Annotated in this window: 48 protein-coding genes (2 of these 48 running past the window's edge); 22 read left to right on the top strand and 26 right to left on the bottom strand. The window is 44.6% G+C overall.

From position 1 onward, the window contains the following. Nucleotides 1-347, bottom strand: partial view of a serine hydrolase gene (locus tag GVO63_RS00955; RefSeq protein WP_159577774.1) — the beginning only. The gene continues 1,165 nt to the left of window position 1, outside the view; the window shows 347 of its 1,512 coding nt (coding positions 1-347); it begins with the start codon at nucleotides 345-347; its stop codon lies beyond the left edge, outside the window. Between the two features lie 234 nt (nucleotides 348-581). Here GVO63_RS00955 and GVO63_RS00950 point away from each other — a divergent pair, with 234 nt between their 5' ends. After that, nucleotides 582-953, top strand: a complete 372-nt coding sequence (locus GVO63_RS00950) for a VOC family protein (RefSeq protein WP_071815601.1) — start codon at nucleotides 582-584, stop codon at nucleotides 951-953. Between the two features lie 74 nt (nucleotides 954-1,027). Here GVO63_RS00950 and GVO63_RS00945 read toward each other — a convergent pair whose 3' ends face one another. Beyond that, nucleotides 1,028-1,165, bottom strand: a complete 138-nt coding sequence (locus tag GVO63_RS00945; protein WP_159495068.1) for a hypothetical protein — start codon at nucleotides 1,163-1,165, stop codon at nucleotides 1,028-1,030. A gap of 723 nt (nucleotides 1,166-1,888) precedes the next feature. Between GVO63_RS00945 and GVO63_RS00940 the strand changes: the two genes are divergently transcribed. The 3 genes from GVO63_RS00940 to GVO63_RS00930 all read left to right on the top strand — a co-directional run bounded on the left by GVO63_RS00940 (nucleotide 1,889) and on the right by GVO63_RS00930 (nucleotide 6,819). Then, on the top strand, nucleotides 1,889-4,489 hold the full coding sequence (locus GVO63_RS00940) for an EAL domain-containing protein (RefSeq protein ID WP_159577773.1): 2,601 nt from the start codon (nucleotides 1,889-1,891) through the stop codon (nucleotides 4,487-4,489). Between the two features lie 563 nt (nucleotides 4,490-5,052). Beyond that, the gene (locus GVO63_RS00935; protein ID WP_159577772.1) at nucleotides 5,053-6,243 is read left to right on the top strand and encodes a PQQ-dependent sugar dehydrogenase; all 1,191 of its coding nucleotides are present in this window, start codon (nucleotides 5,053-5,055) and stop codon (nucleotides 6,241-6,243) included. A gap of 123 nt (nucleotides 6,244-6,366) precedes the next feature. Further along, on the top strand, nucleotides 6,367-6,819 hold the full coding sequence (locus GVO63_RS00930; RefSeq protein WP_159577771.1) for a DUF3010 family protein: 453 nt from the start codon (nucleotides 6,367-6,369) through the stop codon (nucleotides 6,817-6,819). Nucleotides 6,820-6,899: 80 nt separating this feature from the next. Here the strand turns inward: GVO63_RS00930 and GVO63_RS00925 are convergent, their stop codons facing one another. The 3 genes from GVO63_RS00925 to GVO63_RS00915 are packed head-to-tail and all read right to left on the bottom strand — an operon-like array spanning nucleotide 6,900 to nucleotide 11,194. Beyond that, nucleotides 6,900-10,115, bottom strand: coding sequence for a response regulator (locus GVO63_RS00925; protein WP_236552022.1), 3,216 nt, complete (start codon nucleotides 10,113-10,115; stop codon nucleotides 6,900-6,902). A gap of 16 nt (nucleotides 10,116-10,131) precedes the next feature. After that, on the bottom strand, nucleotides 10,132-10,335 hold the full coding sequence (locus GVO63_RS00920; RefSeq protein WP_159577770.1) for a hypothetical protein: 204 nt from the start codon (nucleotides 10,333-10,335) through the stop codon (nucleotides 10,132-10,134). Nucleotides 10,336-10,348: 13 nt separating this feature from the next. Then, entirely contained in the window at nucleotides 10,349-11,194 is an 846-nt protein-coding gene (locus tag GVO63_RS00915) for an SAM-dependent methyltransferase (RefSeq protein WP_159577769.1), read from the bottom strand. Nucleotides 11,195-11,422: 228 nt separating this feature from the next. Between GVO63_RS00915 and GVO63_RS00910 the strand changes: the two genes are divergently transcribed. Next, nucleotides 11,423-11,863, top strand: coding sequence for an SRPBCC family protein (locus tag GVO63_RS00910; RefSeq protein ID WP_159493850.1), 441 nt, complete (start codon nucleotides 11,423-11,425; stop codon nucleotides 11,861-11,863). 165 nt (nucleotides 11,864-12,028) lie between these two features. Here GVO63_RS00910 and GVO63_RS00905 read toward each other — a convergent pair whose 3' ends face one another. The 3 genes from GVO63_RS00905 to GVO63_RS00895 form a co-directional block, all read right to left on the bottom strand. Continuing rightward, on the bottom strand, nucleotides 12,029-14,020 hold the full coding sequence (locus tag GVO63_RS00905) for an ATP-dependent DNA helicase RecQ (RefSeq protein ID WP_159577768.1): 1,992 nt from the start codon (nucleotides 14,018-14,020) through the stop codon (nucleotides 12,029-12,031). Between the two features lie 46 nt (nucleotides 14,021-14,066). Then, the gene (locus tag GVO63_RS00900; protein WP_159577767.1) at nucleotides 14,067-14,792 is read right to left on the bottom strand and encodes a transposase; all 726 of its coding nucleotides are present in this window, start codon (nucleotides 14,790-14,792) and stop codon (nucleotides 14,067-14,069) included. A gap of 161 nt (nucleotides 14,793-14,953) precedes the next feature. Beyond that, nucleotides 14,954-15,559 carry a hypothetical protein gene (locus tag GVO63_RS00895; RefSeq protein ID WP_159577766.1) on the bottom strand — a complete coding sequence of 202 codons (606 nt, stop codon included), beginning with the start codon at nucleotides 15,557-15,559 and terminating at the stop codon, nucleotides 14,954-14,956. 173 nt (nucleotides 15,560-15,732) lie between these two features. On the opposite strand from GVO63_RS00895, the gene GVO63_RS00890 reads away from it, so the two are divergent. Then, the gene (locus GVO63_RS00890) at nucleotides 15,733-16,857 is read left to right on the top strand and encodes a zinc-binding dehydrogenase (RefSeq protein WP_159577765.1); all 1,125 of its coding nucleotides are present in this window, start codon (nucleotides 15,733-15,735) and stop codon (nucleotides 16,855-16,857) included. A gap of 240 nt (nucleotides 16,858-17,097) precedes the next feature. Next, complete coding sequence (gene nei / locus GVO63_RS00885; RefSeq protein ID WP_159577764.1) at nucleotides 17,098-17,925, top strand: endonuclease VIII; 828 nt, start codon at nucleotides 17,098-17,100, stop codon at nucleotides 17,923-17,925. Between the two features lie 100 nt (nucleotides 17,926-18,025). On the opposite strand, the gene GVO63_RS00880 is transcribed toward nei, so the two are convergent. Together GVO63_RS00880 and GVO63_RS00875 are read right to left on the bottom strand one after the other, a co-directional pair. Then, a complete protein-coding gene (locus GVO63_RS00880; RefSeq protein WP_159577763.1) occupies nucleotides 18,026-18,700 on the bottom strand; it encodes a nitroreductase family protein in 675 nt (224 codons plus the stop codon). A gap of 139 nt (nucleotides 18,701-18,839) precedes the next feature. Continuing rightward, nucleotides 18,840-19,208, bottom strand: coding sequence for a hypothetical protein (locus GVO63_RS00875; RefSeq protein WP_159493843.1), 369 nt, complete (start codon nucleotides 19,206-19,208; stop codon nucleotides 18,840-18,842). Between the two features lie 328 nt (nucleotides 19,209-19,536). Here GVO63_RS00875 and GVO63_RS00870 point away from each other — a divergent pair, with 328 nt between their 5' ends. Next, nucleotides 19,537-20,007 carry a TIGR02281 family clan AA aspartic protease gene (locus GVO63_RS00870; protein ID WP_236552021.1) on the top strand — a complete coding sequence of 157 codons (471 nt, stop codon included), beginning with the start codon at nucleotides 19,537-19,539 and terminating at the stop codon, nucleotides 20,005-20,007. A gap of 80 nt (nucleotides 20,008-20,087) precedes the next feature. On the opposite strand, the gene GVO63_RS00865 is transcribed toward GVO63_RS00870, so the two are convergent. The 3 genes from GVO63_RS00865 to GVO63_RS00855 form a co-directional block, all read right to left on the bottom strand. Continuing rightward, the gene (locus tag GVO63_RS00865) at nucleotides 20,088-20,498 is read right to left on the bottom strand and encodes a hypothetical protein (protein ID WP_159577762.1); all 411 of its coding nucleotides are present in this window, start codon (nucleotides 20,496-20,498) and stop codon (nucleotides 20,088-20,090) included. Nucleotides 20,499-20,683: 185 nt separating this feature from the next. Then, a complete protein-coding gene (locus GVO63_RS00860) occupies nucleotides 20,684-20,992 on the bottom strand; it encodes a hypothetical protein (protein ID WP_159577761.1) in 309 nt (102 codons plus the stop codon). Continuing rightward, nucleotides 20,992-21,540: a YaeQ family protein gene (locus tag GVO63_RS00855; protein ID WP_159577760.1), complete on the bottom strand. Its 549-nt coding sequence runs from the start codon at nucleotides 21,538-21,540 to the stop codon at nucleotides 20,992-20,994. The genes GVO63_RS00860 and GVO63_RS00855 overlap by 1 nt, the downstream gene beginning before the upstream one ends. 200 nt (nucleotides 21,541-21,740) lie before the next feature. On the opposite strand from GVO63_RS00855, the gene add reads away from it, so the two are divergent. Then, entirely contained in the window at nucleotides 21,741-22,769 is a 1,029-nt protein-coding gene (gene add, locus GVO63_RS00850) for an adenosine deaminase (RefSeq protein WP_159577759.1), read from the top strand. A gap of 163 nt (nucleotides 22,770-22,932) precedes the next feature. Here add and GVO63_RS00845 read toward each other — a convergent pair whose 3' ends face one another. The 4 genes from GVO63_RS00845 to GVO63_RS00830 all read right to left on the bottom strand — a co-directional run bounded on the left by GVO63_RS00845 (nucleotide 22,933) and on the right by GVO63_RS00830 (nucleotide 28,272). Continuing rightward, nucleotides 22,933-23,496, bottom strand: a complete 564-nt coding sequence (locus GVO63_RS00845; protein ID WP_159577758.1) for a class GN sortase — start codon at nucleotides 23,494-23,496, stop codon at nucleotides 22,933-22,935. A gap of 6 nt (nucleotides 23,497-23,502) precedes the next feature. Next, entirely contained in the window at nucleotides 23,503-25,866 is a 2,364-nt protein-coding gene (locus tag GVO63_RS00840) for a marine proteobacterial sortase target protein (protein ID WP_159577757.1), read from the bottom strand. A gap of 132 nt (nucleotides 25,867-25,998) precedes the next feature. Further along, on the bottom strand, nucleotides 25,999-27,159 hold the full coding sequence (locus GVO63_RS00835) for an MFS transporter (RefSeq protein ID WP_159577756.1): 1,161 nt from the start codon (nucleotides 27,157-27,159) through the stop codon (nucleotides 25,999-26,001). A 159-nt stretch (nucleotides 27,160-27,318) separates the two neighbouring features. After that, on the bottom strand, nucleotides 27,319-28,272 hold the full coding sequence (locus GVO63_RS00830; RefSeq protein WP_159577755.1) for a YihY/virulence factor BrkB family protein: 954 nt from the start codon (nucleotides 28,270-28,272) through the stop codon (nucleotides 27,319-27,321). A 418-nt stretch (nucleotides 28,273-28,690) separates the two neighbouring features. On the opposite strand from GVO63_RS00830, the gene GVO63_RS00825 reads away from it, so the two are divergent. The 5 genes from GVO63_RS00825 (at nucleotide 28,691) to GVO63_RS00805 (ending at nucleotide 36,860) form a co-directional block, all read left to right on the top strand. Then, nucleotides 28,691-29,242 carry a type 1 glutamine amidotransferase domain-containing protein gene (locus GVO63_RS00825; protein WP_159577754.1) on the top strand — a complete coding sequence of 184 codons (552 nt, stop codon included), beginning with the start codon at nucleotides 28,691-28,693 and terminating at the stop codon, nucleotides 29,240-29,242. Nucleotides 29,243-29,367: 125 nt separating this feature from the next. Beyond that, nucleotides 29,368-30,060: an SDR family oxidoreductase gene (locus tag GVO63_RS00820; RefSeq protein ID WP_159577753.1), complete on the top strand. Its 693-nt coding sequence runs from the start codon at nucleotides 29,368-29,370 to the stop codon at nucleotides 30,058-30,060. A 263-nt stretch (nucleotides 30,061-30,323) separates the two neighbouring features. Next, nucleotides 30,324-31,211, top strand: coding sequence for an SDR family NAD(P)-dependent oxidoreductase (locus GVO63_RS00815; protein WP_159577752.1), 888 nt, complete (start codon nucleotides 30,324-30,326; stop codon nucleotides 31,209-31,211). Between the two features lie 205 nt (nucleotides 31,212-31,416). Beyond that, nucleotides 31,417-34,671, top strand: coding sequence for a glycosyl hydrolase (locus tag GVO63_RS00810; protein ID WP_159577751.1), 3,255 nt, complete (start codon nucleotides 31,417-31,419; stop codon nucleotides 34,669-34,671). A gap of 293 nt (nucleotides 34,672-34,964) precedes the next feature. Next, a complete protein-coding gene (locus GVO63_RS00805; protein ID WP_236552020.1) occupies nucleotides 34,965-36,860 on the top strand; it encodes a TonB-dependent receptor in 1,896 nt (631 codons plus the stop codon). On the opposite strand, the gene GVO63_RS00800 is transcribed toward GVO63_RS00805, so the two are convergent. Beyond that, nucleotides 36,855-37,412, bottom strand: coding sequence for a PepSY-associated TM helix domain-containing protein (locus GVO63_RS00800; protein ID WP_159577749.1), 558 nt, complete (start codon nucleotides 37,410-37,412; stop codon nucleotides 36,855-36,857). The two genes, GVO63_RS00805 and GVO63_RS00800, sit on opposite strands and share 6 nt — an antisense overlap. Before the next feature lie 262 nt (nucleotides 37,413-37,674). On the opposite strand from GVO63_RS00800, the gene GVO63_RS00795 reads away from it, so the two are divergent. Then, complete coding sequence (locus tag GVO63_RS00795; RefSeq protein WP_159577748.1) at nucleotides 37,675-38,604, top strand: dienelactone hydrolase family protein; 930 nt, start codon at nucleotides 37,675-37,677, stop codon at nucleotides 38,602-38,604. An 84-nt stretch (nucleotides 38,605-38,688) separates the two neighbouring features. Here the strand turns inward: GVO63_RS00795 and GVO63_RS00790 are convergent, their stop codons facing one another. Next, complete coding sequence (locus GVO63_RS00790) at nucleotides 38,689-38,835, bottom strand: hypothetical protein (RefSeq protein WP_236552019.1); 147 nt, start codon at nucleotides 38,833-38,835, stop codon at nucleotides 38,689-38,691. A 259-nt stretch (nucleotides 38,836-39,094) separates the two neighbouring features. On the opposite strand from GVO63_RS00790, the gene GVO63_RS00785 reads away from it, so the two are divergent. Both GVO63_RS00785 and gloA read left to right on the top strand, forming a co-directional pair. After that, nucleotides 39,095-39,814, top strand: coding sequence for a DUF1456 family protein (locus GVO63_RS00785; RefSeq protein ID WP_159493821.1), 720 nt, complete (start codon nucleotides 39,095-39,097; stop codon nucleotides 39,812-39,814). Nucleotides 39,815-39,915: 101 nt separating this feature from the next. Further along, nucleotides 39,916-40,464 carry a lactoylglutathione lyase gene (gene gloA / locus GVO63_RS00780; protein WP_159577747.1) on the top strand — a complete coding sequence of 183 codons (549 nt, stop codon included), beginning with the start codon at nucleotides 39,916-39,918 and terminating at the stop codon, nucleotides 40,462-40,464. A gap of 129 nt (nucleotides 40,465-40,593) precedes the next feature. On the opposite strand, the gene GVO63_RS00775 is transcribed toward gloA, so the two are convergent. The 4 genes from GVO63_RS00775 to GVO63_RS00760 all read right to left on the bottom strand — a co-directional run bounded on the left by GVO63_RS00775 (nucleotide 40,594) and on the right by GVO63_RS00760 (nucleotide 47,317). Beyond that, the gene (locus GVO63_RS00775; RefSeq protein ID WP_308469284.1) at nucleotides 40,594-44,058 is read right to left on the bottom strand and encodes a DUF748 domain-containing protein; all 3,465 of its coding nucleotides are present in this window, start codon (nucleotides 44,056-44,058) and stop codon (nucleotides 40,594-40,596) included. 157 nt (nucleotides 44,059-44,215) lie between these two features. After that, nucleotides 44,216-44,398 (bottom strand): hypothetical protein, encoded by a 183-nt coding sequence (locus tag GVO63_RS00770; RefSeq protein ID WP_201281855.1) that lies wholly within the window; start codon nucleotides 44,396-44,398, stop codon nucleotides 44,216-44,218. 299 nt (nucleotides 44,399-44,697) lie between these two features. Then, nucleotides 44,698-45,162 (bottom strand): energy transducer TonB, encoded by a 465-nt coding sequence (locus GVO63_RS00765; RefSeq protein ID WP_236552018.1) that lies wholly within the window; start codon nucleotides 45,160-45,162, stop codon nucleotides 44,698-44,700. Nucleotides 45,163-45,331: 169 nt separating this feature from the next. Then, nucleotides 45,332-47,317, bottom strand: coding sequence for a class I adenylate cyclase (locus tag GVO63_RS00760; protein WP_159577745.1), 1,986 nt, complete (start codon nucleotides 47,315-47,317; stop codon nucleotides 45,332-45,334). A 338-nt stretch (nucleotides 47,318-47,655) separates the two neighbouring features. Between GVO63_RS00760 and GVO63_RS00755 the strand changes: the two genes are divergently transcribed. After that, complete coding sequence (locus GVO63_RS00755) at nucleotides 47,656-48,717, top strand: L-dopachrome tautomerase-related protein (protein ID WP_159577744.1); 1,062 nt, start codon at nucleotides 47,656-47,658, stop codon at nucleotides 48,715-48,717. A 61-nt stretch (nucleotides 48,718-48,778) separates the two neighbouring features. On the opposite strand, the gene GVO63_RS00750 is transcribed toward GVO63_RS00755, so the two are convergent. Further along, complete coding sequence (locus GVO63_RS00750) at nucleotides 48,779-50,755, bottom strand: S9 family peptidase (RefSeq protein WP_159577743.1); 1,977 nt, start codon at nucleotides 50,753-50,755, stop codon at nucleotides 48,779-48,781. 215 nt (nucleotides 50,756-50,970) lie between these two features. Here GVO63_RS00750 and GVO63_RS00745 point away from each other — a divergent pair, with 215 nt between their 5' ends. Beyond that, nucleotides 50,971-51,624 (top strand): hypothetical protein, encoded by a 654-nt coding sequence (locus GVO63_RS00745; RefSeq protein ID WP_159577742.1) that lies wholly within the window; start codon nucleotides 50,971-50,973, stop codon nucleotides 51,622-51,624. 49 nt (nucleotides 51,625-51,673) lie between these two features. Here the strand turns inward: GVO63_RS00745 and GVO63_RS00740 are convergent, their stop codons facing one another. After that, complete coding sequence (locus GVO63_RS00740) at nucleotides 51,674-53,356, bottom strand: acyl-CoA dehydrogenase family protein (RefSeq protein ID WP_159577741.1); 1,683 nt, start codon at nucleotides 53,354-53,356, stop codon at nucleotides 51,674-51,676. Nucleotides 53,357-53,617: 261 nt separating this feature from the next. On the opposite strand from GVO63_RS00740, the gene GVO63_RS00735 reads away from it, so the two are divergent. The 3 genes from GVO63_RS00735 (at nucleotide 53,618) to GVO63_RS00725 (ending at nucleotide 56,380) form a co-directional block, all read left to right on the top strand. Beyond that, the gene (locus GVO63_RS00735; protein WP_159577740.1) at nucleotides 53,618-54,418 is read left to right on the top strand and encodes a PaaX family transcriptional regulator; all 801 of its coding nucleotides are present in this window, start codon (nucleotides 53,618-53,620) and stop codon (nucleotides 54,416-54,418) included. A gap of 48 nt (nucleotides 54,419-54,466) precedes the next feature. Beyond that, entirely contained in the window at nucleotides 54,467-55,579 is a 1,113-nt protein-coding gene (locus GVO63_RS00730; RefSeq protein ID WP_159577739.1) for a hypothetical protein, read from the top strand. A 333-nt stretch (nucleotides 55,580-55,912) separates the two neighbouring features. Next, nucleotides 55,913-56,380 (top strand): DUF3718 domain-containing protein, encoded by a 468-nt coding sequence (locus GVO63_RS00725; RefSeq protein WP_159493811.1) that lies wholly within the window; start codon nucleotides 55,913-55,915, stop codon nucleotides 56,378-56,380. 208 nt (nucleotides 56,381-56,588) lie between these two features. Here GVO63_RS00725 and GVO63_RS00720 read toward each other — a convergent pair whose 3' ends face one another. After that, nucleotides 56,589-57,671: the 3' portion of a M24 family metallopeptidase gene (locus tag GVO63_RS00720; protein WP_159577738.1), read on the bottom strand. 261 nt of this gene lie beyond the right edge of the window; 1,083 of the gene's 1,344 nt are visible here — the last part of the coding sequence; the start codon falls outside the window, past its right edge; the stop codon is at nucleotides 56,589-56,591.

Here is a 57,671-nt window from a genome sequence, read left to right as displayed (position 1 = left end):
TTAGAAATACTGCCCGCTTGAAATACTGTGTCTTCATCAACCGCCAATTTGGTTGTTAAGTCTTTAACGCCGCTTTGCATGGTCCAGGCTAACTGTCCATTTCGCATAAATGCGACAGACACCCCAGGCACCTTGTAATGCGCCAGTCGTTGTTCTAAAGACTGGAAATCAACCGCTTGCCCTTCAATGCGAATACGCCCTGCTAGCCCCGTCTTTAAAAGATTGGCTTCTTGTGTTTCTTCGACAGGCGAGGAGGAGGCCGTTAAGGTTTCAGGTTCCGCGCAGCCTAAAAGTGATGCTAGGCAAATGGAAAGTGTTAAAGCGGTAAGTGTTTTGGCAGATTTCATTATGGGTATTCCGTTACGCGATTTCTTTCTGCAATTTCTTCAGACTACGTTGCTATAGCTACCCCGTCAATTAGTCTACTGCGATGCAAAAGTAACAAAGAAAGTACTCTTTTGATGGCAATGACGGGGTTGTTACACATAAGCTCCTATTGATTGAAGCTAACAGTGCGAACTTTTCCCCTTGTTTTCCGTAACTATTTGGCAAATGACAAAAGCAATCAAAAAGGGTTCGCAATGATTAATTACATCACATTAGGCACAAAAGACATTGAAGCTGCTGCACAGTTTTACGAGAAACTACTAGAAGATTTTGGCGTTAAGCGCTTGGTTAATATGGACAGAATTAAGTACATTGGGAAGAACATGAAAGAGCCGATGGTGGCCGTTTGTATTCCTTATGACGAACAAGATCCGCATCCGGGTAACGGCAATATGTTTGCAATAGCGCCGGGTAGCAAAGAGAAAGTAGACGCCATGTACCAAAAAGCACTCTCACTTGGCGCTACGTGCGACGGTGAACCGGGGCAGCGTGTTCCAAAACTGTTTTACGGTGCGTATGTGCGCGACTTAGATGGCAATAAGATTTGCTTTAACTTCTTTGGGTAGTGTGTATTTACTGCAACTCACTCTGCTTACAACCCCAACGCATACTGTCGTATGCGCTGGGCTTTGTTGTAGTCTTAAATTCCAGTAAACACGTTATTCATCAAATAAACGCCTATTGATAAACATAATAGGCCTAGCCCGACCATTGGAATCATCATTGTGGCTACAACTTTGGCGGTTTCTTTACTCACTTTTTCTCTGTTTTTGCTCATGTCTTATACCTCTTAAACTGCTAGCGAAATTATACTTTTATATAGACAGCAGTTTTTAGTGATATGCGGCTGATTTTAAGACAATAATTTTTAACTTTTGTTTATGAGTTGTTAAGGCTTGGCGCGCTGACAACTAAATACCTAAGCAAAAAAATGCAAGTGCATAAATTGCGCTTTATATGTAAATTACTGAGGTAGCAGGACTAAAATTTCACTCCTCAATACCTTCTTCAATTTTATTCTTTAAGTTGATTAACCGCGTTTTATACGCATTGTTTTCAACGTTTTCGTCATTGCTAAGCGCTAACGCTTGTGTGTATTTCCGTAGAGGCGTAATTGAAAGCTATTACCAGGGCCGAGCAAATCAACATTAGTTACTAAGCTTGCGTCTGTAATGCCCTTTTTCCTTTATAAGGTAGCTGCTAATTGAATTTAGTGAGTAAACGTTTAACATCTCGTTTGCAAATGTCGAATGCAGCGCTATCTTTAATTAAGAAGTAATATTGAGAAAATAAGGCATAAACGTTTTGCTCAACAGTAATCAAAGGACGTTTTATTATTGTTCAGTAATGATGAAACGCTTGTTCAAAATGTTGAAGGTTCTGTGTACGTGCTACTTTAAATGGGGGGTATATAAGATTGGAATTAGCGCAATAACTCGAGTAGTCTCAAGGGGCTAAAAGTAAAATATTGATTCGAAGTCGCTTTTAGAGAAGGTTCCAAATGCCTCAACAACCCACCGATGCTTCCAGTCATCGCCTGCATGAAGAGTTATTGATTAAACTCAAGCATGATCCTCGTATTTTTGATTTTATCGAAAAGTCATCACTTGATGGGTTGTGGTACTGGGATTTAGAACACCCAGAACACGAGTGGATGAGCGAATCATTTTGGGCTACCTTGGGCTACGATCCCGCAACGAAAAAGCACCTCGCGTCTGAATGGCAAGACATTATTAACCAGGACGATTTAAAAGTAGCGATAGAGAACTTCCAACGACACTGTGAAAACCCCTCACATGCTTACGACCAATTGGTGCGTTATCGACATAAAGATGGGCACACTGTGTGGATTCGTTGCCGCGGGATGGCTATTCGGGATGAGCATGGCAACCCGATCCGCATGCTAGGAGCACATACGGATGTCACTGCGTTAAAGCAGCATGAACGGCAGCAGGTGGAGTATGAACAGCAACAGAAACGCGGGTTTGAAAAACAAGCTGATTTGCTGAACGAGTTAGAGAAAACCGCCGACATAGGCACATGGGAATTTGATGTGCGAACACAGGATATTAAGTGGAGTGATCAGACTAAGCGAATCCACGAAGTATCGCTGGATTATGAACCTAGCTTGGATTCAGGCATCGAGTTTTATAAGGAAGGGGCAAGCCGAAAAGCAATCACTGAAGCGGTCACACGCGGCATTGAGCAAGGTGAACCTTGGGATTTAGAACTTGAGGTGATTACAGCGAAGGGGCGCGCAATTTGGGTGCGGGCCTTAGGCAGACCTGATTTTGTAGACGGCGAGTGTGTTCGACTTTTTGGCGTGTTTCAAGACATTACCAATACCAAGTTACTTAAATCTCAACTGACCAAGCAGCATGAACTTTTACGCGTTACACTCAAATCAATTGGCGATGCGGTCATCACCACCGACGCCTATGGCGTGGTCACATGGATGAACCCTATAGCCCAGCAGATGACAGGATGGATGGTTGATGAAGCTATGGGTAGGCAGCTTAGTGACGTTTTCAACATCGTTAACGAAAAAACACGAATAACCGTTGAAAACCCAGTCGATAGCTGTTTGCGAGAGAAGCGCATAATGGGATTGGCAAACCACACTTTGCTGATTTCTCGCGAAGGCACTGAATACGGCATTGCAGACTCCGCAGCGCCCATTATTTCTGAAGATGGTCAGATGATGGGGGCAGTCATGGTATTTCACGATGTCACAGAGCAACGGCGGATTGGCGATGAAATGAGCTATCGAGCCACGCATGATCCGCTTACAGGCCTCTTCAACCGAACAGAGTTTGAAGCAAGAATAAATCGGTTGGTGTCTGACAGTTCTTCAGAATCAGGCCTTCACGGTGTACTCTTCGTCGATTTAGACCAGTTCAAAATTGTTAACGATACCTGCGGTCACTCGGCTGGTGACGAATTATTGCAGCAGATAAGTCATCTACTCACTCAACATATCCGCGCCAGTGACTTTATCGCGCGGTTAGGGGGGGATGAGTTCGCAATAATACTCGTTGGCTGTGATGAAAAGAAAGCCAATCATATTGCCAAGTCGCTCTGTCACGCGGTGGATGAATACCGATACATACACGATGGCAAAAGCTTTCGCATTGGTGCCAGTATAGGTTTGGTGCCCGTAAAGGGACAATGGCAGAGCAGCACTGAGTTGATGCAAGCGGCTGACAGGGCATGTTATGCCGCAAAAGATGCTGGTAGAAACCGCGTACATGTGTGGAGAGAGAGCGACCAAGATATTCAACAACGCCATACTGAAATGGGTTGGGCAACGCGTATCGAGTACGCCATAGATAATAACCAATTTGTTTTGTTTGCTCAGCGAATTGTGCCTGTTCGCTCATCGGATAAAAATTTGTGCATGGAGGTATTATTGCGGTTGCCCGATGGCAAATCCGGTTGGGTGTCGCCTGGCACTTTTTTGCCTGTTGCAGAACGTTACTATCTCGCCAGTCGGATTGATATTCATGTGGTCGAACGGGTAATTGCAACATTAGAAAATCACGCCAACTTGAGTTCTATTTCCCAGGTGCATGTTAACTTGTCAGGTCAATCAGTAGGAGACCGAAAATTCCATAAGAAATTGCTTGAACTTCTCCGCCAAACGAATGCTGATATTCTGAAAAGGTTGTGCTTTGAGATAACCGAAACAGTCGCAATTCGCTCTATTGCTGATGCCGCGAGTTTTGTTGATAGCCTCCGCAGCATTGGTATAAAAATATCCCTAGATGATTTTGGGGCGGGTTCGTCTTCATTTGGTTATCTTAAGAATCTAGACGTCGAGCAGTTAAAAATAGACGGTCAATTTGTGCGAGATATTTTGACTGACCCTATGGACGAGGTTGCGGTAAAAGCATTTGTGGAAATAGCAAAGCTACGACAATTAGATACCGTTGCAGAGTTTGTTGACAGTGCAGAAGTGCTCAATCGTGTCACAGAGTTGGGTGTTGATTACGCACAAGGGTACTATTTGCATAAACCCGAACCGATAGAAAATGTATTGGCAATAACAACAATAGAATTAAAAAAAGCGCGTACACTATTATTCAGTGGTGATAGCGCTTGAGACTTTCGTAAGCAAGCGTGCATATTCTTAAATTAATTAATAAAAGACTAGACGAATAACAAAGAGCTAGCACTAAGTCATAAAAAGAAAAAAGCCGCATTCAGCAACGTGAAGCGGCTTTCCGAGCTGGGCTGAATTAGACAGCCTTCTAGAGCAATTGCGTTAAAGGGGTTAGCTAGAACGACCCTCACTCATAGCTGCCTGTTCAAATACCTTAACTCTCGACATATGATCACCTCCTTACTTTCGTTGCTAAAACTAAAGCGAAAGTAACACAGGCGGTGTTTAAGTAAAGCATAGCTTCATTAAAGAAAGTTAAGGGTGTTGAAGAGCATATAGGAAGTCACTTAAGCAGGGGAGAATCAAAGCAGCCAGTACTGTTTTCTTATCGCAACGATAAAAGAAAAATACGACTAAAGAAATGAAGTCGATAATATAAACCCTACTTGTTAAATCTGCGTAATAATTTTTATTACAAACCCTTTGCGCCGCACGTTGACGACTAGCAAACACGTCAATGTGGAACCAGTGGTACGCAAACCCTCAAAAAGGTTAGAACTTCGATGCAAACAACAAGTACGCATAAAAACAGGTTAAGTCATAAAACCGCACTATTGGTCACGCTTTTCGCTTCTTCATTTTTTAGCTTTGCCCAGTCAGATTCATCTAAACAAATTACGATGAAAGGCAGCAACGGTACTACCGTTATTGGCAATGTGAAGTCATCTTTTGACAACCCATGGGCGATGACTTTTTTGCCAGATGGACATAGCTTGGTGACCGAGAAAACGGGCACGCTGTGGCTTCTTGATGAAAATCAGCGAAAGCGTTTTTCTGTAAGCAATGTACCAAGCGTTGATGCTCGCGGGCAGGGCGGGTTGGGTGATGTCATTGTCCATCCTGACTTTGCATCTAACAGTACAATTTATATTTCTTATGTTGAGCGCGATGAAGAAGACGATGCACTCAGCGGCGCGGTGATAGAGCGTGCAACCCTCACTATTACCGATAGTGGCGCTGAGCTGTCCGATAGAAAGTTGATTTGGCGTCAGGCACCGAAAATGACAGGTAATGGTCACTATTCACATCGCATGGCGTTTTCACCTGATGGCTATTTGTTTATTACCTCAGGCGAGCGCCAAAAATTTACGCCGGCCCAAAACATGGCGATGAACTTAGGAAAAATTGTGCGTTTACATGCTGATGGTAGTGTGCCGGAAGATAACCCGTTTTATGGGCAAGGCAAGGTGACCGAACAAATTTGGACATTGGGCCATCGCAATCCACTAGGTATAGATTTTGATGAGCAAGGTAACTTATGGGCCCATGAAATGGGGCCGCGACATGGAGATGAATTAAATATCATTGAAAGAGGCCGAAACTATGGTTACCCAACGGTGTCCCAAGGTGATCATTATTCAGGCGTGAAAATTCCTAATCATGAAGACATTCCTATTTTCAAATCGCCCGAGTTAGCGTGGGTGCCGGCTATCAGCCCAGCTGGGTTTATTATTTATAAAGGCGATAAGTTCAGTGATTGGAAGGGGAGCGGTTTCATTGGTGGTTTGTCGTCAAAGGCGCTAGTTCGCGTTGCTATGGATAAAGACGACGAGGGGAAATGGCTTGTCGAGGAAGCTGAACGATATGAATGGGGCAAGCGTGTGCGCGAAGTCGAACAGGATAACAACGGCAATATCTACGTGCTCGAAGATAAAGAGGGCGGGCGTTTAATACAACTTTCCTCTGCGAAATAACGGTGCATGAGAACGCTTTATTATCGCAGCGTTTGGCATAAGAGAGTGAAAGAAAAGTATGTGCAGGTAAATATCGCGAGCGAAACACGCTATAATGGCAGACAAACGTAATTGGGAATAACTATGAAAGTCTGTGGTATAGATTTAAAAGGTAATGAAGCGATAATTAGTTTGGTGTCACTAGCTGATGGCTTGTTTCACATACCTGATTGCCGCACGCGTCGTTTGACGCTTGCGGATACCAGTGCAAAAGGGCTGAAAAGCTTTCAAAGCACGTTCGCTAAACTCATCGAAGACTACAAAGTTGATGCGGTGATAATTCGGCAGCGTCAAAGCAAAGGCAAATTTGCGGGTAGTGCGATTGGCTTCAAGCTAGAGGCTGCGATTGAATTGATTGATGGGCTAGAGGTCGTCGTGTTCAGCCCTACTGACATAAAAGAATCGCTAAGAAGAAATCCGTTGGCAGTGCCATTCTCTGAAACGGGTCTAAAACAGTTCCAAGAGTCAGCGTTCATCACTGCCTATGCATGGCTGATGAAAAATGAATATGCTTCGCAAGGCGCTGATGAGAATTAAAGTCTAGCTTTGCGCTATTTTTTTTGTTTATTGATGTCTGCACCGTTGGTGCAGGCTCACATCCAGAATAGTTAGCGAGATTAATTGCTAATACTTTCCTCAATCTTTGTGCTCATTTCCACTAGCTCCTTATATAAGGTCTCTAACTGCTCACTAAATCCTTTAGTTGTATAGTGTTCGTTCCGGTTTACAGTGCGTTCTACAGAGCTGGCCAATTCTGCTAGGGAAAAGGCGCCAATGTATTTGAGTGCGGTCACGTAGATATGTACTAATCTAACGATCGAAGGGTAGTCTTTTTTATCTATGGCTGTGCGAAGGGCGTCTAAGTTATCCTTCAGAGCAGCAAAGTCCCGTAACAAATCGCGGTATAACGCGTCGTCGTTGAGTAGCGTTTGCATAGCTTGCTGCTTATCAATGAAACTCAGCGGGGTGGGGGCTGCCAAAGGCTCTTCAACAACCTCCGCGGTTGCCGACGTTTGTTGCTTATCTAAGATCTCAACCAGTACATCAAAGAAGCGATTTGGATCCACGGGTTTATTAATATGGCCGTCCATGCCCGCTTCTAAACTTTTATCAATGTCCTGCTGCATAGCATGGGCCGTCATCGCAATTATAGGCAACCGGAGGTGTAACTCCTGTCTAATTCGCCTAGTTGCGGTTAACCCGTCCATGACTGGCATTTGGATATCCATTAGCACTACGTCGAACGAGCTATCCTTACGAAGAGTATCCAGTGCTTCTAAGCCATTATTTACTACTTCAATTGTGGCGTGAGTGTCAGACAATAATCCAAGCGCGACTTTTTGATTGAGCGCGTTGTCTTCAACAAAAAGAATTTTCGTGCCGCGTAAATTTGGCACAGGCGCAGAGTCTGCTGGCAAGGATTTGTTGTTAACGTTTAAGCAGAGTTCTTGAAGCCTATCAACGAGCTCACTAGTGCTGAACGGCTTTTTAATAAAGGTGTTAATGCCAAGCTGTTTCGCTTGTTGGCGCATATCAGGTGACTCAAACGCATAGAGCATTATAACTTTAGGCGACTTTACCGGCATTTCTTGATTCATAATGGCAGCCACTTCTAGGCCATCAATATCTGGCATGTTCCAGTCTAAAATGAGTATGTCATACGGCTCACTATTGCGAGTTGCTGCCCGGATTTTTGAAACCGCTTCTTTTCCTCCTGCTGCTACGTCCGCTTTAATGTTGCAAATGGATAAAGCCTCGGATATCGCATCCCGCGAAGCACTAATGTCATCAGCAATTAGCACTTTTAGTGCGGCTAGCTGATTTGACGGAGAAACAATTTGCTGCGAAGGATCGACGTCAGCCAGTACAGTGAAGTGAAAACTTGCACCTTTACCAATTTGACTTTCAACCCAAATTTCCCCTCCCATTAGGGTAGCCAGTTGTTTACAAATGGCCAAGCCCAGACCGGTGCCGCCATAGCGTCTAGATATAGACTCATCGCCTTGATTGAAGGGTTCAAACAGCAGTGCTTGTTGCTTACTGGTTAATCCAATGCCCGTGTCTTTTATTTCAAATTCAAGTTGAATATGGCCATCATGTTGAGCGCATCGAATGCTCACTGAAACCAAACCATCCTCTGTAAATTTAATGGCATTGCTAACCAGGTTGCTTAAGATTTGCTGTATGCGAAGCGGATCGCCAATTAAGTTCAGTGGCACGTCACGAGAGATGTGTTGAATAAGTTCTATATGCTTCTCTTCTGCCCGTGCTTGGTGCAGTCTGATCGTTTGGTTGACCAAAGCATCTAAGTTAAATGACGTAGACTCAATGTCTAGTTTTCCCGCTTCTATCTTTGAAAAGTCGAGTATGTCGTTAATCACGCTTAGCAGCGTTTGCGACGCGCCTTCTATTTGAATAAGGTTTGTCTGTTGCTCTTTATCTTCTGCCGCCCGCTGAGACAGCTTAGTTAAGCCGATAATCGCGTTTAAAGGCGTACGGATTTCATGGCTCATCCGTGCAAGAAAGTCAGATTTCGCTTTTGTTGCCTTTCGTAAGTCTTGGGTAAGCGAATCTAACGCTTTGCGTTGAAGGCGGGTTCTAAGCCACAGACCTATCACTAAAACCAGTGAGAGAATAACCACACCGATGAAATACAGCTGGTAAGTATTTTTCTTTTTCTGGATTAGGTTTCGCTGCTCTTTTAACTGGTTGTCTTTTTCAAGCAGTTTGATAGTTTCTTCTTTTTCAGAAATGGCGAGCCTAACCCGGTTAAGTGCTAGTAACCTTGATTGCTGCTCATTAAAACTCTCTTTGTAAGCCTGCTTATATTGCTTTGCGTATTTTAGCGCTGGCGCTAAGTTTCCGTTTTCTTCATGAAGCGTGATGAGTTGTTCTAATACGTCAAGCAACAACACCTTATCGTTTTTAATAATGTCCTTATCAAGGCCCGCTTCAAGTTCAGTAATAGCAAGCTCTATCTCTCCCCGCGCTCTATAAATCTTCGCTAAGTGGATAAGGTGAGATCCCTCGCTGTAGCGAAATCCAACCTGCCTGTCTGCTTCTGATGCTTGATTTAACTTTTTAAGCGCCTCGTTATAATTGCCCTCTGCGATATGTAGTTCAGACATCGCGCCGTATACAATACCGATGAAGGGGTAATTGACTTCTTTGAGCAGACTCTCGGCTAACAGTAAACTGACTTTTGCATCTTGGTATTTACCCAGAGCCCGCTGTGCATAACCTTGGAAGAAATAAGCAACGCCTTCATCTCGCTTGCTGTTAAATCGTTGCGCAGACGCGAGATATTGATGCCCAAACGTTAACATCAATTCGTAATTTTTGAGCGACATGTATACGTTGCCCATGGCACTATAAACAAGTAATACGCGGTCGCTTTCTGCTTCTTTGAAAATTTCGAGAGCCCGGTGCATGGCTTCTAAGGCGTTAGCATGCTCCCCAGAGAGGTCTAAAATTAAACCTTCTAATCGATATGATTCGGCAAGGGCGGGTAAGTTATTTACCAAGTTTGCGTGCTTTCTCGCTAACAGAAGTGCTTCATATGCCAACACATAATCTTGCTTTAAAATGAAGTAGTAAGCCTTGATATTTAAAAAGCGCGCTTTGCCCTTTTCATCGGGATTCTCGGTGAAAAACTGGTTCAACGTAGAAAATGTTTTTTCAACCGACGGGTCATTTTCTTGTACGCGCGCCTTTAACCCGCTTAATAATTCTTGGGTGCGTGAAGCATTGTTTAATGCACTATTCAATGCATAGGTAGGCAGTACCATTGCTATCGCAATAGCACCAATCAAGAGCAAGACCCAATGCTTCATGTCTATCGCTTACTCACTAATAATTAATGACACGGATTGTTTTGCTGGTGTCATCGAAGCGGCTTGACAGTTCATCCCAATTTTTTTCTGCAATGATTTTAATTTCATCCTCAGGCAGTCCATATTTGGTAGCGGTTCCCACGGGATCTTTTTTGTACGCTTCCATAAGTTTGCTATTTGTATCGAGTTCAACCAAAAAATCCACAATAGATTGAGCCATTTTATTTTCCTTTTTAATTTATGCTTGGGTTTCGGTAGTTGATAACTTGTTGTTCTGTTAATCCGAGCTTAGCTAAGCGGTCTTGACGATAGTCCGGCATGCCAAGAGAGGGAACAACAAGGGTTGAAATAAGTGTGGGTTTAGCGCGCTCCAGTTCACAAAGCAATACTTTCTGTATTTTTGGTTCACAGATAGGCAACGTTGCCGCCTCGTAAATAATGAGTTCATGATCACTCGGATAGTGTTCACTCAAAATATCGGCCAGCATGGCAAGGCCAGACTGACTGTGATTGGCATTTAACACGCTAAGCGTGGCTTCGCCGGCCAAACCTATTTGCCAGATGATTTGCGTCATGTGGGGGTCAATACGATAGTCTCGGAATAAAAACTGTGATGCTTCATAAGATTGACAGCCATAACGCGATGGATCTATCCCTAAATCTGCAATTAAACAGTCCTCTGCGGATACACCTGGTAACATGTGAGCTTCGAGGCCGAGCGCTTTTACTCTGCGAATAGCCTCGTGAGAGGGAGTAACAAAAACACCGGGGTGGCCATAAAACGCGGCACATACTTTCTGACCATCAGCAACCGCATGCACAATACGGTCAGCCATTTGAGTATAAGTGACAGCACGAGATTTCCCTTCTTCATAAAGGTCGTCTAGCGAAACACTATTGGGGTTTAAACCGGAAACCACATGCTCGCCAACCTTATTCATGATACCCATAAATACAATGTCAGCACTTTCGATATAGCTTTTAGCCGCTAACGTCATTTGGCCCGCAACACCGATACCTGTTCCAACAACAACTAGTGAGCCTTCTTTAATGTGTTCTTTTCCCTGAATTAGCGCCATCTTTCCTTACTTTTTGTTCAATTGTTATCCTCTCACACTATAAATTAGTTCCACACTATTTACTATGTTCCTTAGAGACTATCTGAAAGACTAGGGCGTGTTGGCCTTTGCTGCCAAAGTGCACAGCAAAGGCCAACACGCCCTAATCATTTTTTAAATAAATTATTCGTTAAACCTGATGTACTATCCGTAAAACGGTTAAATAAAAATGAAAAGAATAGGGCCAAGATGTTTTCAATCAACGTGGAAAGAACTATAGATAAACCGATAGAAACCGTGTTCGATATATTAAGCGACCATGCGAATTATTCGCAGTTTAAAGCCATCGATACGTCTAATGTGTTAAAAGAAGGGAATGAACAGAAAAATGGAGTGGGAGCGGTTCGTGAAATTATTTCTGGCGATTCCATCCTGCACGAAGAGATAGTCTGTTACGACCCACCATTCAAGTTAGCCTATAAGGTTGTGAAATCTACTCCGTTACCCTATGCGCATGAGTTGGGCGAGATTCTTTTGGAAGACCGAGATGGAAAGACTCATGTGACATGGCGCTCGAAAGGCCATATCGCCATTTTTATTCTGGGCAGCTTATATTTTGATAGGCAAATTCAGAAGGTGGGTAGCCGCGCTTTTGGTAGTATCTTAAAACATATTGATAATATGGCTTAAACCAGTCCGCACAGATAATTATCCACTCAGCGAGAGTTAAAATGTTCGTAATCGCGGATTGGTATTAATGGCCCCAGGCTTTTAAGCGAAAGAACGGCGCCGAAAAAAAAGGGCGGTTTGACTTATTAATCGAACATGTGCTTACTGCAGCATTGAAGCCATTGTTTAATCGATGATAGAGGATACGACCGCCTTTACATCCGCATATCGGCAGTGTTCGCAACATGCAAAGCCCTTTACCTGTTTCACTTTGAAGCGCGTGAATAAAGGCATGGTCATGCCTGTTAAGAAACGGCAATAAACAGATAACGTAAGAGGGCCTTCAAATTTACCGTTTAAATGGCTTTGTAACGCGGTTACTGCTTCGGTTACTTGCGCAGTGTCTGGCAAAGGAATAGGGGTTGAATAACCGAGCTTTGCTACTTTACCTAAGCATACGCTACAGTGACCGCATTCCTTCGGTGCTTTTGTGTCATCAAAGTAAGCCGATAAGTTATAGCTTAAACATGAATTAAGCTCAAAGAAGCCTACAAGGGCGGCTATGCGCTCGACTTCTTTGTGTTCGTTGTCGGCAAAATAATGAGCCATCCTATCTGCTAAGTTTTCAGCACATAGCTGTGGGTAGTTAACTTGGTATACGTCGGTGATTAAGCGCGAGGCAAGCTCAATGTGGTTATGTTCGTTAAGGTATTCTAATGCTGCAACCACCCTTGAACGCTCAGCACCATATTGTTCATAGATACTGTCAAAATTGACTACGCCCCACACTTTCTTCATCGTTGAGTGCGTGAATACCGCATCTAAAAAGCGAGAACGTTCTTCTGAAAACAGCCTGAGAATGTCTTCTTTGCCTGTAATGAAACGAAATTTATATTCAGCAAAATAGGCGTACAAAGGGCGAATGACGTTTGCAAGTTCAAGCTGTACTAGCAACGTTTTAAGTGGAAGCTGACGAATATTGCTGGCGCTTGATAGGCTATTTATTTGCGTTTCCCACTGGTAAATGTTGTTTTTTTCGTAAAATTGCGGGCTGTTGTGTTCAGATGATTTTACTTCAATAGGGGCTTGCGATTGGATGTCTGTAATAACCCGCTCAATGGCGCTTTTATCAGGCGTATCCCCGTACACGAAGTTTTCTATAGTGAGCAGCCCGTCAAGGTTCGCCAATACGGTACAGTTTGCTACTTTGCCGTCACGTCCACCTCTACCAATTTCTTGACTATAGTTTTCAATAGACTTCGGCAGGTCGTAATGAATAACAAAGCGAATATCCGATTTATCAATACCCATACCGAAAGCGATAGTCGCTACAACAACTTGTACTTTGTTATCCATGAATTCTTGTTGAATCTTTTGCCTCACATCACTGTCCAGCCCAGCGTGATATGCGCTTGCGGTAAAACCTTGTTGCTGCAAGCGTCTAGCTACGTCCTCCGCACTATTTTGCAGGGTCACGTAAACGATGCCTGCACCTTGTTGTTTATGGATTTCTTCGAACAACGCTTGATTCTTATTCGCCTCAAGCACGGGGCGAACGTGCAAATTAAGGTTGGGTCGATAAAATCCTGTTTGAATGATATGAGCAGGGGCGATGTTGAAGCGGGACGCCATATCTTCTTTTACTTTTTTAGTCGCGGTAGCTGTGAGCAACAGCACTAGAGGAATATCTAACTCTTTTTGATAAGCGGGTAGCTTTAAGTAGTCGGGGCGAAAGTTGTGCCCCCACTCGGAGATACAGTGAGCTTCATCGATCACCAGCATGCTTACTTGAATTGACTCAATGAACTGCCTGAAACGTTCGTTCTTAAAGCGCTCGACTGACACCATTAAAATTTTGCACCGCCCCGAGCGCACGTCGTTCATTACGTGTTTATTTTGCTCGGGAGTTAAAGTGGAGTCGATACTGGCTGCATCAATCCCTTTGCTGCGTAAAAACGCGAGCTGATCTTTCATCAGCGCCAATAAGGGCGAAACCACTAAGGTTAAATGCGGCAACTGCGTAGCAACATACTGGTAGCACAATGATTTGCCCGAACCCGTTGGGAATATTGCTAACGTAGAATGTCCTCCTAGCAGCGATTCTACTGCTTCTTTCTGACCCTCGCGAAACGCTGAGAATCCAAACAACTGCTGTAAAATTGCGGGGTCAGAGTACATTAATAAGCTTCCAAGTCGCGATATAAAAAAATGGGGTCAGAGTACATTAAACTATTTTCGAGCAATCAGCAGTTAACTGCTCACTTGTTTGCGGTGGCCTACCCAACGCTTCATGTTTTAAGCGGTGCCCAGTTAGGTTTTCAATTTGCTGTTTAAATGTATCGCTTCCCAGTACTAGTGCTCTTCGAGTACCGCTTTGAATTTTATCAATGTCAGTTTGAGGCAGTTCATCATCGAACAGAGCGCGGTAAGCGGCAAGACGCTGGTTTTCTGAAGCTCCTAAATTTAGGTATACAGGATGAGGACTGTGCAGTGACGAAGGTGTGCCTAACGCATTTATTCTGTAGCTTGACCATTTATATTCAACCGGCTTTTCGACCATGTTCGCTCTTACAGGGTTCAGCTCGATATATCTATAAACCGTGAGAAGATATTCGTCGTTAGAGACCAAACTGGAATGAAACCTTCCTTCCCACAACGTTCCGGAGCGCTCATATTTGTGGTTAAAGTATCTCACATACATGCGGCCAAGCGCTTGCATCATTTTGCTTACGCCAAGGTTATCAAGCTTGGGTGTGCAAAGTAAATGAACATGATTGGTCATCAATACCCAAGCATGTATGCCTACATCAAATTTTGCAGAGAACTTTTTAAGCCAGCTAATATAGGCGATGTAGTCGTTTTCACACTTAAAGCATATTGAGCGATTGTTACCTCTTTGGATGACGTGTTGAGGATAGCCTGCGGGAGCCAAACGAGGTTTCCTTGCCATAATTTCACCAAATTCCTTCCTAAATTCTTTCTACTAAAATGAGTGAATTGAGAAAAGGCTACAACCCTGTACCTATCAAAACTGGGCTAACGGGCAAGCTGGAAGAATGAAATGAATGGCTTGTTTGGCTCTCCTAAATAAGAAAATGTACTCTGACCCCATTATTCATATCCCCAGGGGGCGCTTGGCTGAGCTATGGGGTTTTCGAGGTCGAAATCTACTTGCACTTCACGAGCAGGGCGAATTAGTCGGTAGCTAAAGTGGCTAGGGTAAATCATCATTTGCCAAACGTTATCTGTCGATGCCGCAATACCTGATTCTACAAACAACGCTTTTGAATAGGCATCTGCTGGGAATGACTGAACGTGCGTAAAGCCTTCATCCACGGTGTGACCTCCATACATAGTTGAAGAGTGAAAGCTGCCGTCTTTATTTCTATGGTCGTGCTTTAGCATCAGCCCCGCGCCGGTTTTCGTTAAAATCCATGTGCGTGATGCGTCGTCACCCACGTGAAAAGGAATATGAATTTCTGAGTCTGTGCACTGCCTAACATGCATCACAAGCACAGCGTCACCAAAAGTGTTGCCCACATTATCTTTGCTCACCTTTCCCTCAAATGCTTTACCACAGTGGGCTTTAATGGCATTGAAAAATGCATCATGAGTGGGAATTGAAACCAAAGGCGCGCTTTTACCCAACGCCACATTGCTCAAGCCAATTAACCCTATAAAGAGCCCGTTAATAAGGTAGTTACAGCACTTTTTCATATTTTTGTTCGTTGTTTGTAATGTGTATTTGTCTCGCAGTGTAACGTATCTAAGAAGAGAGGTGTATAAACCATCTAAACGCATATGTATTCGCAATATAAATTTTACTGATAGTGTCGGCGTGCTAATTTAGCAATACTTCAGCATTTAATCGTCAGGGCAAAGAGGCCAATATGAATAAATCGAAACAATTATTTACGCTCATCACCTCAGAGGGTGAACTACAGGTATCCTTAAAAGAAATGGATGTTCCTGAACCAAAACCACACGAAGTGATTGTTCGTATGGAAGCATCACCGATCAACCCATCAGATATGTGGCCTATGTTTGGCCCCGCGAGTCTTGATAAGGCCACGTTTGATGCGGATAAAAAAGCACTCGTTGCACCAGTACATAAGCCTCTATTGAGCCGCATTAAGTCGCGTCTTGATCAAACATTGCCTATTGGTAATGAAGGTGCGGGCACGGTGGTTGCGGCGGGTGATAGCTCAGAAGCCCAAGCGTTAGTGGGAAAAACCGTTTCTATTCTAACGGGAGCGGCTTACACCGAATTTGCATGTGTGCCTGTTCAGGCTTGCTTACCTCACATGGATAGCACAACCCCGCAGCAAGCGGCTTCGTCATTTGTGAACCCGTTAACAGCGCTTGGTATGGTCGAAACTATGCGTATGGAAGGGCACAAAGCGCTGGTTCACACTGCTGCAGCATCGAATCTTGGACAAATGCTGAATAAAATTTGTTTAGAACAAGGTGTGGAACTGGTGAATATCGTTCGTAGCCAAGAGCAGGTTGATATTTTGAAAGGTATTGGCGCAAAGATTGTACTCGATTCCAGCAGCGAGAATTTTAAAGCTGAACTTTATCAGGCCATTGACAGCACTGGCGCTACGTTAGCATTTGACGCCATCGGTGGTGGTGAACTCGTAAGCGATATTCTTACCATGATGGAAGCGTCAGGCAGTAAGGATGCGAAAGGGTTCAATACCTACGGCTCTGACAGCAATAAACAAGTATATATATACGGCGGTCTAGATTTTTCTCCTACGATTTTAAATCGCGCTTATGGTATGACGTGGAGCATTGGCGGTTGGTTGTTAATGCGTTTCTTAGGCAAGCTTGATAAAAAGCGCGTAGGCGAGCTTTATCAAAAAGTCGCCTCCGAAATAAACACCACATTCGCCTCATCGTACAGCAAAGAATTAAGCTTAGAAGAAGCCCTTCAGCCAGAAAATGTGGCTTTATATAACGCCAAAAAAACGGGCACCAAATACCTTATTGTGCCAAACAAAGGCGACTAAATTTGGTGTTTTGAGCTTCACGCTTTTCATCAATTCGATGAAGGTAGAAGGGCTGAGTGATCTTTGATGTACAAACGACGGTTTAAAGGTACATGAAAGGGCACTTAGCCCTTTTTTTATTCTGTTTTTGCCCCGCCGAAATGGGCGCAGATGGGTATTGAGCTAATCAATTCAATTGTTATCAAGTTAAGATGTATTTCAGTTAATGGCTGAACGAGATAAAAGGTTAACCGAGATAGTATGCCTGAAGGTCCAGAAATTCGTCGTGCCGCAGACAAAGTGGAAGCGACAGTAAAAGATACCCCCCTAGAAAAAGTAGAATTTGGTTTAGCCCAACTCAAACCCTATGCAAAGCAGCTTGAGGGCGAGAGTGTTTTGCGCATGGAAACTCGCGGCAAGGCGCTGATTACCCATTTTAGCAACGGACTTTCTATGTATTCGCATAATCAACTTTACGGCATGTGGCATACCTGCAAACGCAATGAAATACCCACTACAACACGTCAGCTCAGAGTGGGCCTTCACACCGCGACACACAGCGCCATTTTATATAGTGCGTCTGACATCAGTATGTGGCCAACGCAGACTATTCACGAGCACCCATTTTTACAGCGTGTAGGGCCCGATGTATTGAACGATGCGGTGACAGAAGAGCGGGTGTTAGAGCGACTACGCTCAAAAGCGTTTAACAACCGCGCATTGAGTGGTTTGTATCTGGATCAGCGCTTTATGGCTGGGCTCGGTAACTATCTTCGCAGCGAAATACTCTTTGCCGCAGGTATCCACCCTTCGCTTAAACCCTCCCAACTAGATGATGAGCAGCTACGCAGTTTGGCGCATCACACCCTAGCGATATGCAAACGCAGCTATGAAACAGGTGGCTATACCGTGTATACCGAATTGAGAGAGGTGCTAAAAGCGCAAGGCGGCAGTTACGAAGGCACGCGATTTATGGTGTTCGACCGTGAAGAGCAACCTTGCAGAGTATGCACCACGCTTATCAAACGACAGACGTTTAACGGGCGACGGCTTTATTGGTGCAGTGAATGCCAGGCAAAGAAGCTCTGACAACCCATAGTCAGAGCATGAAAGGGGCAACCTCGCTTTCTATCAAAGCGCATGCATAAATGGGGCTCTCATTAAAATAGCGCGAGATTCGCCGAAGCCCTCAAAGAAAACTTGCAATTTCGCTGAGTGACTTTTTCTGCTTGGCGTGTAGAGGAATGGTGGCATTATCTGCCGGATAGCCCGCAATAATGAGCATATAGGCGCGCTCGTTATCGGGACGTTGGCAAACTTCGGTTAAAAAGTTCATAGGTTTTGGCGTATGGGTCAAGGTTGCCAAACCTGCATTGTGAAGTGAGGTAATCAGCATGCCTACTGCTATGCCTACCGATTCGTGCACGTAGTAGTTTTGGCTTTTCTCGCCAGTTTCTGTTTCGCCATACTTCTGGCTGAATACGGCAATAAGCCAAGGCGCCGTTTCCAGATAGGGTTTACTCGCATCCGTACCTAATGGCTTAAGATCATCTAGCCACTGTTGCCCCGCACGACCATTATAAAAACCGCGTTCATGGGCCTCTGCCTGTTCTCGTATTTGCTTTTTTACTTGGGGTGAATGAATAGCAGCAAAATGCCAAGGTTGATGATTTGCACCACTAGGGGCCGAACCTGCAGTAAGGATACAGTTTTCAATAATGGTTTTGTTTACCGCTCTTTCGCTAAAGTGTCTAATGCTGTGGCGACGCTGCATGGTTTTCAGAAAATCAGCACTCCGTGAAAGCATACTGCTTTCTGGGTATTCAGTAAAATCGTCAAGGGGAGTGTGATCGTGAGGCTGCATTTGTTATCTCTTTTTTCTGCCGTTTTCCTTACTTTATCTCTTTAAGGACAGAATTCACAATAAACGGGCGTAAAAAAGCGGTTCACTCAGGCAAAAGTAAACCGCTCTAGTACAGTGTTTAAATGAAAATGTACGCAGATTAATGACGTTTGAATGGAGGACGAGTTCCGCGTCTTTGTTTCTCGTCTGGTTCCTCTAGCATTTCAAGTTGAGCTACATCATAAACTGGCATCATGGTAGTCACCCGACGGTAAGGAGGCTTACCGCGCATAATCACCTCTTTGACTTCTACATACTCAATCGCTTCTTCACCCACAGATTCTAATTGCGCCACGTCGCTCACTGACATTGTAATCGTTTGGCGTTTAAACGGTGGCTTTCCTGAATAGTCTACGACCTGCACTTCCACCGTATCGTCAGATACTGCGGGAAGAGCTTGCGTAGCGGTAGCGGTAAAACCTAGGGAAATAGCGGTTACAACCGAACCTAAAAGGTAGCGTAATTTCATATCGTGTCCTCTTATTGATACTACTGCCGTATATTGTATGAACGAATTTGGTTCAAACAATACTGATTGGTGATAGTCATACACTATCAGTTTCAGTTGTCTGTGATGATTGCTGAATCAGAGCAGGGGATACTGGGTATAACAATGGCGATGTGCAGGCGTGTAGAATGCCTGTGTATGGTGCAAATTTCGTTGCTTGGTTGCACCAATACAGTGCTTTAGAAAGGTGCTAATACACGCAGGTGTATATAAATCAGATAATTACCATTTGGTCTTTATCTTGCTGTTTAACTGTATCTACAAATAGAAAGCATGTGGTGCAGGCACAGTGATTAAAGCAGCAAAAAAAGTGATGACGTTGTCACTCTCAATCGTATTGCTGCCCGTTTTGGGGCTTGTCTCACCTGTGTCGGCAATAGAGCAGAGTATTCCGCTATCGCAAAGCAAAGGCGGTACTTTGTACTTAGAAGCAACCCTTGAATCTAATGTGAAAGCTTCGTTTTTACTGGATACCGGGTCAAGCTTATTAACCTTGAATCAAGCCACCTTTGACGCGCTCACCCGAAATCAACAGCTGTTGGCTACCCGTACGTCGGCAGCGAGAATGGCGAATGGAAAAATACTCAAAGTGTCACAGTATCAACTTAACTCGGTACGCATCGGAAATACATGTGAGGTGGGGCCGGTCGAAGTGGCTGTGCTTCCAAAGGGCAACAATATTCTTGGAATAAACACATTGCTACGTGTTGCACCTCTCACCATTACCTCTGATTCAGTAATACTTGCTGGATGTGAATAGAGTCGCTTCGTTGTTCAAAGCTCAACAACAAAAAAGCGAACACAGAGGTTCGCTTTAAAATCAGTATTGGCTTAATACGATTAATCGTCACACTCGCTAACGTCACCGCCCATTTGCTCTTTCATTTTTACGCAAGCTTCATAGGCTTTTTTTGCCGCTGCGTCTTTGAATTCACCCGCTTTTTCAGCTGTTGCATCATACGCATCAGAGGCCATATCCTTGCCATCTTCATATGCGTCTGAAGCCATTTCTTTACCCTCATCAAAGGCATCAGAAGCTATCTCTTTGCCTTCTTCGTACGCTTCAGATGTTGCGTCTTTGGTATCATCCCAAGAATCAGCCGCATCTTCTTTGACTTCTTCATAAGCTTCAGAAGTCGCTTCGCCTGCTTGTTCCATCTCTTTTTTTACATCACTTTTTGTTTCTTCGCTAGATTCTGTACAGCCCATTAAAGACAGTAGTAGTGCTAACGCCATTGCTTTAGTTTTCATTGTGAAGCTCCTTTTGCTGGGATAGTGGCTTGTTCGAAAGCCGGTCAACATGGTGTGTTTAATTATTGGGTACAGTGTTCAGTAGGGCGTCTCTTTGCTATCAAAACTCGCCCGGCCAAATATTAAACCCGTCCAGTCTAGCCTAGTTACAACACAAAGTGTAAGTAGACTTTATATGGAAAAGCTTATTCTTCCGGAGATTCAGTTGTAAACGTCAAATGGCGGCGCATATCTTTTAAAACCACCCCTTTTTTTAAAAGGGCGGCGCTTAATCGTCGCTGCCATTTCTTTAATTCGGGTGTGGCCCGTGACAGTGCTTCCTCACTTTCAAATTGAAAGCGCAGCAGCAGGGAGCCAGGGAATTGATGATAAAGAACGTCGAACCAACACTGCAGCATACCTTCAAGTTCTTCAAGTGCTTGTGCTTCCAGGCTGTCAGCGATATTAATAATAAGAGCCTGTTGCTTTTGTTGAACCGCAGAAAGTTTTTTCATTACAGGTGTTTCTCTATCGACACTTCAACACTTTGTGTCACATCGGCGCCCTCAATGGTCAGGTACATTAGCCCATCTTGAATCGTCACTTGTATTTGCATAGAGCGGTGCACCGCGTTCGCTAAAGTTGGGGCAAGCGATGCGGGTAACGTATAAACAGATAAATTCTTTCTTGTCTGTAGTTTGCTTTGCTCTTTCTTCCACCAAGCGTCGAAGCTGTTGTCAGCGTAAGAATAAATCATCATCTGCTGACTTTGGTTACAGCCCTTTTTGATGCGCTGTTCAGATGGTTGGCCGAGTTCAACCCACAGTTCTATTTCATCGCTAAAACTCTTTTGCCATAAGTCAGGCACATCATCGTCAGACAGCCCTTTGGTAAACTGTAGACGTTCATGAGCATTAACAATAAAGGCGACAACACGCAGCATCATTCGCTCATCATTTTCAGATGGATGTCGGGCAATAGTGAGATTATGGTCGTTGTAGTAATTGCGGTCCATATCGGTTATGGATATGTCCGCTTTAAAAATGGTCGCTTTAAGAGCCATGGTATTCCTGCTTTGTTCTTTTGGGGCTAGTCATACGCCCCGAATGCTATGTGAAAAAAAAGGCATAGCACGTTTTGGCGCTATAGTAGCAGCAAAAAGCACGGTTTTGTCCCATTGCAAAAAGTTATTTTCAGTAAGAGAGCGAGGTTCAATGTTCGAGGTGGTATAGTAAAGACTGCGCTTATATAGGTCGAAATGTCATGGTAAATACCCACTTTCCGCTACTCGATTTGCACCGTCATTTAGATGGCAATGTGCGTCTGCAAACTATTCTTGAACTGGGCCAGCAATTTAGTATTGCTTTGCCTAATGACTCGCTAGGGGGATTAAGGCCGCATGTACAAGTAATGGAAATAGCCCCCGATCTGGTCTCGTTTTTAAATAAGCTGACATGGGGCGTTAAGGTTTTAGGCAGTCTTGAGGCCTGTAAACGGGTAGCAATTGAAAACGTTGAAGACGCAGCTAAACAGGGCATTGACTATGCTGAACTTCGTTTTAGCCCTTATTTTATGGCTGAAAGTCACGGTTTGCCCACGCAAGGTGTAGTTGAAGCTGTTATAGATGGCGTAAAAAGCGCAACCAAAGACTACGATGTGAAGATTAATCTAATTGGAATTTTGTCTCGCTCGTATGGCGTTAAAGCGTGTCAAAATGAATTAAACGCAATTATCGCGTGTAAAGAAGACATCACGGCTATTGACTTAGCTGGCGATGAAAAAGGCTTTCCTGGTGAATTGTTTGTTGAGCATTTTAAACAAGTGAAGCGAGAAGGCTTACAGATCACAATACACGCAGGTGAAGCCGCTGGCCCCGAGAGCATCTGGCAAGCCATAAACGGCTTAGGAGCGTCGCGAATAGGCCACGGTGTTAATGCCATACATGATCGTAAGCTAATGGACCATCTGCGCGACCACCATATTGGTATTGAAAGTTGTTTGACCAGTAACATATTGACGAACACGGTAGCGTCATTACCTCAGCATCCATTAAAAACCTTTTTGGAACACGGTATTCTTGCCAGTATTAATACGGATGATCCGGCGGTTCAAGGTATCGAACTAGACCATGAATTATCTGTTGCTGCGAAACAAGCAGGTCTTACCCCAGCCCTTGTAAATAAGGCGCAAGAAAATGCATTAGCGATGGCGTTTTTAAGTGAAAGCGAAAAAGCCATCCTTAAAGCCAAGAGGAAGCAAAGTCGTTACTCTGACCCCAAAGCTCCAGTGTAATACCAGTCCGCATAGATAATTATCCACTCAGCGAGAGTTAAAATGTTCGTAATCGCGGCGTGTTACCGCAGATATAGTGGTTCTACATCAAGGTGACACAACGAAGAATACAGACATTTAAAACGCGCCCTTCTGAATGGGCAATTATCTATGCGGATCGGTATTATGAGGGCTTTAGTTCGACAACAAGCCTTAAACGATTGTCTCTCGTTATGGTGTAAAAAGGGTAGCAGGTGACTAGATACAACCTTGGCTGGTTGAGTTGAATATTCAATGCTTGGTTTTGTATGTCTACAATTCGCTTGGCCGAAACACGATAGGGGTGCCAAACACCGTCTTTAGTTTGAAGTTGGAGTGCGTCGCCTACATTTGCCTCTGCAAGAAAAGCAAAATGTGTGTCTTTATGACCGCCAATAACGCTGCTTTCACTGCCTAACTCGCCGGTATTGACGTGCCTTCCCGGGCCAAAGGCTAATGCGTTTCCTTGGGCGCCCTCAAGTATGAACAAATCGGTATTGCTGTTTGGGTGCACCATTCTCCCTACTGGCCATGTGTCTGCCCACTGCCAAGGCTTCACCTGTGCCCCCGTTTGCAAGGTTTTTGCCCAAGCTTGTTCAATTAACAGTTGGGCGAGTTCTGCTTTTAGGGTTATCCACGCAACATTCCCAAACCCAATGGCCACTGTCGCAATAAGCAAAAAGCTGACAAGTAATTTAGACCTAACCATTATGCGCTACTCTTTGGTGTTCTTTAACGTGCGACATACCGCAAACAGAAAACACGGAGCTTCACGGGCATAGAGCAGCAGTAATAAGACAAAAGAAAGGGCACCAACGGCGAGATAAAAACCTATTCCAGCCGAAGTTTGCGGGTAGCTAATAGTGCGCATTTGCATGCCGTGTGGCATGAAGTTTTTGATATTCTGTGAGTCAGCGTTTGTCGAATTAGGTCTTGATCTCGTCTCTTCGATAGCAACAAAACTCGTGTAAGCACTAATAAGGTTATGTGACAAGGCAACGTTGAGTATGTCGCGTTTCACTTCGTCTTCATTTTTCCCCAAGGCTTTTTCATCCATAAGCGCTGCAATTTTTTTGCGTGCCCATGCGGTTGCTATCCCTGTCGGCTGCATAAGGTTTTGCTCCGAATTATCGGTTAAACCTGCTTTTAACCCATCCGTCGAATCATTCGCTAAGAAACGCGCTTGAATACTGCGCTGCCAATTATGAACCTTACCGTCAACGTCGGTTAATGTTCCGCTCAACACCACACGATTATCCAGCTTAGCTTTGTCCGTCTTGTTACTGTCATCTTGTATCATGTTAGATAGCGCAGGTACTTTTAAATTGATGAGCAAAGGTTCACCTGCGTACAAATCGGGCAGACGTTTAGGGAATACTTCAACGCCATTAGCGAGTTGTATGCTTTCGGGTAACTTCAGCGAGAGGTTGCTCAAGACAGGGCTTTCAAGCTTAGTAAATAAACGCTGCATTTCTTTTTGAATGTGATGGGTGTTGCCGATAAAAACGTAGCTACCACGGCCAAATTGTGCGGCGCGAGTCATAAAGTAGCTGTTGGGGGCGCTGCCAATACCTACCGTAAAAAGCCTCGCGCTACCGAGTTTTTGTTCAATTAGTGAGAACAGAGCGGCCTCATTCCCTACAGCACCATCGGTTATAAACACCACTTGTTTGATGAAGTTTTCTTTATGTCGAGCATTTAGTGCTTCAAAGAGAGCCCCCGTCATTTCTGTACCACCGTTGGCCTGCAGGCTATTTATAAAGGATAGGGCGGTGTTTATATTGTGTGGCTTCGTATTGGTGGGCTGACTGAATAATTTTGTGTAGCTAGAATTGAACGCAACAATGTTAAACCTGTCTTGGCTACCTAGATTTTGAACGGCGATTTTTAACGCTGACTTTGCATCTTCAATGGGCCGCCCTCCCATAGAACCAGACGTATCTATCACAAAGGTGACATCCCGTGGAAAAACGTGCAGATCGTCAGGGTTAACTTGTGGCGGTGTTAGCATGACTAACGCGTAATGATCAGATGCTGTGTTTTCTGCAAAATAGGCCGCCTGCGGTGAAGCATTTTTTAGCGGTCGCCAGCGCAACCACAAATCCCTATCCATAGCGGTATATTCGTCTTTAAGGTAAACACGGTACTGATGCTGAGTCTCTTCTGCAGAGTGCCAGCTAAGTTGATGGTCGGTACCTTCAATTGAATCAAGCGCCATCCCTGCGTTTATAATTGCACCAAAGGAAAGCTGATTCGTGTTATTGCTAGGACGTGTATCTATCATAAACGGCGTTATTTTATCTGCGTCAATGACTTCATTTGTGGGAAGCGCCCACCCAGAAATAAGTGCTTCGTCGTTTGCTACGTTGTCTGCTACGTTTTCGCCGACGTTAGCGTGTTCAATTAAAACAGTATCGCTTAAATCTCTTATTGGAATACCCGGTATGTAGCGAGGGGTCAGAGTAGTAGGAAGGTGAAAGCTAAATTCTCCATTATCAAACGTTACCTGCTGAATATACTGAAGCGTTACCGTGATTTCCTCCCCTGGGGCTATGTTTGCCACGTGTTGGGTGAACAAATTGGCACGCTGTTGCTCGGTTAAGCTGGCTTTTTTTCCTGCTTCCTTCGCTGCTTCAAAAGCTTTTTTAGCTTCAGGTTTTGGCTTAATTTGACCGCGTATTATTCTGCTGCCGATACGCATTTCCATACTGTTGATCGCGGCCGATTCATTGAGTGGGAAGGTGTATACGGCGTGTTTCCATTGAGAACTATTATTCTTGAATTTTTGTGAATACGTGACATGTGCAATCATGCCATTCACATGCAGGTTAACGTCAGTTGAATGTAACAATGCGGATGAAGATTCGCCGTCTTCGCTTTGTAACATGAGTTCACCAGACGCAGCCCGACTTAACGGGCTAACGACAACACCAAATAAAAAACAGAGAAAAGATGTGAGTACAAGCAATATGTAGCTACGAGGTGCAGGTGAATGCTGCCTCTCTTTAGCTCGAAACAAGGGCTTATGTGTGCTTGAAGGATTGAAGTAATCGCGCTTAGGTGGTTTTGAAAATAGCATCTGGTGAGCTCGCAGTCATTGACGATACTCACCATTAAACGCCTTAAATGGGGCGAATTATGAACAGGGATTGTGGCATTTTGATGGACAAAAGAGATGAAAAAACGTTGTGACGGTATTTAAGCCAAGTTTTTACTCTCCCGCCATGGCCCGGCCTTTAGATTTAACGCTGGCAATAAGCATATAAATGCTGGTGGCAAGTAAACAGGCAAACAGGTAGCCCATAAGCCCTTGAGGGCCGGCTAAAAAGTTATCAGCAATGAGAGGGCCTACTACGGAGCCAACGCTGTAGCTAAATAGCATGACTTGAGTGGCGCTTACGATAAAGCTCGCGTCCAGTTTGTCGCAAGCCAAGTTTATCGCTACCGGGTAAAGTGCAAATATTGCCATACCCAACAAAAACAGGCCCGAACCCAAGGCGTAAATGCCGGTAAACGTTGCGGTGAGAGTAATAGCCGCAACGCCAAGTAGGCAGAATAGCGCCATCAATAATGTGCGTCCCAAATATTTAGAGAGTAATGGAATGAGCGGTTGGACGGCCATGGCGCCTAAAATAATAAGTGCCATTAGACTCCCCAAATCGTCATTACCGATGCCTCGGCCTGATAGTTCTAGTGGCATTAGCCCGTAAATAGCACCTAGGGTTAATCCCGATACAATACAACCGATAATAGCGGCATGATTCAGTGTCGATATCTGCTTTAACGAGAGTGGCGTACACTGTTTGATTTCAGGCTGTTCGCTTTTTGCAAATAAAAGTAGGCCAATGGCTAAAATTAGCATGGTAAAAATAGCAACAAACGGAAGTATGCCACTTACGCCAATTATACCTATGCCCAACTGTCCCAGAGAGCTGCCGCCGTAAAGAGCACCCATGTATAAGCCCACGCGTTTTGCCCTGTCGGCTTCATCGCCGTGTAATAGCCATGACTCAACAATAACAAATACCCCTGCCACAGCAACGCCCGCAACGAATCGGGCCGCAAGCCAGACGATTGGATTAGCGAATAAAGGCATTACAGCAATAGTCAGTAACAATATGACTAAACAAAAGGCAAATCCGTGTTTATACCCTATGCGGCTAACCAACGGCTCAATACATAAAGCGCCTAAAAGTAAGCCTGTGTAAAAACTGCTAGCAAGCCAGCTTGCTATGGCAGTGTCTAGATTGAAGTGGCTAAGCATGAGGGGGATCAGGCTCATTAGGTAGCCAGACGCAACCGCGTACATACCCAGCGCAATAACGGGAATAGATACCCGGGCGCTCTGGGGCGGAATAAGGGTGTTGTCCAAGGTAGAGCCTTACATCAAAAGAGAGAAGAAAATTTCGCGGCGCGAATATGAGGTAATTTTCGATGCAGGTAAAACGAAAAGAAATGCTCGTAAGGATGCTAAAAATTTATTGTCAAAAGGCGTTGCTCTCCCGCTTCAACGCCGTACATTTTGAAAACCTTAGCGCTTTAGGTCGTGCGGTGTGTGGTCGGCCACAAATGCGTTTCTTTCACCCATGGGTTTTTCTTCTCCCACCGTGCTGTCCGCAGTAGTCTGTAGTTCTATTGCTGAATTCACTTCTGCCCCGATAAGAATGATATAGGCTGATAAATACAGCCACATGAGCAAGATGATTATGCCCCCGACAGAGCCGTAGGTTTTGTTATAGTTTCCAAACTCATTGAGATATACCGAAAAGCCATATGACGCCCCTATCCACAATAGAGTGGCAAATACTGACCCCGGCGTGACCCAGCGCCACTGCGCTTCTCGTCGGTGGGGTGCGTAACGATAGAGCGCAGACAGGGCAATGTTGAATAGCACTAACATAACCGGCCATGTTAGCCACATACCTTGCTTGGAACTAAGGGCATTCGACGTCACCCAGTTTATGACTTCAGGCAAGATTGTTATGCAGGCGAGAGCCACAATAACGGTGAGGATCATAAAAATGGTGCAAGTTACACGAGCCAGTATACCTTTTAAAAATCCTCTACCTTCCGCTTCACTGTACGTAATATTGCAGGCTTTTATTAGCGCATTCGCCCCCTTACTGCTACTCCATAAAGATAATGTAAGCGTAAATAGGAAACCCCATCCCAACGCTGAGTTCGATTTTTCAGTTAAATGGGTAAGTTGCTCTTCAATAATGTACCGGCTTTCGACAGGAACCACGTTCACCAGAAGTGCCATGTGACTTTGCAGTTCTGAAGGAGAAACCATGAGACCATAAAGCGCAATGGTTGAGCCTAGAAGGGGGAAAATGGCGAGCAAGCAGTAGAACGCCACACCCGCTGCAATCAGTGGGATATTATCTTTTTGAAGGCTTGTAAAAATGCGTTTTAAGATACTCCACCAATTTATCAGAGAAATCTCAAATGCTGACTTCGCGTGGTCTACTCGTTCCTTGTTCATACTTCCTCGGTTGTTTCTTACACCACTGATGATCTATGCGGATTGGTATTAATACACAAAAAGTGAGTACTCGGCTTAAAAAGATTATTACGGCAGTGACGGTTGAGCCTTGTTGTTTTTTGAGATTTGTCACTTTTAGCAACAGGAATAACATTCGGTGGCAAGTAGTTAATAACTCTGTAAATCGTTCATAGGTCTTGAATTTTTGCGTAGATGAATAGGAATTCACAACAGGCTTTGCCTTTTTGATATTCGTTTAAAAACAGTTGGTTACTGTATCTTTTGCCCGCTGGTTTGCTAATTGCACAATAAAGGGATAGATAGCAAATCGATGCAGAGTTGCATTCAAATCTCCGTGTGAGATTTGCGACGTTCGATTGACTAATTCTGAATTAAGTCTTGATGAAGGAGCAAACCAATGAGCAGCACATTTAATCTTAAAGGTAAAAAGGTAGCAATTCTCGCAACAGACGGTTTTGAGCAAAGTGAACTTATTAAGCCTAAAAACATGTTCAATGAGCAAGGCGCTGAAGTAGACATCTTATCAATTGATAATCAATCAACCATTAAAGCGTGGGACGAAGACAACTGGGGTAAAGTGGTTGAGGTGGATATCCAGGTCACGTCTGCGGACCTTCAAGAGTACGATGCCCTGGTATTACCAGGCGGGCAGATTAACCCTGATGTACTGCGAATGAATGACGATGCAGTGAAGTTTATTCAACAGGCAAATAGTTCCGCAAACATTAAGGCTATAGGCGCCATTTGTCATGGTCCATGGATGTTGGTGGAGTCGGGACTGGCGAAAGGCGCTACGCTTACGTCTTTTCCAAGCATTCAAACTGACCTGAAAAATGCTGGCGCGACATGGGTTGATGAGCAAGTTGTGACACATGAAAAGCTGGTGACAAGCAGAAATCCAGACGACATTCCTGCCTTTGTAAACAAGATTAGCGAAATGATCGCGTAATAATCGTCAACACGCCCTAGATATCAACGAAGCGGCGCTTACGGGCATCCTTTACGTACAGTTAAGAGGAAGCGATTCCTCGACTGTTATAAAAGACGCGTCGCTATTTGTAGTAAGGAGAATTTATGTCAAACACCAGAACAAATGAAAACGTCATCGCTATCACTGGCGCATCTAGCGGTATTGGTGAAGAAACGGCGAGGCAGCTCGTCGACAACGGGTTTAAAGTCGCGCTGTTGGCGCGAAGCGAAGACAAGTTAAACATGCTTGTTGATGAGCTTGGAAAAGAGAACGCCTTTGCTGTTAAAGCTGATGTCAGCAATTTCAACGAGGTAGAAAGTGCACTCAAAAGCGTTAAAGAACACTTTGGGCGCATAGACGGTATTTTCGCAAATGCCGGGCGCGGGGCAAAAGCGGCAGGCATTGAAAAAGGAGATGTGGAAGACTGGAATGGCATGCTAGGGGCTAACGTCAACGGTCTCCTTTATACAGCAAAAGCCGGGCTTCCATATCTTCGAGATACTAAGGGACACTTTATTATCACGAGCTCGGTAGCCGGGCGCATAGCTCTAAAAGGCTCCGTTTATGGCGCAAGCAAATGGTTTGCTTATGGCTTTGGGCAGAATTTAGCCGAAGAAATGAGAGAATGGGGCGGTCGATGCACAACTATTTGTCCTGGTATGGTAAATACGCCATTTTTCGATGAGCCGAAGGAGGACAAGCTGCAACCTGCTGATATCGCAAATTCGGTGCTTTTTGCCCTTCGTGCTGAAGCGTCTGCATGCGTGCGTGAAGTCTATGTAATGCCTGCTAAATAGGCGAAGGGATAAATTTAATAATAGGGGTAGGGCCAGTCTCTACCCCTTTTCTTATTTACTACCTTATTAATTTCATGAAGCTATGTAAATTAGCCAAATAAAGTATTTTCCTCACCGTATTGCCCCTAATCTACAGGTAGTTAAAAGCGCGTCAGATACGTGAATCGGCATCAGCCTAATGCACGACATGCGGAGTTGATTCATTTATTTCAAGCTGCCTTAGTAGCGGGGCAGAGGCGCCATAACAATAATAGGAGAGTACGATGTCTAACGAATTTGCGGGTAAAACCGCCGTTATTTCAGGTGCCGCAGGCGGTATAGGTTTTGCGCTGGCAGAAGCACTGGCAAAACAGGGGATGAACATTGTCATGGGTGATATTGATCATATTGCTCTGGCCGAATCTGGTCGCGTGTTGCGAGAACAAGGTTTTGACGTGCTCACTTGCGCTTTGGATGTTACCGATTATTCGCAGTGGGAAGATATAGTTGCCAATGCGAAAGAGAAATTTGGCAACGTTCACATGGTAATTAACAACGCTGGTGTTGGCGGCACTCCAAGTAAAATAGAAGATTCTGAACATGAAACTTGGCGCTGGGTAATGGATGTTAACGTAATGGGCGTGCTGTATGGTGCTCAAGCATGTGTACCTGCAATTAAAGAGCACGGAGAAGGTGGCTGGGTGTTAAATGTGGCGTCTATGGCAGGAATGATGGGCATGCCATATGCTGGGGCTTATTGCGCATCTAAAGCTGCAGTTGTGTCTATGACCGAAAGTTGGGTGGCAGAACTCAAGCATTTTAAGATCCATACCTCGGTATTGTGCCCAGCGTTTGTAAAAACCCGCATTCATGAGTCATACCGAAACAGGCAACAAAAGTATGCCGTGGCAGTCGACAAACGCATTGATAAAGAAAAGCTGGAAGCGGGCGCGAAAGCTGCAACTATGGCCGTCGAGTCAGGTATTCCCGCCACCCTGCTTGCCGAGCGTGTCGTTGAGGCCCTTAAGTCTAAGCAAACCTACATCTATACTCACCCGAACTACAGGCAAGTCACCACAGAGCGTTTTAAAGCGATTGATAACGCGTTTGAAGATGCTGAGAAAAGTGCAGTGGTCGGTCATTTAATAAACGACGAGATTGTCACGTTTTAATGAGTAAAAACGATACAGCAAGACGCTAAGCAGAATTATCCAAGCTGACAAGTGCATATCGCGGAGTTAATGTATTTAACGTTTGTATTAGACAACTTGTCGTATATTACATTGTAACTTCAAACATATGTTAGTAATGCTATACGATGGTAACACGACAAATTCACAACGGGCTTCGCCCAATTAAATACACTGGATAATAATAATGAGAAAGCTTCTAAGAGCGGCCGTTGCTGTATCAGTTGCACTGGCGTGCTCGCCCACCTACGCAGATAAAAACGATAAAAATGAAATTTTCAACAGTTCCACGTTTAAAGCTATGGAGCTGAGAAACATTGGGCCTGCCTACATGTCAGGGCGTATCGCTGATATCGCAATTGACCAAAACAACCCATCAACATGGTATACCGCCGTGGGCTCAGGTGGTGTATGGAAAACCACCAACGCGGGTACAACATGGACGCCAATATTTGATGATCAGCCCGTTTACTCCACGGGGGACGTCACCATAGCACCGAGTAATTCAAATATTATTTGGGTAGGCACCGGCGAGAATAACGGTGGTCGTCATATTAGTTTCGGTGACGGCGTGTATAAGTCGGTTGATGGCGGCCAAACCTGGAAAAATATGGGGTTGTCGAAGTCAGAGCACGTATCAGACATTATTATCCACCCCACCAATCCCGATATCGTTTGGGTGTCGGCACAAGGTCCTTTGTGGAGTGGCGGCGGTGAGCGCGGCCTATATAAAACGACCGATGGTGGTGAAAGTTGGAAGCAAGTTCTCAAACCTAGCGACGAGTGGACAGGGGTAACCTCGCTACTTATCGACCCGCGTAACCCAGATAAGTTGTATGCGGCTACATGGGCTAGACAGCGTTCGATTGGTGCCTATGTGGGGACAAACGAAGGCGCTGGTATTCACACCTCAAATGATGGAGGGGAAACGTGGACAGAGCTTAAAACCGGATTGCCAAAGGGCAATATGGGTAAAATTGGGATGGCCATTTCGCCGATGAACCCAGATGTCATCTATGCCACGATTGAAACCGACAACAGGGGCGGCGGTTTTTACCGTTCAGCAGACCAAGGCGCGAGCTGGGTCAAAATGTCTGACGAAGTTGGTGGCGGTACCGGCCCTCATTACTATCAGGAAATATTCGCCGATCAACATCAATTTGACCGTGTCTACATTGCCAGCAACTACAGCAAAGTGTCGGACGACGGTGGTAAAACATGGACGCCCATAAATACTAAGCGCAAACACGTTGACGACCACGCCATGGCCTTCCACCCTACAGATCCAGACTTTGTGTTGATGGGTTCCGATGGCGGTATCTACATGTCTCACGACAGAATGGCGAACTGGCGTTTTATGGCTAATTTGCCGCTAACACAGTTCTACAAGGTCGCGCCTGATGACGCGAAACCCTTTTACAATGTTTATGCGGGTGCACAGGATAACTCTACACAGGGCGGCCCTTCACGCACAAGACGCGAGGAAGGCATTAAGAACAAAGACTGGTTTTTAACGCTTGGCGGTGATGGACATGGCCCCGCGGTAGAGCCTGGCAACCCTGATATTATGTACTCTCAGTGGCAGCAGGGGAATTTAACCCGTATTGATATGAAGACCCGAGAAGGCGTTTATATTAAACCTCAGCCTCTTCCGGGTGATCCCGCAGAACGTTACAACTGGGATGCACCTATTAACGTGTCTGCTCACGACCCAGCGCGCATTTACTTTGCATCACAGCGCGTATGGCGAAGCGACAATCGCGGTGACAGCTGGACGCCCGTGTCAGGCGACCTCACGAAAAACGGCAACAGAATGCATTCTCCATTGATGGGCCGTACCTGGTCAGTTGAGGCTGGATGGGACCTGTATGCAATGACCGAGTTCCACACGATTGCTAATTTTGCCGAAAGCCCAGTGGATGAAAATATACTGTGGGCAGGTACTGACGACGGCATTATTCAGGTGACGACAAACGGCGGTAAGTCATGGAAGAAAATAGAACTTGATGACATCAAAGGCATTCCAGCTAACGCTTATGTTAACGATATTCGCGCTGATTTATTCGACCCTAATACGGTCTATGTAGCGTTAGACAACCACAAATACGGTGACTATAAACCTTATCTGATCAAATCAACAAACCTAGGGAAAAGCTGGACGTCGCTGGCCGAAGACTTGCCTGAAAAGCATTTGGTATGGCGTATTGTTCAAGATCATGTCAATAAAGATCTCTTATTTATCGGGACTGAATTTGGTGTGTTTTTCACGGTGAATGGCGGAAAGAAATGGGTAGAACTTGACGGTGGTATCCCGACTATTTCAACTCGCGATGTGCAAATTCAGCGCCGAGAAAATGACCTAGTGGCCGGAACGTTTGGGCGCGGTATTTATATTCTTGATGATTACGCCCCACTTCGTTCGCTGACTGAAAAGTCGATGCAGCAAGACGCAATATTGTTTGCGCCAAGCCGCCCGGTTAAATGGTTTCAATTAGATGATAACCATACTGATTCTGACGGGGACGACCGTTTCGTTGCGAAAAATCCAGAACACGGTGCCACTTTCACTTATTATTTGAAAGACAGTTTATTAACGGCGAAAGAAAAGCGCCAAGAAGCTGAGAAGAAATTAATAGAAGATAAGAAGTTCCCTAAATATCCAAGCTGGGAAGCCGTTGAAGCAGAAAACCAAGAAGCAGCGCCTGCTGTGTATGTTGAAGTGCGCGATAGCGAAGGTGATATTGTTAAACGGGTAGAGGGCAAGACAAAAAAAGGCCTGCATCGTTTAACATGGGACATGACGTTTTCATCAACTACTCCGCTCACCGACAAAGACAGCAAGGACAGAGGTCTAATGGCGCTGCCAGGAAAGTACACCGCTACCTTGTTTAAACGTGAAGGTGCGAAAGTCACACCACTTTCTGAGCCAGTAGCGTTTGAGTTAATGCCCATTTATGAAGGCGCACTTGAAGGGGCAACGCATAGTGAAATTGAGGCTTACGGTAAAGCAGTAAGCGACGCTCAGAAGCGTGCTATTTCATCGACCGCGGTACTTAACGAATTGGCAGATACCATGGCGCTTCTGCGCACGGCCATCGAACGCACACCTAACGATGTGAGCAACCTGGAGACTCAATTTGCGGCAATTCAAGATGAGCTAAACGCGTTGAACAAGGTGTTCTTCGGCCTTAAGTCTCGGGACCAAATGGGGATTAAGCCTGCGAATGTGATGAGTCGTTTACGCTACGCACGGTCTGCATTAGGGTCTTCGTATGGGCCTACCGCACAGCATAAAGATCAGCTTGGTTACGCCAACGATAGCCTGGACAATGCGGTAACACGGATTGACGCGCTACAAAATCGCTCGGTACCAACACTGCAAAAAGCGGTTGTTGATGCAGGTGGTCCGTGGACGCCCGGTTTACCTGTTGTTCTAAAATAGCTCACTAGCAACGAGGGCAATGTTCTTTGCCCTCAAAATGAGTGCGCCCTGCATTTATTTATGGATTGTAGGAAGGCCTTAAAAGCAGGTGAACGCACTCTTTCTTTTGAAAAATACGTGCGGCAGAGGTTTATTTGCCGCACATTTTTATTGTTCCGTGACGTCGTCAAATGAGAGCGCTTTTGTTTTTTTCCAGGTTTTCTTCGTTATTCTTTATTGGACTTGCCACCCATTCTTTGAAATTTTCCAATTCTCGCAGCGCGCCTCTGTCGTTATGTTCTCTTTATGCGGGAATGGCTTTGGTAGTTGTTTCTCCTCAAGGATATGCGCAAAAAACCGAACCTCAAACGCTAGAGCGTTACACGGTAACCGCTTCGCGACCTTATTACGATGAAACGCTTTCGCACATTTTCCCTCAATTTGAGTTTGATAAACGCAGCCTGGTGGCGCCGCTGCACACCAATGAGATGTTGCTACAGTCTCCGTCAGTCTCGTTAAACGGGCAGGGCGGGCAAATTCAAAGTATCAACCTTCGCGGCTATTCTCGCTGGCGTATACAAACACTACTCGACGGTGTTCCCATTGTGAGTGATAGACGGGCCGGCTCTAGTATAGGTTTTATTCCGCCTAACTTTATTTCGACTGTATCTGTGCTGCCGGGGGCTGCGTCAACGTATTTGGGGTCGGGGGCACTGGGCGGCGCAGTGAACCTACGTTTGGATGCACCTCAAAATTCATATGTACAAGGCAGCTATAGCAGCAACCAGCGAATGGCGTCGATGAGTTATGCTGACAGTGTAGCAACAACAGACTGGAATATTGCCTATCGCAATGCGAAAACCGGAAGTGATGCCGAAGACAATACGTTATTCGATCAGTTCGAACAAACCGCTCTTTTTATACGCCACCGTCCCACACGCGGAATGATCAAGGAAGCGTGGACGCTTTATTCAGATAATAACGACATTGGGAAGTCGAGCAGCGACTACCCAGAAAACCGTATTTCAACCTATCCAGATAATCGTCATTGGCTGGGGAAACTCGCCTTCGCAACACACGATATTTCAGGCAACGTATGGTGGCACCAATCCCGCTTAGATACATCCGTACTACGCCCTTTTAAAAGAATTAATGACAGCAGCAATGAAGCGTTTGACTACGGTTTTGATGTAAAAGGGGAAAGTGAATGGCACCATTGGTTAGTAAACCTTCAGTTTCAAGTTACAGGACGCGAAGGAGTACTGGCCGATGAAAGGGAATTTAACCTAAAGAGTGTCCCTTCCGAGTTAGACACCGTGATGCCAAACGCTGAGCTCGCCTACGAAATAACAACGCTAGATGCCCGTGAGATAAACACAGCGGGAATTGTGGATGCCTCTCGCAAATTCAAAAATACATCCTTTGCGGTAGGAGCAAGGGTAGATTGGCAGCATCAAGCGGACGATACTGATATAAATGACACCGTGACAGCAACAAACTATAGCGGTTATGTGGGTGCCAATTATCTGCTGTCGTCCAATTTTAGCGCCAGCTTATACGTTTCTAGCGCATTCAGAAACCCCTCGCTTACTGAGCGTTTTTTCGCAGGGGAAACCCCCAGAGGTACAGTGCTAGGCAGCACAACGCTAGATACCGAACAAGCGCTTAACACACAAGCTATGCTGGCCTATCGCAGTCAACAGCTACAGGGAACAGTGGAACTTTTTTATCAAAAAATTGATAACTACATTGAGCGCCTAACCGTTTCTGAAGATGTTTTGCAATATGTAAACCTTGATACGGCCACGATAAAAGGGGCAAGCTATCAGCTTAACTGGCAATCAGAAAACGCCATGTTCGACGCGAGTTTACGTGGAGCGTGGATAATAGGTGAAGATGACCGAGGCAATACGGTTGCCGACATTCCCGCCCATAACCAGCGAATAGATATAGGCATAAATTGGAACGATGCCCGCTTGTTTACGGTATTGGCCTATCGTGCGAGTAAGTCTGATATTGCCGATGGGGAGCGAGCGCTGGATGAGGTCATTACGTTAGATATGGGAGCCCATTGGCAAGTGAGTGAGCATATTCAGCTTCAGGCCAGTTGGACCAACCTCACAAACCAGCACTATTACACCAGTGCAGATGACAAAGCGGCATTTGCACAAGGGCAGAGCGTGCAGTTGGCGTTTACCTATTTGCTATAAATTGTTAAACGGCTGTCTGTATTTCTGTTTGCGATATTTGCTTTTTAACGTGGTGGTTAGCATGACGAGCCCTGTTACCCAAAGCATGAAAAGCAATACAGCTGCGGGCAGGAAAACCCAGAGTTTTGCGCCTTCAAAGAACCAACTTCCATCATGAATGGCTTCAATGGTATCTGTTCGTCGATAAGCCACCTGAAGCACTTCACCGGTTTGGGCATCAAGCTGCACTTCCCAATGGTTATTGCCACGCACTTTTATAATGCCTTTGTTGGGGCGTACGTCTAAGCGGTCTATGTCTTCCCATGTTTTCAAGTTGGCGTCAGGTACGAGCTGCACTGAAGCCAGTACTTTTTCAAATGAGATACTCGGAATCCCGTTCTCTTCGTGTTGCACCTTTTGCGTAGGCGGTTGGATCCAGTCGATTTCCTTTTTGACCTGCAGTAAAAGGCCGCTTGCGATAACAATGAGCACGGGAATAAAAATCACCAGCGACAGCCATAAATGAATACTGCGGCTGTATTTACGACTGTATTTGTGGAAGGGCACCGACATCTACCAACACTTAAAACAATGAGTGAAAACACGTTAACTATAAGGCAAACCGCGCTGCCAGTAAAAACACTCTAGCGCAAGGTTCGTGTGTTTAGACGGAAATAAAGGGCTGTGAATACCTCCTTGTCTTCTTAATGATAAAACAGAACATGAACTACTCTCCTCTCGAAATGCTGGATGGATAAAAGTAGATATGCCAATTGCTCCTTTTACCTCAGACAATACGTATTAGACCACACCTTCCCTCAGAAAAGGCGAGAACATGACGACATCAAGTGCTGACAAAAGCCCTAATGATAAAACAATTAATGAGATTGACATTCCACAGCAAGCGTTTGATTGGTATGACGAATACGCGCATGGAGATATTGATCGTCGTACTTTTTTAACGCGGCTAGCGTCGCTGTCGATTGCAGGATTAACCGTTAGTGCAGTGGGCGGTGCCCTTATTCCTGACTACGCAAAGGCAGAGCAGGTATCGTTTAATGACCCAGCGATAAAAGCAACCTATGAAGTTTTTGCATCTCCTGACGGACATGGCGAAGGGGGAGGTTACCTGGTACAACCCACGACATTGGGTGAGTCTGGCGCTGCGCCTAGCGTTCTTGTTGTTCACGAAAATCGAGGACTTAACCCCTACATCAAAGATGTAGCAAGACGACTTGCAATGCAGGGCTATGTGGCTTTTGCGCCAGATGCATTATTTCCTTTAGGTGGTTATCCAGGCAATGACGATGACGGTCGCGCCATGCAAAAAAGCTTGGATAAAAATAAGATTGAACAGGACATGATGGCGGCTGCTTCGTGGCTTAAAAATCATGAAAAATCCTCTGGGAAATTAGGTGTGGTTGGATTTTGCTTTGGTGGGTATATCACTAATGTCTTGGCTGCAACAATGCCTGACAAGGTAGATGCAGCCGTTCCATTCTATGGAACTCCAGCGAAACCTGCGTTGACGAAAAACGTCAAAGGTCCGCTGCTCATCCACTTCGCTGAAAACGATAAGCGGGTCAATGCTACATGGCCAGATTACGAAAAAACGCTTAAGGCCAATAACGCCAATTATCAAGCATTTGAATATGCAAAAGCACAGCACGGCTTCCACAATGATTCTACCAGCCGTTACAGCCCTAAAGATGCTGAGTTGGCGTGGCAACGCACCTTAGATTTCTTCGGTCAACATTTAGCTTAGTCATGGCAAATAAAACGGCCTGCTAGGGCCGCTTTTGTTCAGTGTTGAGCATGGTTTTTAGCATCAACACGCCCTAGTTAGCCGCTAATAAGTTTGTCCATGGCTATCGGGAAGTCGCGCACCTTTTTTGGTGCCAAATAAATAACCATGCTGATGGAGAATGTCGAGAAGTGTCGTGCGGGGAACGTAGGAAAGGCTGATATCGCTCCCGTTTAATTTAAGTGTTGTCATAGACGTTTCCCTTTACCAATAAGCTCAATTCGGTACGCCGTTGAATTGAGTCAAACGAGATTACACATCGATACTTAGCGAACATTAATCTACTTTTAACTTAGGAAGCCATCTACTCTGGACGCCTTTAATGTTAAACAATAAAAAAGCCGCGATAGATGCTTTGCGCTAAGTGGTGTAAAATGATTGCATAGAGCGATTATTCTTTGCTTTTTGATACCGCATCCCTTTTTCATAATTACACTCCAGGCCCATATACATGATCCACAACGATGTCTTACGTCGCCTTCGTTTCGCATTAGCCATAAACGACACTGCTGCCATTAGTATTTTTAAATTGGTTAATTACGACATGGATATTAGCTATTTACATGCCGTCATGAAGCGAGAAGACGAAGAGGGATACCTTCCTTGCCGCGATAAAATTATAGCGCTCTTTCTCGACGGTTTAATAATCAAAAATCGTGGACGACAAGAGGGCCAAGAGCCGCAAGAATTAGGCCCTAAAGAACGTTTGAGCAACAATGAAGTGCTGCGCAAAATTCGTATTGCGATGAGCTATAAAGACGAAGACATGATTAGCGTACTTAAACTGGCTGATTTTAGAATGAGTAAAGGGGAACTATCTGCATTTTTCAGAAAACCCGATCATCGCAATTACAAGCCAGCAGGAGATCAGGTTGTGAGAAACCTGCTTCAGGGGATGGTAAAAAAATATCGTCCAGACGCAACGGGTTCTGGCCGCAGCGCGCAAACCAGCCTCAAAAAGCCTGCGGCTAACATGCCAAAAGACAGTAAACCTTCAGTACGTAAACCAAACGAGAGTAGACCTCATACTAATAATAAGTCGAAGAATGCATCATTACCTTCAAAAAAGGTGAAAGACGCACCAAACCGAAGTGTTAACGAGGAATCTCAACAGGGCAAAAAGCAAACGAATACATCGGTGTGGGGTGAGTTACCTGCCAAAAAGCGGTGAATAAAGTTCAACGCTAGATGATTTCCATTTGCCCGTGCTTCGTGGCTTGTTAGGCTTACCAATACTAATGGATATCGTTGAATTAACGTGAAGGAGAAAATATGAGTCGTCATTTTGAACATGCAGAAGGGGTGTGTGAAAACAAAGACGCGGCCACGCAAGGCTTTGTGTTTAATCAGACCATGCTGCGTATCGCCGACCCTAAACGTTCTTTAGATTTTTATACCCGAGTTATGGGCATGACGCTTGTTAAACGTCTGGATTTCGAAGAGATGAAGTTTAGCCTGTACTTTTTGGCAGCAGGTGACGATTTCTCTGATATTTCTGACGATGCCGAAACGCGCACTCAGCAAACATTCGGTCGTCCAGCTATGCTTGAGCTCACTCATAACTGGGGGGATACGCCTGATACAGTGAGCTATCACAATGGCAATACTGAGCCTAAAGGCTTTGGACACATCGGTTTTCATGTACCCGATGCTGAAGCAGCGTGTGCACGATTTGAGTCGTTAAATGTACCTTTTCAAAAAGGACTTAACGATGGTTCAATGAAAGGCATTGCTTTCATCAAAGATCCTGACGGTTATTGGATAGAAATTTTCGACGCATCAAAAGTAGCGCAAACCTGTGCACCGCATTTGAAAAAATAGCACATAGCTTGCGATGCAGAAGACGTTTATCGTTTGCCAAGTAGGCCGTGGTAATTACATTTTGCATATGAAAAACGGGTAGCAATGGCTACCCGTTTTTTTGTTTAAAATGACGAGAGTCGATGCTAATTAATTCGCCTCTAAGTTTAGCTCTACACCGCTAAATTCTGTATGTAAGTCGTGCTGAGTATTTAGCAAGAATAAACGGTTCGCTTCAATTTCAGCCTGGTTCGCAAGGTAGCTTTTCACCGCTTTACTGCGTGCGTCGGCCAACAGAATTAAATCACTTTCTGGAATATCAATGTTGTTACGTAGTTTGTTGTATCGCGCGATGCTTAATGCGCGTTTTACGTTTTCTTCGTTGATGGCTTCCTTGTTTTGATCCGCACTTTTCTGGCTCTGTTCATGGTTTGAATTGGTGAGATCAGGGTAAAGCTGCGCCACCATGTTTTTATATTCTTGATTAAGGTCAGGTGTAAACACCTCAACATAGTGCGACAAGAGCGCGTCGGCTAATCGACCTTCTAATGGAATGCTGCTGCCAGTCATGGAGTTCATCAGCGAGCTGTCATTTTCACGGTTGACACCATTCTTTCCACTAGACTGCGCATTATCGGAATTATTAGTTGGATCGATTTGCCTGCTTTTTGTTAAAAGTATGGTGTTTAGCTGACGTTGTGCCAGCGCACCTGCGTCAGACATAGCGTTGACAGTTCCTTCAATATTCACCCTGAGGGCTGGGCGTTCTTTAAGGGCTTTAGCTAGGGTATTCAGTTTTTCTTGCGCGTTGGAGTCTAGCGCGTGCTCTCCAAACGCAAATTCAACATTGTCGAGTTCTTCATCGCTGCCAACCAGGCTCGCAAGTAGCGAAAACGGCGCGGTGACAGCCTTGGTAATAATATTGCCAATAGCATTTAGGATAATTGAACCAAAGCTAAAATCTGGGCTGTCTATATCGCCAGACACATCCAAGCCTAAATCGATAACACCATTTCTATCTTCTAACAATGCAATGGCAAGTCCAAGCGGCAAACTTAGCGCTTGGTCAGAATTTGACTTTTTGCCCAACGTTAATTGGTCGATAACTACATGGTTCTTACCTTCTAGTGCTTTGCCGTTGAGTTTGTATTGCACAGCTAACGACAGCAAGCCTTTATCAATGTAGTAGCCCATGTAGGTTCCAGAGTAGGGGTTAACCGAAGTCAGTTCAGCGCCTTTCACTGAAAAGTTTAAATCCAGGTCTATATTACGTTTTAATGGATGAAGGGTGCCTGCTAGTTTTACCGGGGCATAGTTGTCTATCTTCCCGGTGATATCCACACGAGCAGGCGCATTGGAACGGGAGTCGATACCGAACACTTCGCCATTTAAACTTTCTATAGCAGACGCAAATTTTGGCGTTAAAGAGTGGTCAGCAAAGTACGCTTTTCCGTTTTCTATTGATATTGCGTTAACTGCTATGGCTAGCTCTTGAGCTTGTGGAGGCGTCTCTCCAGTGCTTGCAGGCGCCCTCGAGTTTGATGTACTCATGCTGCCTGTTTTGCCAGTATATTGAGCTTGCTTATCTACCTGTTCGCTGTCAGATGACGCAACAATAAGCTTACTCACATTAGTCTGCTTAGTTTCATCAATAATGAGTCGAGCGAACGGCGTTTGTAGGCGAATGTTGTCCACGCTTAACAGGTTTGAAGCGAGGTCAAATTTAATATCATCCACATTAAAAGACTGCCACTGTAACAAGGGCGTATTGGCGTCATCCAATACGCTTAAGTCAGTAATGCGCGTATTGGCCTTCACGTTGAGTGATTCGAATTTTTCAGCGTTAAGGGCCGCGTTAAACTCAGTATCTACATTAAGCAGGCCCTCTTCAAGGGTCACATTAGCGTAAGGTGAAACGTACTGCTGGAACTGATTGAGCAACAATTGTTCAATTGCTGCCTTGCCCTTAATCGTTTGCTCTGCAAGCACTATGCTACCGCTGCTGCTCAGCACACCTTTCGACGTTTCGTTAAACGCCTGTGTATCGGCAGAGACATGTAAGCTGGTACTGTAGGAAATAGGTTTGGAGAAGTCAGTGGTGACTTCGCCGCTTTTGAAATCGAAGTTGCTTATTCGGTAATAGGTGCCTTTACTTACGCTGCGCTCTGTCAGGTCAATGGTACCGTCATTGAATGCAAATTGATGTAGCTCAACATGCCAGGAGGTGTCTCCCGCTCGCTCTTTTGAACTGGCATTTGCTACGTTGGCCGCCCCTTCTTTTTCCGCTTCACTCTTTTGTTTTTGTGCATCCTCTCTTCCAACGTTCGTGCCGCTATTATCTATTTTAGCTACGCTACGGCCTTGATTCTGCACTTCAGAATGGGAATTTTCGCTGGCGGAAGTGTTTGCAGAAGTGGCCTCCATCGCCGAACTTTTCGGTGTGAAAAAACGCTGTAAATCAAGCCCTGACTCATCAAATAGGGCCGAGACTCGAACATTGTCTAAGTTAACTTTAGCAATACTCACTCGCTGTTCTAAGCCGTTCACGCTTATATCGTGTATGGCAAATGTGGGTATGGCAAGGATCTCCTGAGAATTGAGGGATATGTCAGTGGCGTTAGATGAGCCCGCATTAAACGCAAGGTTGTGAATGGCAAATTCACCCTGTTCCAAAGAAAATTGAAACGCATCACCGTCTTCAAAGGCTTCGGCATGAAGACTTAAATTTACCTTACCGTCTACTAAATTTGCTTCAAATAAATCTTTTGAAAGTGACCACAGCGGTGTAAGCGCAACGTCGTTGATCGCTATGTCTGTGGTTACTTTTATCGGAGACAATTGAAACTCACCATGAATGGCAATTTTACCTTTCTCTGCGGTGAGTAAATTCAACTGATATTGATTAAACGCTCGCTTTCTTTCTAACGGGGCACTTTCATTGTTTTCGGTATCCGAAACTCTGTTTGTATTGTCCGCCTTGCTCGAATCGACTAAGGCGTGAGTATCCAAATCTTGCAGAGCAATGTGCAATTCAGGGTAATCAAGCAAAGTACCAGTTAACTTGTCTTCAATAATCACTCGCCCTTCGCTAAGGGCAAAGTTGCGCAATGTAATTCGAGGAATGTGTGTTTTGCCAGTGTCTTCAACCTCTGTCGTTTTCTCGGTGCTGCGTTTAGCTACATGGGCAAGAATGTCAGAGAAATTAAACATTTGGCTCTCGTTACTCGCATTTAAACGCGCGATGGCAACAACTGGTTCGTCTATGGTTAGCGATTCAATGGCCGGAGTAAAGGTGAACAATGATTGCCAGAAACCAAGGTCTAAAGAAAGATTACCTACGCTAAAAAAAGGATGCTCGTGGTTTTGCTTTGCGGCGTTGTCTTCGCTGTCATGAGATGAATGTGTAGTTGGGTAAATAACAAAATGGGTAACTTCTATCTTTAACAAGAAAGGGTTGATTGCAATATCTTCAACCGCGGCATTTCGCCCGGTATTTTCACTGACTATATCGGGTAATTTTGCCTTTAACACCGCAGGCGTCACTACACCGACAAGAAGTGCATAGGTAAGGTAGATGAGAACAAGATAAGTCGATATCCGAAACCATTTGGGCATTGCTGAAAACCGAGACATTGCATTTTGCATAGGCGATTACGCTGCGTAATTGAAGATGAAAAGATGAGCAGGGTGGCTATTGAAAAAATATAGCACCGAGCAAAAAATAGGGCGTGTTGATTTTTTAGTCAGTAAACGTCAATACGCTCTTAATAGATTACAGAGCCGTTAGCAAATTATCTAGGCCAGTTTTAAACAATGTTTGTGTTTCCTCATCAGCATTTAACTTCAAGTATGCGCCGATTTGAGTGGCAATGCTGGCAATCACGTCGGTTGATAAGCACAGCGCTTCAAAGTGTTGCTGGAGCGAAACGATGCGTAATGGATTTCCTTGTTGCACGCTGAGGATAAAATTTCCTCATAGCGTGGGACGATGACAAATAACCGAAGCTAATTCACTATCGATTATATAAACCTTCCTTATTTGAGAGAAGTGTCAAGGTATGTGATTGCTCACAGTCTACCGCGGTGCAGCAGCAATCTCTTTAATTGAAATGTAAAGGCGCTTTACACGTATTTTTAAAATTTCTAGGTAAATAAGTAATACCGTGAATGAGACAGGAATTAAGTCAATAAAACAAAACACTAAAAGGAGCCTTGCGCTCCTCTTAGTATTCTGATGAATTCTTACTTGTTCATTCACTTACTTGGTTTTGGTGGAATAATTATGCGCTCTACATCTTGGGAAGCGTTCTTTTCAATACTTGCAGTATCGAGGTGCGCGCTAAGTTGGTAGTCCAATTGCACGAGAAGCCCGGTTTGTCTCACGCCTTTGCCGCCTTGAATACGCGGTTTATATTCCCACTGTTCTAAAGCCACTTTTGCACTTTTATCAAACATACCCTTTGGCTGGGATTTGACGACGGTGACGTTGTCGGTCGCGCCCGTTTCAGTGATATCGAAAGAAAGTACTACAAAACCCTCTACATTGTCTTGTGCTGCTTTCTCTGGGTAAATGGGCGGAACGCGCTTAATTGGTGATGCTTGATTAATCTTAGCGTCTGTTTTAGTTGAGGTGGCAGGCGCATTAGCTAAGGCGGTGTTTATTGTGAACATAGCGGCAATAGACAGCACACATGCGGCGAACAGTTTATTGTTGCGCATGGGGTTTTTTATGGCATTTAACGTTTGAACAGAGTGAACTGGTGTTACCCTTAATTTTAAACTCGCCCTTCTGAGTGGGTAATTATCTATGCGGGTAGGTATAAGAAAGGTGAGGGAAGAGAAAGACAAATTCAAAAGCACTGATAGAAGTTCAAGAAGCCCTGTACGGTTAGTATAAAACAGTAAAGCTAAGCTCATTCGCTTCTAGAAACTCACCTAAAATACGGGCTTGTTGGTTGCCTCGCGGCACCATAACGTAGCAAGGTGGTGTAGGGGCGACTTCACGTAAATCGTACCAAAGCGTATCAAGCACATCGCTGCCGCTTTTAAGAAACGTCTCCCCCCAAGATGTAGAGTAAAGAACAGATACGTCCTCAACCGTTGCCTTTTGCCGTAGCGTAGGGAAGTTAACAACGGCAAAACATGCAGTGATGCGTTCAGGGGCGAGTAAGTCGTTACGAGGTAAGGACGCCACTTTGACTGGCGGGAAGTATTTACACAAATGTTTGAGCAGATCGTTTAAATCCAGTTCGCTGATTTCGCCGTAATTGTAGTCGAGCAACACCTTAGTATGGGTGTCGATGATTTTACTCGACACGCACCACACCATTAGGGCTATAGCACTGGATGCTTGAGATATTTTCTGTGACTCATCAATAATGCCCGATTTACTGAGTAGATCTCCCGCATAGGCCGACCATACTTCGTCACCATTTTTGAGTTGGCGCATGGCAATAGTTACGGTGTCGCAATACAAACTCTCGTCAAAAGCCCGTCGTAGAAACTCAATCTTATCAGGCTTTTTAGCGTAATATGTGCTCAGTCGTCTTCCCAATACAGTCATATCTTTTTCATCCATGACCTGCTGGTAGTGCCCTAACTCTTTTGAAATTCGCCGATAACACTTCAACAAAAAACGATGAATACGTCGGCTTAGCTGTACCCGCTCGCTAAAACTCCATGTTTGTTGATTGTCAAAATGCACGAGGGCTTTGCGGCTCCAGCCCCACTGCCTAGCGTAAGACGCCATAATCCTGCGCTTAAAGGAAGGTGTTTCGTCTTCAAAAAGTGGCTCACTCAGTGCGCAACCACATTTTAGATATAAACACTGCTGAAGTACGGCGACATCTTCGGCTTGTCCATTTGCTTTGTAGTGCGCTATGAGCTCGTCAAACATTAAAGCATAAGGATCGATGTCTGCCACATGTCCGGGCGCTTCGGTAGCCCTATGGACATGTCTTTTGAGAATGTTGCACAAGGGTTGGCCCTCGGCAATATTAGCAAGATAAACTTCCAGTTTTGCCATTTTAAGCACTGATTTGAAAGGCGAGTCCATGGCTTTACCCAGCTGCCAAATTGCGGCGCCAAACAGTTCACTGGCATCTAATTTTTCTAAGTTACCTAAATCCATGAACCAGTCCAGATCAGGCGAACCGCCTTTTTCTAGACTGTTATAAATAGCCATATATTGTTTTTCAGAGGCTTTCTCTGGCGTAAGCCACCAGAAAGGGGCCCTGCCTGCTACCACAATATTGGTGCTGTAAAATTCCGCTTTGAGCAGTAATGCTTGGGCTGAACCTGCACTCTCGCCTTCGGCAATACCGAAATCATTTTGTTTTACTTTATCAATTTCAGACAAAAAGAAATGAACTTCGATGCCGAAGCTATCGTCTGCCCACTTTTCGATTGCGGTAAGTTTTTGCTGCAGTAGTGAAAGTGCTGTTGGCGTAAACTGCTTGCCGTCAATGCAGACCCAAAAATCAAAGTCTGAGTCGTCGGTTTGCGCAATGGTCCCGACACTTCCCATCAGTACAAGCGCATCGATAGCTCGCTGTCTAGGCCAAATTTGTTTTACTTCTGTAAATAAGTGACTTTGTGCAGGAAAAGACCGCAAGAGGGCTTTTTCTATATCGGGTCTAAACGAATAATTATAGATCCCGAAAGGGACACTTTCACCTGAAGGTAGGGGGGCGATATAACCGGGGAGTGACTCGTGATTGACGTGTACTAAAAAGGGTAGCACGTGAAAAAGTGGCTTATGCTTTTCAGGCATGAGAGAAAGTGCACGCTCAATACGTGACTTATTGTACCTTAGAACTCGCAATAACCTTATAGTAAGGTTTTGCCTAACTGAAAGCGGCTGTGGCGCTGTCATTATGTCAATCTGCACTTCATCATGGAGCCAAGCATAACGCTATTTTGATTCAACTTCCTCTAATTTTCATCGTAAAACGGGGATCTTTGCCTATGTAGCGTCCATAAGAAGATACGCGCATGGGAAGACGGCCATTATCTGGCCGGTGGTATTGTTAGAATTAGTGAAGAACAATATTGTTATAGATTCATTCATCTATTTTAATCATCCCTAAAAAGTGCGCCAAATTGCAAAATAGACCGTAAGTTGGCTTATATACCAAGCTATTTTGTCATTTTCTGAGCCCAGGTTTTTTCGTAGGGTGAGAGGTATCGGCAGTCATCCAAAGGAGTGTAAACATGAATTCAATGGTAGTAAAACAAGGTGTACTGGCTGCAGTGGTGGCGTCCTTTTTTTCACTTAACACAGCAGCACAGAGTTCGATAAATTCTCAGGTTGAATTGGTTGGTGACGTGAAAGGCACGCAGATTACTGGCGTTACAGTAAGTAACACCGGGCGCGTATTTGTGAATGCACCCAACTGGCGCGACGGCGTGCAGTTTTCTGTTGCGCAAGTTACAGATACTGGAGACTTTATTGCTTATCCTAATAGCAAAGCCAATGATTGCGTGGCGCAAAGCGAGGTGCGTAAAGATTGCTTTTTAGCTGTACAATCCGTCGTCGCGCACAAGGATAAACTGTATGTATTAGATACTCGCAATCCAAAGTTTCAAGGCGTAGTGGATGCACCGCGCTTGTTTGTCGTCGATTTAACGTCAAACGAAATTGAAGGGGCCTTGATACTCAGCGATGATGCTTATCACCCTGACTCGTATATCAACGATTTACGAGTAGATGAGAAAACGAACCGTATCTATATGACCGACTCGGGTCATGCTGGTTTGGTGGTGTACAACCTTGATGACAACACAAGCTATCGCATTCTGGATAATCACAAAACCACCAAAGCAGAAGTAGAGGCATTAAGTATCCAAGGTAAACCCTTTACTATGACAGTTCAGTCTGATGGTATTGCACTCGATACCTTGAACGGTACGTTATATTTTCACGCCTTATCGGGCTATTCGCTTTATGCCATTAACACATCAGATATTGAGAATGCGTCAAGTGAAGACCTGGTCAAAAAAGTGCGAAAAGTTGCCACCACTGGGGCTCCTGATGGCATGATTTTTCACGAGGGCAATGTTTATTTAGCTGATTTAGAAAAGCAAGAGGTTCAGTACCTTACGCCGAGTCTTGACCTTCGAACTCTCGTGAAGGGAGACGTGGTGAATTGGGCTGACACATTCAGTATTTATAACGGTTCGCTTTACTACACGAACAGCAAGATACAAGATGCGGGTAGGGATGTCAGCGAGATGACGTTTGAAGTTTACAAAACTGCGCTTCCGTTTAATTAAACGCACTTCATAGAAAAAACAGCGTTGTATTACAAAATTGTTGAATACAACGCCGTTAATATTACGATTTTATGTTAGCTTCTAAGAAATCAAGTAAGCCCTGATAAAGCTCTCTTCTATTCTCTTCATCGTATACACCATGTCCAGCTTGTTTATATTGCAAATAAACGGGTGGTTTTCCTGCAGCCGTTAAACGCTCAGACAATGCCTCAGCATTTATCTCTGGAACACGTCTATCTTTTGAACCATGTATGAGCATTACCTTCGCTTTAATTTTATCAACATGGTTAATTGGAGAATAGTCGTGTAATTGGGCTTGGTCATTTCCTAGTACTTTTGATAAATACGCCTGACCTCCCCAGTTGTTCGGTATGTCACTTTCTGAAAAGATATACTGCATATCGTAAATACCCACGTATCCAATCGCGCATTTATAAAGATCTGGGGCTCTAACAACAGACATTAGCGCAGCGTATCCGCCATAGCTAGCGCCATAAGTACAGACGTTTTTACCATCGACATAGCCTTTATCGATTACCCATTGAGTGGCTTCGTTGATATCTTGAATCATTTTGCCTCCCCACTCTTTATACCCTGCACGTTCAAATGCCTGACCGTAGCCATCACTGCCTCTAAAATTAACACGCAATACAGAGTAACCGCGATTTGCTAGTAGCTGCGTTTCAGGATCGTATCGCCAAAAATCACGTGTGCCAGCTTGATGTGGACCGCCATGAATCATCACAACAAGAGGGGGCTTTTCTCCTGGTTTTGTTTGAGTGGGAAGCGTCAAATAACCATTAACCGTGATGCCATCTGAGGTTTCAAACGCTATCGGCGCCATTTGAGCAAGCATTCGCGGGTCGATCCAAGAGCTGTTCGCCCATACGAACTCCGCTTTGAGTGTCTCGCTGTCAAAAAGGTAATATTCTCCGGGATTAACATCGCCACTTACATGTACCAGTAGTGTTTTCCAATCCTTAGTTCTGCTGGTGATACGCACAGTTTGATCACCAAAGGCCTCGGCTAATAATTTATAAGTCGATGACGTTTCAGAAGCGACTTTTGCATACTCTGGCTTGGACTTCCCAGGATAGGTAATTCCCACAGCTGGAATCCCATTTTTATCGAGAATGAAATGTTCTATGTCGGTGTCATGGTCATCGAATATGGCCTTATATTCACCTGAATTTAAATCTAGTGAGAAGAGCGTATAAATACCCTTTTCTCCTCTTCGACCACCAAGGAAAATTGACTGCTCGTCCTCACTCGCACCAATGGGCTGAAGATAACCGTCCTGCGCGAACTTGTCGCCTAGATCAGTCCACTCATCATCTTCATTCTCTCGATAGGCTGAATGGTAACGACCTTCGTTATCTTCCCAGCTCATAAAGTTGATATTACCCGCTTTATTCGCCAGCGCTCTGCTGTGACCGTAAGGTAGAACGTCTACTTTCCTTTTGCGGCCATTGTAAATATTGAGCTTACTGATAACCGGTTGCTTTGAGCGGTCGTCGTAATAGACATTTCCAGTTTTCGTCCACGGATATTCAATGATTAGGATATTATTATCATCGTTTTCAAGAAAACTAAGAATTTCCTGACTCGCCAATGTATCGTCTTTGGTAGACATACGACTACCTAGCTTGGCATCTCCCGCTCGGAAACCATAAAGCAATTCTTGTTTGCTTCCATCAACATTGACACCGAATAATTCACCAGTAGGTATAGGCGCATCCAGATAACTAAATTTTTCTGCGTACTCGAAAACTAAACGCTCTTCATTAACCCAATTCATGGTATGGATAATATCTTTATTACCAGGGCGAACTCCTCCGACTAAGGCGAGTGTTTTCCGATCTAAAATTACTAGGATAACTTTACTGTCGTACCTAACACGCGCAGCAATGTAGTTTCCATTAGGTGACAGTTTCATGTCTAGGTAGTCACCATGCTTAGTAAAATATTCGAGGGGCAATTGAGTAGATGAGGCGGCAAACGCTGACAACGATAGCCACACTAGAAGGATCCATTTCATATGTTTTCCTAATTTTTTTGTTTTTATTAGTTTTGCACATTAACTAAACTACTATGCAATTTCAATTGAAGAAATCATAAAATCTTTTAAAGATTTAGGGTTTTTAGACTCGTTACTCGCTTGCTCTAGCTATATCCTCGTTGGCCCCAAATACATTGCGGGGTGATGAATCCTTAGATATATTCTTGAGAAGATATCCAGTACGTGGTGTATTCATGAGGACAGTACAATTACTAGTGCTAGGAGGTATAGCCGCCTACATTGCCATGTTGCCTTGCTATTCATTCGCAAAAAACATAGCAGTATTAGCCGTTGATTATCCCCCTTTTACGTCACCTTCTTCCGTGAATAACGGTGTTGCTTTTTCATTACTTCAGCAAAAAACAACCGACGATACTGTAACGTGGACACCGGCTTTCGCACCTCCCGCACGCATTTCACAACTGATAAGAGAGAATAAATGGTGTGCAAGCTTTTACCCTGTAAACAAGGATATCGCCTCAGAAAAAATAAAATTATCGAACGGCTTAGTAACGATAGGGTTAGTAAGAGCCAAACTCGATGCGGGTGATTTTGAATGGACGCACCTTTCAGATCTCGCAGGCCATTCTGTGGCTTTGCTAAGAACGTCACACGAGTCAGAGTTTTTTAAGCAATTTATTGATGCAGGGCTTAATGTTATCGAAGTGGAAAGCGTAAAAGCAGGTGTTGATATGGTGCTTAGAGGACGGGTGGACTTTAGTTTAGCGGATAATATTAGTGCTAACCTGAATTCGGATCTTCAGTTTTCTAGAACCGCCCTAGAAAGGACTAATATTACGCTGTTCGTGAACCCTAACTGTGACTTTCCTAAGTGGTATAAAAATTAAAACTTAACGTTAGTGCACGAGAACACGGGTTTGAAATGTTTAATATTGCTCAGTCAGATGAAATCTGTCCAAGGGCGATGATTTTTTCGAACGGTGTGGTGTCGGGTAATGTACCTAAAGCAAAGCCACCTGCTTTGCTAATCCTAGACTCACAGAATGCATGAGTAATATCGACAAGTGCGTCGTTATCGGCAAGTGACGTGCACGTTGAAAGCAATGAGCAAGCTTGAAGGGCTATCGCCATCTGTTCTGTTAGATAACGGCTGCGCGATTCCATATTTTGCGTATTCGATAACACGTCAAATAGCGTGGTAACATGATTGTCATAGTGTTTATTTTTGCCCTTTTGCCCGTAAAGTTCCTTAAACAAGGCTTCCTTTACATTCGGCTCTTTATTCAGAGCGCGTAAAACATCTAAACATTGCACGTTTCCGCTTCCTTCCCATATGGAATTAAGTGGCGCTTGGCGGTAATAACGTGGCATGGGGTGTTCTTCAACGTAACCAATACCGCCTAAACATTCTTGTGCTTCGTTCACAAACATGGGGGTACGTTTACATATCCAATACTTTCCAATGGCGGTTGCAAGTCGTGCAATGGCACCTTCGTGTTGATCGCGAGAAGCACTATCAACCGCTTTTGCAACGCGCAAAGTGAGCGCAGTAGCGGCTGCGCATTCGATGGTAAGATCTGCCAATACGTTTTGCATAAGGGGCTGATTGGCGAGGGTTTTGCCAAAGGCGTCGCGGTGACTTACATGATGTAAAGCATGTACGAGTGATTGCCGCATAAGCGCCGAAGATCCAATCATGCAGTCTAGGCGTGTGAGCGATACCATCTCAATGATCACAGGCACGCCGCGACCTTCCTGACCAATTAAGTATGCGGTGGCGTTTTGGAACTCCACTTCAGATGAAGCGTTACTCCAATCGCCTAGCTTGTCTTTTAAACGCTGAATTCGCACATTATTACGTTCGCCATTTTCGAGAAACCTTGGCAGTAGAAAGCAGCTTAGTCCACCTTCTGCTTGCGCGAGAATAAGATGAGCGTCGCACATAGGCGCAGAGAAAAAGAACTTGTGACCTATAACACGGTAGCTGCCATCAGCTTGCTTTGCCGCTGTCGTGGTATTGCGCCTAACATCAGAGCCGCCTTGCTTTTCTGTCATCCCCATACCTATGGTAAGCCCATGTTTCTGACTTGCTGGCAGTGAGCGGGGATCATAGACACCATTTATCGTTTTATCTAGATAATATGCGGGCAACTTTTCACCATGCCGCATAGCGGGTATCGCAGCGTGAGTCATGGTCAATGGGCACGATGTGCCAGCCTCCGCTTGGTAATGCATATACATTAGCGCGGCGCGGATGGTGTGTGCACCATCAATGCCTTCATGCTTCCATGAATAATTGTGTACATTGTGCTGCATCGCACTTTCCATAAGTGCGTGATAGCTTGGATGAAATGTTACATGATCAATACGGCGACCATAGCGATCAAATGTATGCAGCTCAGGCTTATTCTTATTGGCAAGTTCACCGTGAGCCATAAGTGTATCGCCGGCCAATGCGCCGTATTTAACTAAAAGTGCTTCGTCATTCTGATGAGAGTGAGGTAAATACTGACAAACTAAGCTGCGCAACAAAGGGTCATCGCTCCACAGGTTGTAGGGAGCAAGAATAGTGGGCTGATTCTCTACAATATGGGTAGTAAAACGGTCAGCGATAGTCATGTTTTTGTCACCGAATATAAGCACCTGTTCAAAGTTACCACAGTAAAACATTACTTATTAAGTTTCAAATTGATATTTAATGTAATGTTTGTGCAAGCGTCACCTTTATATAATGATGGATGAGTCTCTCTTGGTTGTAATTTAGCTATAGAGCGTCTTAGGTAGGCACATCTAACACTTAAGTGAGTAAAAGGGAACGTTAGGAGAAACGGCCCTGATACGGCGTGAAAATTAAGATGAACATGAAGAAGTACTAAGAATTTGCAACAACTAACAGAAAAAAAGCCTGTCGCACGAAAGCTTCTGCTTAAATTGCTTGGCTCCCGTGACAATATACAAATGAATGCGAGCGCGGCTGTGCGAGTGGGGGCGCTGTTTGGTATTTCGGAGAATAATATTCGAGTTACGCTTACTCGGTTGCATTCCACGCAGTTAATTACGTTGGTAGAGCGCGGCTATTACCAGCTCGGTGAGATGGGGAAAGGGTTTGCAAAAGAAATTCATCACTGGCGAGATGTGCAGCACTACCTGAAACCTTGGCGACACGACTGGGTGGTAGCGCAAACCAATATGCTTCCTAAAAGCGATAAGAAACAGCATAGAACGAATGAGCGTGCCCTCAAACTCATGGGGATGAAGAAACTGGTAAGCGATATGTATATCAGGCCAAATAATTTGTCAGGGGGGGCAGCAGAGGTAAGAGAAAAACTTATTGCTCTTGGATTGTCCAAAAAAGTCATGGTGTTTACTGCAAGCGACTTTGAAAGTGAAATGCAGAAGAAAGCTATGAAGTTATGGGCTCACCTTAAGCTAGAGGCGCTTTATCGAGACGGTTGTATTGAAATAGAGCGCTCGTTAAAGCGAATACCATCATTAACGCTTGAAGAAGCGACGAAAGAATCTTATTTGATAGGTGACAGAGCGCTGTATCATTTGGTGTTTGACCCTTTATTACCCTCTCCGCTAGTTGATGTAGCGATGCGCGAGCATTATCGAGAGCTGGTGAAGCAATATGATGATACGGGCGCAGAGATATGGCATCGCTTTTTAAATCAAAATTAGGTTAGTCACTTTGCAATTAGAACGGAAGTAGCCGAAATGGAAGTAAATATGACCGCATCAAGACCCTTGTTTAAGCATATACGCAATCATACAGCGCTTTTCAGTGAGCTTTCTCAATACCGGAACGCGGCGGTGAATACATTGGGATTTACTGGTTATGAATTTCATAAAACCCCAAAGTTTGTCACTGAAGACGGCAGCCGACTCACTATTGAGCCGGAGCGCAGCATTGTATTGCCAAGGGTGAACGTACTATCAGGCTTGAAAAACAAGCTTACAGCAGCTATTCCAACGTTGCATATGGTAGAGCACAGTGAAATAGGTTATCGCTATCCAACGGCTGCACTAGCAGGGCTAGACGCGCCGTTCATTAAACGCATGCGGTCGGAGTACTTTCATAAAGTGGATGAAGATAGAAGTATTTGTCGCCCAGTGAATTTGTCATACGGTATTAAAAGTCGAGGAAAGGCCGACAACAGGCAAGAATATGAAGTATGGATGCCTGATGAAGCGCCAGATCAGAGTCCGCTTCCTCTGCTGATTGATGCCTACGGCGAAGATTTGCCTAATGACGTTAGGCACTTCGCTGAACAGCCTTCTAAAGTCCATGGCTGGATGGGGGTTAAACGGGCCGCTTTTGAAGCGCTTTATACCAACAAAGTGCGCTGTGGCGATTTGATTGTCTGTATTGCCATGAGCGTAGACGCTTACAACATAGGAGCCAAGCCCGATTTAGCTTATTCTCCCGAGGCGGAAAGTTCTATTGCTGTTAGCAACGCTGAATTTGAATGGGAAATAGAGGGGTATTATGCACCGCGAGACTGGAGGTTTGATCATGATGAAGTGTGGGCGGCTATTAACCACACGTTAGAAGCCATTAACGACCCCCTCGATAATTTATACGGAAACCAGATAATACCTATTGCTGAGAGTAAGACAGAGCGCATTTTGTCAACGCTTAAGTCGCTTGGCGTTGGGCAAAAAGAGGTCGACGAACTGAACCTACAGCCATGGGAGTTCATGCTTACTGAAAGTGAGCACAGAGTGAAAGCTCATGATCCCAGCCGCTCCGTTAATTTACTGGGTAGGCTGAACCGCCTGTTTTACCAACCAGAACAGCAGTTACCTTCACTTAATTGGATGCACGATCTCATTTTATAAGTTAAGACTTGTAAGACTACACAGGTGACCTATCTATGCGGACTGGTATTACTACTTCTCAATAACAAAAAGAAGCGCGCTGAAGGCATTGTCGAGCGCGCTCTTTTCCTTTTCTTCTGCGCTCAATCTGTAACAAAAAAGACGCATACGTAAAATTTTATAAAAATTATTTGTATTTTTGTAAATAAATTTCATTTTTATCGTAATGCGTCTTAAAAATTCACTATTTGTGTAATTAAATTACAGAAATTGCTTTATTCTTTGAAAGTTTTGTTCATAATGTACTCATCATCTAGGTGATATCTAATTTAGTTACAAAATAGGAATTCAAAAATGAAACTGTCTACTTTCGCTATAGCGCTAACCTTATCTGTTGCAGCGGCTCAATCCTTTGCAAAAGATGTGGTTCTCAAGCCCATTGCCGACAACATCGAAACACAAGCGTGCTTAACTGCCGCTAAAGAAGGTTTTGGCCCTGCACTGCGTCTTATTCGTGCCAATGGCTTTAATGCTGAAGAGTTCAGTGCATCTGTTCGCTGTAACGGCGAATCACTTCGCACTTTCGCTTACATGTACAGAAACAACAAGGCGACTGAAAACGCGAAAACAGTGGCACTTGTCGCAAAGAACCAAGACGTAGCCTCTCAAGCTTGTTTAGAAGCGATTTCTGTTGGTAAAGAAGCTGCACTGGCGAAGTTTGGTCTAGAAGGTGAAAACATCATCTGTAACCACAAAACAATCTCTGACTTTGTTCGTGAATACAGCGCAGAGAACGTAGTCGTACGCAAAGTCGCGGAATAAGACCACGTTTTAGGATAGCGACCTACTGCTAATACTTTGTACAGTTTCATGGCCTTTTGTTTGAAAAGGCAAAAGGCCTGACACTTTACGCTTTTTAAGCTTCTATCTCTCCAATTCCTTTGCTCACTTTGGCTGGCTATCTAGCCTCACAGCGTTCTTTTTTGCGTAAGAATATTAATGAAAAATAGACGTAATAATTCGCATGCCGTTATTGATTAACGCCAGAATGGATTAAATGAAACGCCGTTTGCCTGCCATCTAAATAAGTCACAGATTTACCGTCAAAAAACGCATCCTCTTCCAGCATAATGCGTATCTCTTTGTTCCATTCTTCAATAAAGCTTGCCGCATTAAGTTCTATTGAATACGCCGTTTTTCCAAACATTGGGTAGTCGCCCTGAATAGGTACACCTTCCTGAGCGTCCCACATACCTATCGTTGGGCCAGCCGCATGCCCGTGAAAACCGAGCGGGTGGGTATAAATAGCAGGCGTGATCCCTTGCTCAATAGCTTGCTGTCGCGACATACTCAAAATAGTATTTCCCGTTCGGCCTACTTTAAAATTGTTGGTTAAAATATCTTGCAATCGGTTTCCGGCTTTTAGGGCATTTTTAAGTGATGCCGGCGCGTCTTCCTCGCCTGGTTTTAGCACGTAAGCATGCTGCTGTTGATCGGTGTTGAGTCTTAGGTAAGTAATGCCGAAGTCAACGTGGATTAAATCTCCTGGACGAATGATATTCTCGCCAGGGCGTTTGCTAAATGCAGCGATTTGATCGAACACTTCATTGTCTTGACGTTGGATTGAGACCGTAGGATGAAACCAATTCGTTAGCCCTAGAGCGCGCGTTTGGTCGCGAAGCCACCATACAACATCGTCGGTCGTAGTCACGTTGGGGGTAATGACCTCATTTGAAAATGCTGTCGCTATAAGAGAATGACCAATTTGGGTAAGTACTGGGTAATACTGCATTTCCAAGTCACTACGCGTTTCTAACCAACCTATTGAAAGCTTTTCGCCGCTCACGACCCGACTTTTAAGTTCTTCAGAAAGCATGGCCATGAATTTTTCATATTCGGTAGACGTCATGCCGTCAGCAAGTGCAAATGCATCAGAGGTATTAATGGCAATTTTGGCGGGATTTCGTGATTCAATAATGTGTTTCAATGCCTGCCACTGATCAGGTTGTGCTTCCTTGTCCCAGGCTTTTTTAAATAGTGAACCAACCGCATATCTTGCAACGGCCAGACGCTCCAGGGGCTGGCCTTCGCCTGGGTTGTAAATGACTAACAT

The organism is Alteromonas sp. KUL106, assembly GCF_009811415.1.
Lineage (GTDB): Bacteria > Pseudomonadota > Gammaproteobacteria > Enterobacterales > Alteromonadaceae > Alteromonas.
The sequence above is the reverse complement of the archived record's forward strand: the minus strand, read 5'-3'. Positions and strand labels throughout refer to the sequence as shown.

Bases quoted from the DNA above. Each gene is read 5' to 3' on its own strand.
- GVO63_RS00740 (WP_159577741.1), bottom strand. From the start codon at position 53,356: ATGACTATCGCTGACCGTTTTACTACCCATATTGTAGAGAATCAGCCC.
- GVO63_RS00915 (WP_159577769.1), bottom strand. From the start codon at position 11,194: ATGGCGCTAATTCAGGGAAAAGAACACATTAAAGAAGGCTCACTAGTT.
- GVO63_RS00785 (WP_159493821.1), top strand. From the start codon at position 39,095: ATGATCCACAACGATGTCTTACGTCGCCTTCGTTTCGCATTAGCCATA.
- GVO63_RS00750 (WP_159577743.1), bottom strand. From the start codon at position 50,755: ATGAAATGGATCCTTCTAGTGTGGCTATCGTTGTCAGCGTTTGCCGCC.
- GVO63_RS00940 (WP_159577773.1), top strand. From the start codon at position 1,889: ATGCCTCAACAACCCACCGATGCTTCCAGTCATCGCCTGCATGAAGAG.
- GVO63_RS00895 (WP_159577766.1), bottom strand. From the start codon at position 15,559: ATGAAAAAGTGCTGTAACTACCTTATTAACGGGCTCTTTATAGGGTTA.
- GVO63_RS00805 (WP_236552020.1), top strand. From the start codon at position 34,965: ATGGCTTTGGTAGTTGTTTCTCCTCAAGGATATGCGCAAAAAACCGAA.
- GVO63_RS00765 (WP_236552018.1), bottom strand. From the start codon at position 45,162: ATGCGCAACAATAAACTGTTCGCCGCATGTGTGCTGTCTATTGCCGCT.
- add (WP_159577759.1), top strand. From the start codon at position 21,741: ATGGTAAATACCCACTTTCCGCTACTCGATTTGCACCGTCATTTAGAT.
- GVO63_RS00920 (WP_159577770.1), bottom strand. From the start codon at position 10,335: ATGGCTCAATCTATTGTGGATTTTTTGGTTGAACTCGATACAAATAGC.
- GVO63_RS00840 (WP_159577757.1), bottom strand. From the start codon at position 25,866: ATGCTATTTTCAAAACCACCTAAGCGCGATTACTTCAATCCTTCAAGC.
- GVO63_RS00935 (WP_159577772.1), top strand. From the start codon at position 5,053: ATGCAAACAACAAGTACGCATAAAAACAGGTTAAGTCATAAAACCGCA.
- GVO63_RS00830 (WP_159577755.1), bottom strand. From the start codon at position 28,272: ATGAACAAGGAACGAGTAGACCACGCGAAGTCAGCATTTGAGATTTCT.
- GVO63_RS00950 (WP_071815601.1), top strand. From the start codon at position 582: ATGATTAATTACATCACATTAGGCACAAAAGACATTGAAGCTGCTGCA.
- GVO63_RS00795 (WP_159577748.1), top strand. From the start codon at position 37,675: ATGACGACATCAAGTGCTGACAAAAGCCCTAATGATAAAACAATTAAT.
- GVO63_RS00900 (WP_159577767.1), bottom strand. From the start codon at position 14,792: ATGGCAAGGAAACCTCGTTTGGCTCCCGCAGGCTATCCTCAACACGTC.
- GVO63_RS00890 (WP_159577765.1), top strand. From the start codon at position 15,733: ATGAATAAATCGAAACAATTATTTACGCTCATCACCTCAGAGGGTGAA.
- GVO63_RS00815 (WP_159577752.1), top strand. From the start codon at position 30,324: ATGTCTAACGAATTTGCGGGTAAAACCGCCGTTATTTCAGGTGCCGCA.
- GVO63_RS00860 (WP_159577761.1), bottom strand. From the start codon at position 20,992: ATGAAAAAACTTTCTGCGGTTCAACAAAAGCAACAGGCTCTTATTATT.
- GVO63_RS00945 (WP_159495068.1), bottom strand. From the start codon at position 1,165: ATGAGCAAAAACAGAGAAAAAGTGAGTAAAGAAACCGCCAAAGTTGTA.
- GVO63_RS00880 (WP_159577763.1), bottom strand. From the start codon at position 18,700: ATGCAGCCTCACGATCACACTCCCCTTGACGATTTTACTGAATACCCA.
- GVO63_RS00800 (WP_159577749.1), bottom strand. From the start codon at position 37,412: ATGTCGGTGCCCTTCCACAAATACAGTCGTAAATACAGCCGCAGTATT.
- GVO63_RS00865 (WP_159577762.1), bottom strand. From the start codon at position 20,498: ATGAAAACTAAAGCAATGGCGTTAGCACTACTACTGTCTTTAATGGGC.
- GVO63_RS00725 (WP_159493811.1), top strand. From the start codon at position 55,913: ATGAAACTGTCTACTTTCGCTATAGCGCTAACCTTATCTGTTGCAGCG.
- GVO63_RS00905 (WP_159577768.1), bottom strand. From the start codon at position 14,020: ATGTACTCTGACCCCGCAATTTTACAGCAGTTGTTTGGATTCTCAGCG.
- GVO63_RS00755 (WP_159577744.1), top strand. From the start codon at position 47,656: ATGAATTCAATGGTAGTAAAACAAGGTGTACTGGCTGCAGTGGTGGCG.
- GVO63_RS00910 (WP_159493850.1), top strand. From the start codon at position 11,423: ATGTTTTCAATCAACGTGGAAAGAACTATAGATAAACCGATAGAAACC.
- GVO63_RS00790 (WP_236552019.1), bottom strand. From the start codon at position 38,835: ATGACAACACTTAAATTAAACGGGAGCGATATCAGCCTTTCCTACGTT.
- GVO63_RS00810 (WP_159577751.1), top strand. From the start codon at position 31,417: ATGAGAAAGCTTCTAAGAGCGGCCGTTGCTGTATCAGTTGCACTGGCG.
- GVO63_RS00825 (WP_159577754.1), top strand. From the start codon at position 28,691: ATGAGCAGCACATTTAATCTTAAAGGTAAAAAGGTAGCAATTCTCGCA.
- GVO63_RS00855 (WP_159577760.1), bottom strand. From the start codon at position 21,540: ATGGCTCTTAAAGCGACCATTTTTAAAGCGGACATATCCATAACCGAT.
- GVO63_RS00925 (WP_236552022.1), bottom strand. From the start codon at position 10,115: ATGAAGCATTGGGTCTTGCTCTTGATTGGTGCTATTGCGATAGCAATG.
- GVO63_RS00930 (WP_159577771.1), top strand. From the start codon at position 6,367: ATGAAAGTCTGTGGTATAGATTTAAAAGGTAATGAAGCGATAATTAGT.
- nei (WP_159577764.1), top strand. From the start codon at position 17,098: ATGCCTGAAGGTCCAGAAATTCGTCGTGCCGCAGACAAAGTGGAAGCG.
- GVO63_RS00745 (WP_159577742.1), top strand. From the start codon at position 50,971: ATGAGGACAGTACAATTACTAGTGCTAGGAGGTATAGCCGCCTACATT.
- GVO63_RS00775 (WP_308469284.1), bottom strand. From the start codon at position 44,058: ATGCCCAAATGGTTTCGGATATCGACTTATCTTGTTCTCATCTACCTT.
- GVO63_RS00730 (WP_159577739.1), top strand. From the start codon at position 54,467: ATGACCGCATCAAGACCCTTGTTTAAGCATATACGCAATCATACAGCG.
- GVO63_RS00820 (WP_159577753.1), top strand. From the start codon at position 29,368: ATGTCAAACACCAGAACAAATGAAAACGTCATCGCTATCACTGGCGCA.
- GVO63_RS00845 (WP_159577758.1), bottom strand. From the start codon at position 23,496: ATGGTTAGGTCTAAATTACTTGTCAGCTTTTTGCTTATTGCGACAGTG.
- GVO63_RS00875 (WP_159493843.1), bottom strand. From the start codon at position 19,208: ATGAAATTACGCTACCTTTTAGGTTCGGTTGTAACCGCTATTTCCCTA.
- GVO63_RS00760 (WP_159577745.1), bottom strand. From the start codon at position 47,317: ATGACAGCGCCACAGCCGCTTTCAGTTAGGCAAAACCTTACTATAAGG.
- gloA (WP_159577747.1), top strand. From the start codon at position 39,916: ATGAGTCGTCATTTTGAACATGCAGAAGGGGTGTGTGAAAACAAAGAC.